Source organism: Pseudomonas sp. SD17-1 (assembly GCF_029201585.1).
Taxonomy (GTDB): domain Bacteria; phylum Pseudomonadota; class Gammaproteobacteria; order Pseudomonadales; family Pseudomonadaceae; genus Aquipseudomonas; species Aquipseudomonas palmensis.
Window position 1 is genome coordinate 565,337 of the sequence record NZ_CP104044.1, and the last position, 57,671, is coordinate 623,007.

Annotated in this window: 46 protein-coding genes (2 of these 46 running past the window's edge); 14 read left to right on the forward strand and 32 right to left on the reverse strand. The window is 66.9% G+C overall.

The window, feature by feature from the left end; all coding sequences use genetic code 11:
- A protein-coding gene (gene urtA / locus N0B28_RS02590) for an urea ABC transporter substrate-binding protein (RefSeq protein WP_043863487.1) crosses the window boundary here: on the reverse strand, positions 1 to 815 show its 5' portion. Its footprint begins 451 nt before the window's first position; the window shows 815 of its 1,266 coding nt (coding positions 1–815); its start codon is at positions 813 to 815; the stop codon falls past the left edge of the window.
- A gap of 247 nt (positions 816 to 1,062) precedes the next feature.
- Here urtA and N0B28_RS02595 point away from each other — a divergent pair, with 247 nt between their 5' ends.
- A complete protein-coding gene (locus N0B28_RS02595) occupies positions 1,063 to 1,593 on the forward strand; it encodes a hypothetical protein (RefSeq protein WP_196932992.1) in 531 nt (176 codons plus the stop codon).
- On the opposite strand, the gene cycA is transcribed toward N0B28_RS02595, so the two are convergent.
- The 12 genes from cycA to N0B28_RS02655 form a co-directional block, all read right to left on the reverse strand.
- Positions 1,584 to 3,005 carry a D-serine/D-alanine/glycine transporter gene (cycA, locus tag N0B28_RS02600; RefSeq protein WP_054916158.1) on the reverse strand — a complete coding sequence of 474 codons (1,422 nt, stop codon included), beginning with the start codon at positions 3,003 to 3,005 and terminating at the stop codon, positions 1,584 to 1,586. The two genes, N0B28_RS02595 and cycA, sit on opposite strands and share 10 nt — an antisense overlap.
- Positions 3,006 to 3,183: 178 nt before the next feature.
- On the reverse strand, positions 3,184 to 4,197 hold the full coding sequence (locus tag N0B28_RS02605; RefSeq protein WP_043863484.1) for an iron ABC transporter permease: 1,014 nt from the start codon (positions 4,195 to 4,197) through the stop codon (positions 3,184 to 3,186).
- Complete coding sequence (locus tag N0B28_RS02610; RefSeq protein WP_058541574.1) at positions 4,194 to 5,138, reverse strand: ABC transporter substrate-binding protein; 945 nt, start codon at positions 5,136 to 5,138, stop codon at positions 4,194 to 4,196. The genes N0B28_RS02605 and N0B28_RS02610 overlap by 4 nt, the downstream gene beginning before the upstream one ends.
- The gene (locus N0B28_RS02615; protein WP_100632896.1) at positions 5,135 to 5,923 is read right to left on the reverse strand and encodes an ABC transporter ATP-binding protein; all 789 of its coding nucleotides are present in this window, start codon (positions 5,921 to 5,923) and stop codon (positions 5,135 to 5,137) included. The genes N0B28_RS02610 and N0B28_RS02615 overlap by 4 nt, the downstream gene beginning before the upstream one ends.
- A 97-nt stretch (positions 5,924 to 6,020) precedes the next feature.
- Positions 6,021 to 8,159: a TonB-dependent receptor gene (locus tag N0B28_RS02620; protein ID WP_275730188.1), complete on the reverse strand. Its 2,139-nt coding sequence runs from the start codon at positions 8,157 to 8,159 to the stop codon at positions 6,021 to 6,023.
- Between the two features lie 198 nt (positions 8,160 to 8,357).
- A complete protein-coding gene (locus N0B28_RS02625) occupies positions 8,358 to 10,418 on the reverse strand; it encodes a TonB-dependent copper receptor (RefSeq protein WP_275730191.1) in 2,061 nt (686 codons plus the stop codon).
- A gap of 82 nt (positions 10,419 to 10,500) precedes the next feature.
- Positions 10,501 to 10,917: a DUF2946 domain-containing protein gene (locus N0B28_RS02630; protein ID WP_275730193.1), complete on the reverse strand. Its 417-nt coding sequence runs from the start codon at positions 10,915 to 10,917 to the stop codon at positions 10,501 to 10,503.
- Positions 10,918 to 10,937: 20 nt separating this feature from the next.
- Positions 10,938 to 11,408, reverse strand: a complete 471-nt coding sequence (locus N0B28_RS02635) for a copper chaperone PCu(A)C (protein WP_043863478.1) — start codon at positions 11,406 to 11,408, stop codon at positions 10,938 to 10,940.
- A 47-nt stretch (positions 11,409 to 11,455) separates the two neighbouring features.
- Positions 11,456 to 11,842, reverse strand: a complete 387-nt coding sequence (locus N0B28_RS02640; protein WP_054916153.1) for a DUF2946 domain-containing protein — start codon at positions 11,840 to 11,842, stop codon at positions 11,456 to 11,458.
- Positions 11,843 to 12,017: 175 nt separating this feature from the next.
- Positions 12,018 to 12,731, reverse strand: a complete 714-nt coding sequence (locus N0B28_RS02645; protein WP_275730197.1) for a cobalt-precorrin-6A reductase — start codon at positions 12,729 to 12,731, stop codon at positions 12,018 to 12,020.
- Complete coding sequence (locus N0B28_RS02650; RefSeq protein ID WP_275730200.1) at positions 12,728 to 13,822, reverse strand: cobalt-precorrin-5B (C(1))-methyltransferase; 1,095 nt, start codon at positions 13,820 to 13,822, stop codon at positions 12,728 to 12,730. The genes N0B28_RS02645 and N0B28_RS02650 overlap by 4 nt, the downstream gene beginning before the upstream one ends.
- Positions 13,815 to 15,026, reverse strand: a complete 1,212-nt coding sequence (locus tag N0B28_RS02655; RefSeq protein ID WP_043863474.1) for a bifunctional cobalt-precorrin-7 (C(5))-methyltransferase/cobalt-precorrin-6B (C(15))-methyltransferase — start codon at positions 15,024 to 15,026, stop codon at positions 13,815 to 13,817. Before N0B28_RS02655 ends, N0B28_RS02650 begins: the two co-directional genes overlap by 8 nt.
- A 116-nt stretch (positions 15,027 to 15,142) precedes the next feature.
- Between N0B28_RS02655 and cobG the strand changes: the two genes are divergently transcribed.
- From cobG to N0B28_RS02690, 7 genes are all read left to right on the forward strand, one after another.
- Positions 15,143 to 16,471, forward strand: a complete 1,329-nt coding sequence (gene cobG, locus N0B28_RS02660) for a precorrin-3B synthase (RefSeq protein ID WP_275730204.1) — start codon at positions 15,143 to 15,145, stop codon at positions 16,469 to 16,471.
- On the forward strand, positions 16,464 to 17,090 hold the full coding sequence (locus N0B28_RS02665; RefSeq protein WP_054916150.1) for a precorrin-8X methylmutase: 627 nt from the start codon (positions 16,464 to 16,466) through the stop codon (positions 17,088 to 17,090). The genes cobG and N0B28_RS02665 overlap by 8 nt, the downstream gene beginning before the upstream one ends.
- A complete protein-coding gene (locus N0B28_RS02670; protein ID WP_054916149.1) occupies positions 17,090 to 17,821 on the forward strand; it encodes a precorrin-2 C(20)-methyltransferase in 732 nt (243 codons plus the stop codon). Before N0B28_RS02665 ends, N0B28_RS02670 begins: the two co-directional genes overlap by 1 nt.
- Positions 17,821 to 19,527: a precorrin-3B C(17)-methyltransferase gene (gene cobJ / locus N0B28_RS02675; RefSeq protein WP_229589700.1), complete on the forward strand. Its 1,707-nt coding sequence runs from the start codon at positions 17,821 to 17,823 to the stop codon at positions 19,525 to 19,527. Before N0B28_RS02670 ends, cobJ begins: the two co-directional genes overlap by 1 nt.
- Positions 19,528 to 19,655: 128 nt before the next feature.
- Positions 19,656 to 20,447, forward strand: a complete 792-nt coding sequence (locus tag N0B28_RS02680; protein ID WP_058541565.1) for a hypothetical protein — start codon at positions 19,656 to 19,658, stop codon at positions 20,445 to 20,447.
- A 55-nt stretch (positions 20,448 to 20,502) separates the two neighbouring features.
- Positions 20,503 to 21,228 carry a hypothetical protein gene (locus tag N0B28_RS02685; RefSeq protein ID WP_078481543.1) on the forward strand — a complete coding sequence of 242 codons (726 nt, stop codon included), beginning with the start codon at positions 20,503 to 20,505 and terminating at the stop codon, positions 21,226 to 21,228.
- Positions 21,215 to 21,868, forward strand: coding sequence for a hypothetical protein (locus tag N0B28_RS02690; RefSeq protein ID WP_043860476.1), 654 nt, complete (start codon positions 21,215 to 21,217; stop codon positions 21,866 to 21,868). The genes N0B28_RS02685 and N0B28_RS02690 overlap by 14 nt, the downstream gene beginning before the upstream one ends.
- Before the next feature lie 3 nt (positions 21,869 to 21,871).
- On the opposite strand, the gene N0B28_RS02695 is transcribed toward N0B28_RS02690, so the two are convergent.
- The 12 genes from N0B28_RS02695 to N0B28_RS02750 form a co-directional block, all read right to left on the reverse strand.
- Positions 21,872 to 22,468, reverse strand: coding sequence for a MarC family protein (locus N0B28_RS02695; RefSeq protein ID WP_043860475.1), 597 nt, complete (start codon positions 22,466 to 22,468; stop codon positions 21,872 to 21,874).
- A 39-nt stretch (positions 22,469 to 22,507) separates the two neighbouring features.
- Entirely contained in the window at positions 22,508 to 25,285 is a 2,778-nt protein-coding gene (locus N0B28_RS02700; RefSeq protein WP_043860474.1) for a hybrid sensor histidine kinase/response regulator, read from the reverse strand.
- 92 nt (positions 25,286 to 25,377) lie between these two features.
- Positions 25,378 to 26,673: a phosphoribosylamine--glycine ligase gene (gene purD / locus N0B28_RS02705; RefSeq protein ID WP_043860473.1), complete on the reverse strand. Its 1,296-nt coding sequence runs from the start codon at positions 26,671 to 26,673 to the stop codon at positions 25,378 to 25,380.
- Positions 26,674 to 26,796: 123 nt separating this feature from the next.
- A complete protein-coding gene (gene purH / locus N0B28_RS02710) occupies positions 26,797 to 28,404 on the reverse strand; it encodes a bifunctional phosphoribosylaminoimidazolecarboxamide formyltransferase/IMP cyclohydrolase (protein WP_058541562.1) in 1,608 nt (535 codons plus the stop codon).
- Between the two features lie 82 nt (positions 28,405 to 28,486).
- Positions 28,487 to 28,807, reverse strand: a complete 321-nt coding sequence (gene fis / locus N0B28_RS02715; RefSeq protein ID WP_003186237.1) for a DNA-binding transcriptional regulator Fis — start codon at positions 28,805 to 28,807, stop codon at positions 28,487 to 28,489.
- Complete coding sequence (dusB, locus tag N0B28_RS02720) at positions 28,804 to 29,817, reverse strand: tRNA dihydrouridine synthase DusB (RefSeq protein ID WP_043860471.1); 1,014 nt, start codon at positions 29,815 to 29,817, stop codon at positions 28,804 to 28,806. The genes fis and dusB overlap by 4 nt, the downstream gene beginning before the upstream one ends.
- Before the next feature lie 207 nt (positions 29,818 to 30,024).
- Complete coding sequence (locus N0B28_RS02725) at positions 30,025 to 31,356, reverse strand: DUF3426 domain-containing protein (protein ID WP_123753278.1); 1,332 nt, start codon at positions 31,354 to 31,356, stop codon at positions 30,025 to 30,027.
- A gap of 40 nt (positions 31,357 to 31,396) precedes the next feature.
- A complete protein-coding gene (gene prmA, locus N0B28_RS02730; protein WP_043860469.1) occupies positions 31,397 to 32,275 on the reverse strand; it encodes a 50S ribosomal protein L11 methyltransferase in 879 nt (292 codons plus the stop codon).
- 224 nt (positions 32,276 to 32,499) lie between these two features.
- Complete coding sequence (locus tag N0B28_RS02735) at positions 32,500 to 33,606, reverse strand: acetoin dehydrogenase dihydrolipoyllysine-residue acetyltransferase subunit (RefSeq protein ID WP_104572967.1); 1,107 nt, start codon at positions 33,604 to 33,606, stop codon at positions 32,500 to 32,502.
- A complete protein-coding gene (locus N0B28_RS02740) occupies positions 33,603 to 34,622 on the reverse strand; it encodes an alpha-ketoacid dehydrogenase subunit beta (RefSeq protein WP_058541559.1) in 1,020 nt (339 codons plus the stop codon). The genes N0B28_RS02735 and N0B28_RS02740 overlap by 4 nt, the downstream gene beginning before the upstream one ends.
- A gap of 39 nt (positions 34,623 to 34,661) precedes the next feature.
- A complete protein-coding gene (locus N0B28_RS02745; protein WP_043860466.1) occupies positions 34,662 to 35,639 on the reverse strand; it encodes a thiamine pyrophosphate-dependent dehydrogenase E1 component subunit alpha in 978 nt (325 codons plus the stop codon).
- Positions 35,640 to 35,661: 22 nt separating this feature from the next.
- The gene (locus N0B28_RS02750; protein ID WP_043860465.1) at positions 35,662 to 36,720 is read right to left on the reverse strand and encodes an NAD(+)/NADH kinase; all 1,059 of its coding nucleotides are present in this window, start codon (positions 36,718 to 36,720) and stop codon (positions 35,662 to 35,664) included.
- A 268-nt stretch (positions 36,721 to 36,988) separates the two neighbouring features.
- On the opposite strand from N0B28_RS02750, the gene N0B28_RS02755 reads away from it, so the two are divergent.
- Entirely contained in the window at positions 36,989 to 38,854 is a 1,866-nt protein-coding gene (locus tag N0B28_RS02755) for a sigma-54-dependent Fis family transcriptional regulator (RefSeq protein ID WP_058541558.1), read from the forward strand.
- A 137-nt stretch (positions 38,855 to 38,991) separates the two neighbouring features.
- On the opposite strand, the gene accC is transcribed toward N0B28_RS02755, so the two are convergent.
- The 6 genes from accC to N0B28_RS02785 all read right to left on the reverse strand — a co-directional run bounded on the left by accC (position 38,992) and on the right by N0B28_RS02785 (position 47,216).
- Positions 38,992 to 40,347 carry an acetyl-CoA carboxylase biotin carboxylase subunit gene (gene accC, locus N0B28_RS02760; protein ID WP_043860463.1) on the reverse strand — a complete coding sequence of 452 codons (1,356 nt, stop codon included), beginning with the start codon at positions 40,345 to 40,347 and terminating at the stop codon, positions 38,992 to 38,994.
- A gap of 17 nt (positions 40,348 to 40,364) precedes the next feature.
- A complete protein-coding gene (gene accB / locus N0B28_RS02765; RefSeq protein WP_043860462.1) occupies positions 40,365 to 40,823 on the reverse strand; it encodes an acetyl-CoA carboxylase biotin carboxyl carrier protein in 459 nt (152 codons plus the stop codon).
- A gap of 91 nt (positions 40,824 to 40,914) precedes the next feature.
- Complete coding sequence (gene aroQ / locus N0B28_RS02770) at positions 40,915 to 41,367, reverse strand: type II 3-dehydroquinate dehydratase (protein ID WP_043860461.1); 453 nt, start codon at positions 41,365 to 41,367, stop codon at positions 40,915 to 40,917.
- A gap of 172 nt (positions 41,368 to 41,539) precedes the next feature.
- Positions 41,540 to 43,309 carry a protein-disulfide reductase DsbD gene (locus N0B28_RS02775; protein WP_100632886.1) on the reverse strand — a complete coding sequence of 590 codons (1,770 nt, stop codon included), beginning with the start codon at positions 43,307 to 43,309 and terminating at the stop codon, positions 41,540 to 41,542.
- A gap of 165 nt (positions 43,310 to 43,474) precedes the next feature.
- Complete coding sequence (locus N0B28_RS02780; protein ID WP_275730227.1) at positions 43,475 to 45,436, reverse strand: methyl-accepting chemotaxis protein; 1,962 nt, start codon at positions 45,434 to 45,436, stop codon at positions 43,475 to 43,477.
- Between the two features lie 163 nt (positions 45,437 to 45,599).
- Positions 45,600 to 47,216 carry a PleD family two-component system response regulator gene (locus tag N0B28_RS02785; protein WP_043860458.1) on the reverse strand — a complete coding sequence of 539 codons (1,617 nt, stop codon included), beginning with the start codon at positions 47,214 to 47,216 and terminating at the stop codon, positions 45,600 to 45,602.
- A gap of 278 nt (positions 47,217 to 47,494) precedes the next feature.
- On the opposite strand from N0B28_RS02785, the gene N0B28_RS02790 reads away from it, so the two are divergent.
- The 4 genes from N0B28_RS02790 (at position 47,495) to speA (ending at position 51,733) form a co-directional block, all read left to right on the forward strand.
- The gene (locus tag N0B28_RS02790; protein WP_043860457.1) at positions 47,495 to 48,568 is read left to right on the forward strand and encodes a DUF2333 family protein; all 1,074 of its coding nucleotides are present in this window, start codon (positions 47,495 to 47,497) and stop codon (positions 48,566 to 48,568) included.
- Positions 48,568 to 49,104 (forward strand): NUDIX hydrolase, encoded by a 537-nt coding sequence (locus tag N0B28_RS02795; RefSeq protein WP_043860456.1) that lies wholly within the window; start codon positions 48,568 to 48,570, stop codon positions 49,102 to 49,104. The genes N0B28_RS02790 and N0B28_RS02795 overlap by 1 nt, the downstream gene beginning before the upstream one ends.
- A 194-nt stretch (positions 49,105 to 49,298) precedes the next feature.
- Positions 49,299 to 49,670 carry a translation initiation factor Sui1 gene (locus tag N0B28_RS02800; RefSeq protein WP_043860455.1) on the forward strand — a complete coding sequence of 124 codons (372 nt, stop codon included), beginning with the start codon at positions 49,299 to 49,301 and terminating at the stop codon, positions 49,668 to 49,670.
- Positions 49,671 to 49,819: 149 nt separating this feature from the next.
- Entirely contained in the window at positions 49,820 to 51,733 is a 1,914-nt protein-coding gene (gene speA / locus N0B28_RS02805) for an arginine decarboxylase (RefSeq protein ID WP_043860454.1), read from the forward strand.
- A gap of 82 nt (positions 51,734 to 51,815) precedes the next feature.
- Here speA and N0B28_RS02810 read toward each other — a convergent pair whose 3' ends face one another.
- Positions 51,816 to 53,156 (reverse strand): MATE family efflux transporter, encoded by a 1,341-nt coding sequence (locus N0B28_RS02810; RefSeq protein WP_058541556.1) that lies wholly within the window; start codon positions 53,154 to 53,156, stop codon positions 51,816 to 51,818.
- 147 nt (positions 53,157 to 53,303) lie between these two features.
- Between N0B28_RS02810 and N0B28_RS02815 the strand changes: the two genes are divergently transcribed.
- Positions 53,304 to 57,671: the 5' portion of an alpha-2-macroglobulin gene (locus tag N0B28_RS02815; RefSeq protein ID WP_116052647.1), read on the forward strand. It continues 582 nt past the right edge of the window; only the first 4,368 of its 4,950 coding nucleotides appear in the window; the start codon lies at positions 53,304 to 53,306; its stop codon lies beyond the right edge, outside the window.

The window sequence follows — 57,671 nt, forward strand, 5'->3', positions numbered from 1 at the left end:
TCGATGCCGCGAAGCTCCTCTTCACCCACCGAGAACGCCACCACCGGCACGTCGGTGGCCTTCAGGCCCTGGTTGGCCAGTTCCTTGTAGAACGGCACGTTGGAGTCGCCGTTCACGGTGGAGATCACCGCCGTCTTGCCCCCGGCCGAGAACTTCTTGATGTTGGCCACGATGGTCTGGTAATCGCTGTGGCCGAACGGGGTGTACACCTCCTCGATGTCCTTGTCGGCCACGCCCTTGCTGTGCAGGAACGCGCGCAGAATCTTGTTGGTGGTGCGTGGGTACACGTAGTCGGTGCCCAGCAGGAAGAAGCGCTTGGCCGCGCCACCGTCCTCGCTCATCAGGTATTCCACCGCCGGGATCGCCTGCTGGTTGGGCGCCGCCCCGGTGTAGAACACGTTGGGCGACATTTCTTCACCTTCGTACTGCACCGGGTAGAACAGCAGCCCGTTGAGTTCCTCGAACACCGGCAGCACCGACTTGCGCGACACCGAGGTCCAGCAGCCGAACACCACCGCGACCTTGTCCTGGGTCAGCAACTGGCGGCTCTTCTCGGCGAACAGCGGCCAGTTGGAGGCCGGGTCGACCACCACCGGCTCCAGCAGCTTGCCGTTGACCCCGCCCTTGGCGTTGATCTGCTCGATGGTCATCAGGGCCATGTCCTTGAGCGAGGTCTCGGAGATCGCCATGGTGCCCGACAGCGAATGCAGGATGCCGACCTTGATGGTCTCGGCGGCCTGGACCGTCCAGCTCAGGCCCATCGCGGCAATCGACGCGCTGAGGGTGAATGCCTTGATCAGACTGCGACGCTTCATAGTGCTCTCTCCATGGGATCGAATGGTTCTGCTGGGCAGACCGCGACTTTGTGCAGAGAGCTTTAGCAAGGGCTGTGCCGATGTCGTACACAGGCTTGCCAGCAGCGTGTTCACAAGGTGCAGGGCAGGGTGGGTGCACCGGGATGGCGCTTGCCGTGGTGCAGTACGCGCAAGACTGCACAGCAATAGTTCACGGCGATGCCTTATGCTTGCGCCCTCACTTCAACTCGGCTCAAGGATTTTCGCCATGGAAGCGTCATCGCTGTACTTTCGCTGCAATATCACCCCGGCCCAGTACCAGGCCGCGATGACCTCACCTGCGGCGGGCGCTGGCGAGTTCGATGACTGGCAGCAATGGCTGGACGCCGCGGAGGTGCACGGGGTACGTGATCTTGACCAGAAGGCGCCTGAAAATGCGGTGGCGCTGGGCGATTTGCTTCAGGGCTGGGTCGACTGCATGTACGGCAGCCTGATGCAGTACGACGAGGCGTCGCAGGTCTGGCAGTTCGCGTTGGTGGAGTTCACCAACAATTACGGCGAGATGATCCAGCTGCTGGCCCCTCTGCGTCAGATGGCGAAGTACGCCAAGCCGGAGTCGGACAGCTTCCTGCTGGTCTATTCGTATATCTGGGGTGATGGCGACAATGCGTTCCTCACCCTGGGCCAGCAGCGCAGCCAGTTTGCCAGCGGCCCTTCGCCCGAACAGCGGGCCGAGGCCGATGGCGTGCTGGAAGGGCTTGCCCAAGCCCTCCAGCAGCAGGAGTACGACTACGACTGACGCGGCGTGGTAGCGGGCACCGGCACACGCGCCTGGCGCTTGCGGCGCACGGTCTGGTAGGTCACGGCCAGCAGCACGAACCACAGCGGCGTCACCAGCAGGGCCTGGCGGGTATCGCTCTCCAGGCACAGCAACACCAGGATGAAGGCGAAGAACGTCAGGCATACCCAGCACATGAAGCGCCCGCCCGGCATCTTGTACTTCGAGGCCTGGTGCAGCGGCGCACGCTCCTTGCGGTAGGTGAGGTACGACAGCAGGATCAGCGTCCACACGAACATGAACAGGATCGCCGACACCGTGGTCACCAGGGTGAAGGCCTCGATCAGGTCGGGGATCACGTACATCAGGGCCGCGCCCAGCAGCAGGCAGGTGCACGAGAAGTACAGGCCGTTGGCCGGCACCTTGCGGCTGGACAGGGTCTCGAAGCTTTTCGGCGCATCGCCCTGCTGGGCCAGGCCGAACAGCATGCGGCTGGTGGAAAACACCCCGCTGTTGGCCGAGGAGGCCGCCGAGGTCAGCACCACGAAGTTGATGATGCTCGCCGCCGCCGGCAGCCCGGCCAGCACGAACAGCTCGACGAACGGGCTCTTGCCCGGCACCACGTCGCGCCACGGGGTGACGGCCATGATCGCGATCAGCGCCAGCACGTAGAACATGATGATGCGGATCGGGATCGAGTTGATCGCCCGCGGCAGGGTGCGCTCGGGGTTCTTCGCCTCGGCGGCGGTGGTGCCCACCAGTTCGATGCCGACGAAGGCGAACACGGCAATCTGGAAGCCCGCGAAAAAGCCCATCAGGCCATGGGGGAACATGCCCGCGTCATTCCACAGGTTGCTCAGCTGTGCACTGGTGCCGGTGGGTGACTGGAAGCCGACGAACACCATGTACAGGCCGGTGCACACCAGCGCCATGATCGCGATGATCTTGATCAGGGCGAACCAGAACTCGATTTCGCCGAACAGCTTCACCGTGATCAGGTTCAGCGACAGCAGCACGCCGACGCAGGCCAGGGCCGGCGCCCATTGCGGCAGGTCAGGGAACCAGAACTGCGAGTAGGCGGCGATCGCGATCACGTCGGCAATGCCGGTGATGATCCAGCAGAACCAGTAGGTCCAGCCGGTGAAGTAGCCGGCCCAGGGGCCGAGCAGGTCGGCGGAGAAATCGATGAACGACTTGTAGTTGAGGTTCGACAGCAGCAGTTCGCCCATGGCACGCATGACGAAGAACAGCATGAAACCGATGATCATGTAGACGAAGATGATCGACGGGCCAGCCAGGCTGATGGTCTTGCCCGAGCCCATGAACAGGCCGGTGCCGATGGCCCCGCCAATCGCGATGAGCTGGATATGGCGGTTGGTGAGGTTGCGTTGCAGGTCGTGGGCCGGGGTGTCCGGCGGTTGCTGGTTGGTCATGGGTGGCATTCCATTGAGGAGTCAGTCTTCTTGTGCGTGAAGCGCTCGCTAGGCTATCACGGGCTTTTGCCCTGGCGAGGTGGCAATACGTCTCAAGTTGGTACGTTCGCACCGCTTTGTTGATCGCGGTCAAGGCAGGATTTCCCGGCCAGGCAAGGGCTCAGCGCCAGGCAGCAGTTCAGCGCCGGCGCATCATGCCGATGAAGAACAGCCCGCCGATGGCCGCCGTGGCGATGCCGATGGGCAGGTCTTCAGGGGCGATCAGGGTGCGTGCGGCCACATCCACCCAGATCAGGAACAGGCTGCCCAGCAGCAGCGACACCGGCAGCAGCCGGCGGTGCTCGGCGCCCACCAGGCGCCGCGCAATGTGCGGCACCATCAGGCCGACAAAGCCGATGGAACCGCTGATCGCCACCAGCACGCCGGTCAGCAGCGAGCAGATCAGAAACGCCAGCAGGCGCACCGAGCGTGCGTTCAGGCCCAGGGTCACGGCGGTCTGCTCGCCGGCCATCAGCGCATTGAGCGCGCGTGCCATGCCCAGCAGCAGGCCCAGCCCCAGCAGCACGCTGGCTGCCGGCACCGCCAGCAGCTCCCAGCGCGCCAGGCCCAGGCCGCCGAGCATCCAGAACATCACCGCCGAGCTTGCACGATGATCGCCCATGAACAGCAGCAGGTTGGCCAGCGCCATCATCACGAAGGCCACGGCCACCCCGCACAGCAACAGGCGGTCGCTGTCCAGGCGGCCATGCCGGCTGGCAATCGCCAGCACCAGCAGCATGCTGCACAGCGCGCCGACAAAGGCTGCCAGCGGCAGGGTCAGCACGCCGATCAGTTCACCCACATGCAGCACCACCAGCACCGCACCCAGGGTGGCGCCGGAGGTCACGCCGAGCAGGTGCGGGTCGGCCAGCGGGTTGCGCGTGACCGCCTGCAGCACCGCGCCGATCATCGCCAGGCCGCCGCCCACCAGCGCGCCCAGGAGCATGCGCGGCACCCGGATCAGCCACACGATATGTTCCTGGCCGGCGGTCCAGGCGGGCACCTCGGGGGCAATGCCGAACACCTTGAACAGCAGCACCCGGGCGACCACCTCGACCGGCACCGGGGCCGAACCGAACCCCAGCGAGAGCACGCACGACACCAGCAGCAGGCCGCTCAGCGCCAGCAGCATCAGGCGATAGCGAGTGTTCATGCGCCGTGCAGGCCCTTGGCGATGGCCTCGATCGCCTCGACGTTTTCCAGGCTCGGCGTGGCGGCCACATAGGGGATGACCACGAAGCGCCGGTTACGCACCGCGTCGACCGATTGCAGGGCCGGGTGCTGTTCCAGAAACTGCTGCTTCTGCGCGGCGGTGATCTCGCCGTAGTCGACGATCACGATCACCTCGGGGTTGCGTTCGACCACGCTTTCCCAGTTCACGCGGGTCCAGCTGGCCTCGATGTCATCAAGTATGTTGCGCCCGCCGGCAGCGTTGATCAGCGCCTCGGGCATGCCCAGGCGCCCGGAGGTCATGGCGCGGTCTTCGCCGCTGTCATACAGGAACACCCGCGGGCGCTGCGCCGGCAGGTGCTGCTGCACGCTGGCCACGCGCTGCTGCATCTGCTCGATCAGCTGGCTGGCGCGGGCCTGCACGTCGAAGATCCGGCCCAGGTTGCGCAGGTCGGTGTAGGTGTCGTCCAGGCTCGCCGGCGGGCGCTTCATCACGAACGCGCACGACTCGGTCAGCTCGTACACCGCGATGCCCAGCGGCGCCAGGCTCTGCGGGGTGAGGTCGCCGCCCACGCGCATGCCGTAGTCCCAGCCGGCGAAGAAGAAGTCGACGTTGGCGTTGAGCAGGGTTTCCACCGAAGGGTACTTGCTGGCCAGCTCCGGCAGGCCGTCGAGTTCCTTGCGCAGCGCCGGGGTCACTGCCTTCCAGCCGCTGACGCCGCTGTAGCCGACCATCTTCGTGCGCAGGCCCAGGGCGAGCATCATCTGGGTCATGTTGATGTCGTGGCTCAGGGCGCGTTCGGGGGCCTTGGCGAAGGTCACCTCGCGGTTGCAGCTGTGCACCGTGAGCGGGTAGCGCGTGGCCTCGGCCAGGGCCGGGCCGGCGACCAGCAGCAGCGCGGCAAGCAGGGCGGATCGAATCATTGGGGGGCTATCCAGGTGATGCGTGGATGGTCGGCCAGCGGGTGGCGGTCGATCAGCGCCTGAACGCCGAACACCTCGCGCAGCAGCTCGGCGGTGAGGACCTGGTGCGGTGTGCCGCTGGCCACGATGCGGCCGTGGTCGAGTACGTACAGGCGGTCGCAGAAGGCCGCGGCCAGGTTCAGGTCGTGGATGCTGGCCAGGGTGGCGATGCGCAGCTGGCGCACCTGGTGCAGCAGGGCCAGTTGATAACGCGGGTCGAGGTGGTTGGTCGGTTCGTCGAGGATCAGTACGCGCGGTTGCTGCACCAGGGCGCGGGCCAGGATCACGCGCTGCTTTTCACCGCCCGAAAGGGTGGCGAAGGCGTGGTCGTCGAAGCCGTGCAGGCCGACGTCGAGCAGCGCCTGCTGCACACGCTGGCGGTCTTGGCTGCTGTCGCCGTCGAACAGGCCCTGGTGCGGAATGCGCCCCATGGCGACCACTTCGGCCACGCTCAGGCCAAACGCGTCGGGGAACTCCTGCAGCACCACCGCGATGCGCTGGGCACACCAGCGCGGCGATTGTTGCCAGAGGTTGTGGTCGTCGAGGGTGATGTGCCCGCGTTCGGGGGCGTTGAAGCGGTAGGCGCACCGCAGCAGGCTGGTCTTGCCGCTGCCGTTGGGGCCAATGAGGCCGACGAATTCGCCGGGGCGCACCTGCAGGTCGACGCCACGCAGCTGGAACTGGTGGTGGCAGTGGCCGTGGCCTTTGGGGGACCAGTGCAGGTTGTGGATATTCAGGGTGGTCATGTGTCGTCTATTCGGGCCTCTTCGCCGGCAAGGCCGGCTCCTGCAGGACCGGTGTGGTGTGCAGGAGCCGGCCTTGCCGGCGAATGGGGCGACGCGGTCAGAAGGTGTAGTCGGCCGTCACGAAGAACGCGCGCGGCTCACCCAGGATCCATTGCTGGCCGTCATTGTACTGACTTTGCGCGTACCGACGGTCGAACAGGTTGTTCAACTGCAGGCCCAGCGTGGTATCGCTGAGCACCTGCCACGCCACCGAGGCATCCACCACCGTGTAGCTCGGCAGCCGGGTAGTGTTGCCCATGTCGGCATAGCGCCCGTCCACATAGCGCACCCCGGCGCCTGCGCGCAGGCTGTCGGTCAGGCCCTTGCTCAGCCACAGGTTGGCGGTGCGCCCCGGTACGTCGGTGGGGCGGTTGCCGGCCCGCGATACCATCACGCCGTTCACCTCCTGCTCGAATTCGTCATAGCGTGCACGCACGAACGCGGCGTTGGCCTGTACCTGCCAGTCGTGCGGCAGCTGCAGGTCCAGGCTGGCCTCGATGCCGTCGGACGACTGCTTGCCCACCTGCAGTTGCCGGCCGGTGCCGATCTGCGACGGGTCGTCGGTGAGCAGGTCCTTCTTGACGATGTGGTATGCCGCCAGGGTCCATTCGCCACGCTGCTGCCAGAACTGCTGCTTGACCCCGACCTCGGTCTGGCGCGCCTTGGCCAGGCCGTACTGCTGCTGGTCGGGGCTCAGCGAGATCAAGCCGCCAACGCCATCGGTGCTGGTGGCGTGCTGGGCATACAGTGACGTTTCGGGGGTGAGGGCGAACACCAGCCCGGCCTTCCAGTTGTTGCCGTCCAGGCTGGTGTCGCTGCGTGTGTTGCCGGTCACTTCGCTGCGCAGGTCGTTGCGGTCCAGGTGCACCACGTCGCGGCGCACGCCCGTCACCAGCGACAGGCGCTCGGTGAGCTGCAGGCGGTTTTCTGCGAACAGCGCGAACTGGTGGGTCAGGCTGTCGAACTGCGGACGGTACGCCGAATCGCTGGCAAAGCCGCTGCGCTGCGGGTGGCGCAGGTCGATCGGCTCGCCGCCGACTATGCTGTCGTTGAATGGCGCGTTGCTGTTGAGCTGGAAGCGGATGCGGTTGTAGTCGGCGCCCACCAGGGTCTGGCTGTCGAGGCCGAACAGGCTGTGCCTGAAGGTGAAGGTCTGGCGATCACCCAGCTGCTCCTGCTGGTGCTTGATGCCGAAGTTGCCACTGCGCAGCAGTTGCTGGCTGGCCGCATTCCAGGTGTAGTTCTCGGCGTTCTGCCAGCGGCGGTTGGCCTTGAGGTAGTACAGCTCGTTGGTGGAGCTGACGCTGTCGCTGATCTGCCACTCGGTGGTCAGGCGCGTCCACTGGTCGTTGTAGTGCTGCTTGTCGTTGCTGATGTTGTAGTTCTTGTCGCGCAGGCTCTCGCGCAGGTGGCCGTTGATCAGCGGCGTGCCGAAGTAGTTCATCGGCTTCTGGTCGCCATAGTCGTGCGCCAGGGTGAAGGCCAGGTCGTCATTGGCCTGCCAGCGCAGCGCCGCACTGATGGCGGTGCTGCTGGAGTCGCCGTGGTCGATCCAGCCGTTGCTGCGCAGCTGGTTGATGTTCAGGCGGTAGCTCAGGCTGTCGGTGAGCGAGCCGCCGCTGTCGAGGGCGGTCTGCTGGCTGTCGTGGCTGCCGTAGCCCAGGCGCAGGTGGTTGACGATCTCGCCCTCGAAGGGCTTTTTCGGCACCACGTTGACCACCGCACCGGTGGCGCCTTCGCCATACAGCACCGAGGCCGGGCCGCGCAGAACGTCGATGCGTTCCACCGACCAGGTGTCTACCGGGAAGGTCACGGTGCCCATGCCGGTGTACATGCGGTTGCCGTCGAACAGCTGCATCACCGAGCTCTGCCCGGTGAAGCCGCGGGCCTGCAGCGAGGTGCCGCCATCGCCCGGGGTGCCGGTGCGGCTGATGCCGGTGCTGCGCGACACGCCGTCCTGTACGCTGCGATCGCCACGTGCGCGTACCTGCTCGCCGCTCAGGCTCTCGACGCTGCCCGGGGTTTGCAGGGCGTTCAGGTTCAGGCGCGAACCGGCGCTGGTCGGGGTATCGAGGCTGACCCGCTGTTCGGCGTCGGCCGTGGCGGTGATGGTGCCGGCAGGCAGGGTCAGGGTGTTGGCCAGGGCGCAATCGCACGCGGCCAGCAGGCTCAGGGAGCCGATCAGGTACTTGTTCATCGGAAGGGGAATCGCTTGTCCATAAGGCCCGGGCGCGTCGGTGCGCCGGGTTCGAGGCAGGTGTTTTTCGGGGCGTATAATGTAACATTTTGCCGATTGGCGGTAGCGCAGCGTGCTCATGTGCTGCATGAGCAGGGCTCAGGTTGGCGCCGCCGGTCTGCCAGAGGGCGCGGCCAGTGGCCGCGCCCGGGTGGTGCATCAGAAGCTCAGGTCGACCTTGGTCCAGAGGGTACGCCCTGGCTCGTTGATCGCCTGCGGATCACTGGCCGGGTAGCCGAAGCCGGCATTGCCCGCCAGGTTCAGGTGCTCGGCGTAGGCCTTGTCGAACAGGTTGTCGACGCCGGCACTGAGCTTGATGTTCTTGCTCACGCGGTAGGCGCCGTTGAGCGAGAACACGCCGAAGCCTGCGCTTTTCTCGTAGTCCTTGCCCACCACGTTGCCGGAACCCTCGGCGATGCGGTTCTGCGCCGAGACCAGGCGCCACAGCGCACCGGCGCTCCAGGCGTCGCGGCTGTAGGTCAGGCCCAGGCGGCTTTCCAGCGGCGGCATCTGCGGCAGCGCCTTGCCATCGCTGCTGTTCTTGCCCCAGGCGTAGGCCAGGGTGGCGTCGGCTTTCCAGTTGGGCGCGAACTGATAGGCCGCGCCCAGCTCGCCGCCCATGATACGGGCATCGATGTTCTGCGCCTGGGAGCTGAGCATGCCCATCATGCCGGGACGGTAGTCGAACAGGATGTAGTCGCGCACCTGGCCGATATAGCCCGAGGCCCAGGCTTCGAGCTGCTCGGTCTTGTACTGGATGCCCACGTCCAGCTGGGTGGTCTTCTCCGGCTTGATCGAGTCGAACGCATTGAGCGAGCCGGCCGGGCCCGACTTGGGCGAGAACAGCTCCCAGTAGTCGGGGAAGCGCTGGGCATGGCCCAGGCCCACATAGGTGGTGGCCGGGAGGTCGAGCAGGTCGTGCTCGTAGCGCACGAACCCGCTGGGCAGGGTGTCGGCGCGGGTGTTGCCGCGGGTGGCGCTGGCTTCACGAAAATCCTTGGCCGAGGCGCGGTCCAGGCGCGCGCCGCTGACCAGGCGGTCCTGGCTGGAGGTTTCCCAGGTCAGCTCGCCGAACACGCCATAGTTGTGAAAGTCCGCGTCCTTGGTCCAGGGCTCGGCCTTGTGCGCATCCACGCCCATGCCGCCGCGCTGGCGATGTTCGTTGGTCTGCGCATCGACACCGCTGACCAGGGTCACGTCCTCCCAGCGCCAGGTGGCCTTGAGCCGCCCGCCGAGGGTGCGGCGGTCGACGTTGCTGACCATCGGCCCGGCCATCATGCCGCTGGTGGGCGAGGTGCGCAGGCTGTAGTTGTCCATCACGTGGTCGGCGTAGTTGTAGTAGACCTGGGCTTCGAGCTTGTCGAGCACCCCGCCCAGGTTGGATTTCTCAAAGCGCAGGCCCAGGCTTTCGCGCTTGAACTGCGAACCGTCCATGCCGCGCCCGGCATAGCGCGCCTCGCCATCGCCCTTGCCGGCAGTGAGTTCGAGCAGGGTGTCGGCATCCGGGGTCCAGCCCAGGGCCACGTCACCGTTCCACTTGTCCCAGCGCGAGGGCACGGTGTCGCCGTTGCCGTCCTTGTAGTCGTCGGAGCGCGACTGGTTGCCGACAAAGCGTGCATAGCCCTGTGCGTTGCCTGCCGCAGCATCCAGCACCTTGTCGAAGCGCCCGTTGGAGCCGGCCAGCAGGCTTGCGTTGACGCGGCTGCCGAGCTCGCCGAACTGTTCGGGCTCGCGGTCGAAGAGGATGGTGCCGGCCGAGGCGCCGGGGCCCCACTGCACGCTCTGCGGGCCCTTGATCACGGTGAGGCGGTCGTAGGTTTCCGGCGAGATGTACGAGGTGGGTGCGTCCATGCGGTTGGGGCAGGCGCCGAGCATCACGCCGCCGTTGGTGAGGATGTTCAGGCGCGAGCCGAACATGCCGCGCAGCACCGGGTCGCCGTTGGTGCCACCGGCGCGGATGGCCGAGAAGCCCGGGATGGTCTTGAGGTAGTCGGCGCCGTCGCTGGCCGGCACCGGCTGGCGTGGGTCCTTGGGGTTGGTGACGATGGTCAGCGGCGAGCTGGGCGCCACGGCAGTGATCACCGTGGGGCTCAGTTCGGCGTGGTCGTGGCCTTCGTGGCCGCTGTCGGCGGCCAGGGCCACGTGGCTGAACAGGGTGCCGCACAGCAGGGCGATGGTGCCTTGCAGCGACAGGCGCAGGGTAACGGTAGAGCCGGACATAGTATTTCCAACATCGTGTGGTCGTGAGGGTGCGCAAGAGCCTCGGCAGCAAGCCGGGCCCTGGGGCGCATGCAAAGTGGGTTCAGACGACGATGTGGGCAGGTGGCGCGCGGCTGCGGGCGCCGGGGAAGATGGCCTGGCGCGCATGGCCCTGGCGCGGCTGGGCGCGCAGGGTGGTGTGGGGCGAGACGGCCTCGGTGTCGAGCAGGCTGAGCGTCTGCGGCAGCGCCGGGCAGTGGAAGAACAGGCTGCAGTAGCCGCACTTTTCCCAGATGACGTGCAGCGCTGCCGGGTTGTCGGCCGGGCTGCTGGCGTGGCTGCCTGAGTGGCAGTCCATGGCCATGTCCATGCCGGGCATGGAGGCACGGTGATCCATCGGCATCGACTGGGAGGCCAGTGGGCCGATGAAGATCATCAACATGGCGAACAGGCTCAGCCAGCTGCCGCGTGCTCGTTGGAGGTCAGCGGGGCGGGCGAGCCTGCCGCGGGGCAGGCGCATGGCGTGCAGCCGTCAGCGAATCAATGGCTGTGGGCGGTGCCCTCGGGGGCCTGTTTCTGCACGGCCACTTCGACCGTGATGTTGCCGGCCTTCTGGAAATGCAGGGTCAGCGGGAAGCGCTTGCCGTCGCTGAGCAGGCTGCGGTCCTTGGGCTGCATCAGCATCACGTGGTAGGCGCCGGGGGCGAACACCAGGTCGGCGCCGGCGGGGATGTCGACACCCTGCACCTGCTGCATCTTCATCAGGCCGTCCTTGTGCACATGCTCGTGCAGTTCGGCGTTGTCGGTGATCGGGCTGTCGACGCCGAGCAGGCGGTCGGCGCTCTTGCCGTTGTTGTGCACGATGAAATAGGCGGCCACGTTGGGGGCGTTGGGCGGCAGCTCCTGCGACCACGGGTGGGCGATATGCAGGTCGCCCACGGTGTATTCATGGGCGTTGGCAAAGGTGGCGGGCAGCAGCAGGGCGGCCAGCAGCAGGGCGTTCTTGAGCATGGTCAATCTCCGTTCGGGTCAGGTTCGCAACTGGTAGCGTAGTGAACTCAGGCCTGGGGGGAGGCGCGGGGATTGAGCGCGGGCCATTGCTGGCGTGGCGTGGGGTGGTAGCTGGCGAGTAGCGGTGACGGGGTGTTGAGGGTGTGCTCGGACGTCACCAGCCGTGGCGGGTGGCCGGGCAGGGCCAGCAGCGGGGCAGTGCCGGAGCAGCACCAGCAGTGCTGCATGGTGGAGTGGTCGTCGTTCTGCTGTTGGCCGTCGGGGGCATTCAGCGAGATGGCGATCATCTTGGTCACGCCGCTGGAGCAGAAGGTGCCCCACAGCAGTTGTTCGGGTTGGGCTTTTGCAGCGGCGGCGGACAACGGCATGGCCAGCAGATTGAACAGCACTGCGAAGCAGGCGATCCAGGCGTAGGCGAGCCGGTGTGCGGGCATGGGGAGATCCGGTCAGGAATCGAGTGGGGCTATTTAGCCAGATGTCGAAGTATATGTAAAAAAGCCGGGGTGTGATGGAGTGTCGCAGGTGGGGTAACTGCGTCGACAGCGCATCTATCCTTCCCCTGACCTTGTGTCAGCCTTTTTTGATCGACTCTGGAGCTGTGTGCACCCGTCAAAGCGCCGCCAGCACATCGGCGACGCCCACGAACTCCCGATCCACCCCCGCCAGCGCCGGCCGCTTCAGGATCAGTACCGGCACACCCCGCTCGCGCGCCACTTCGAGCTTGGGTTCGGTCGCGGCGCTGCCACTGTTCTTGCTGATCAGCACATCCACCCGGCAACGCTCGAACAACGCCCGTTCATCCTCCAGGCGAAACGGCCCTCGCGCGCCGATCACTTCGCATCGCGCATTTCCCTCGCACGCCTCCAGCGCGCGCAAGGTCCAGAACTGCTGCGCGGGTATCTCGTGCAGGTGCTGCAACGGCTCGCGCCCCAGGGTGAACAAGGGCCGGCGAAACGGTTTCAATGCCTCGATCAACTGCGTCCAGTCTGCCACTTCCCGCCAGTCGTCACCGGCCTGCGCCTGCCACGCCGGGCGCCGCAACGCCCAGCATTCAACCCCGGCCAGGCGCGCTGCCTGCGCCGCATTGCGGCTGATCTGCGCCGCATACGGGTGGGTCGCGTCGATCACCAGACCGATGCCTTCGGCCCCCAGGTAAGCGGCCAGGCCCTCGGCCCCACCATAGCCGCCCACCCGCACCTGGCACGCCAGGTCGCTGGGCACCCGGCCGATACCGGCCAGGCTGTAGACGTGCTGCGGGCCCAGCTGACGGGCTATCAACAGCGCCTCGGTCACGCCGCCCAGCAACAGGATGCGCCGGCTCATCGAACACCCGCCCGGCCGACGATGCCGCCCTGGCGGTCGATGGCGAACACCTCCACCTGTACCTGCGCCGGCACCACGCTGCGGGCGAAAGCCAGCGCGTGCTCGCACACCGCATCCCCCAGCCCGACCCCCGCCGCACTGGCCAGGGCCAACGCCTGCTGGCTGGTGTTGGCGCCGATGATCGCCGCCTGCAACGCGGCGTCGGCACCCACCGCCGCCGCCCAGCCAGCCAGTTGCGGCAGGTCGATGCTCGAATGCCGGCTGTGCAGGTCCATGTGCCCGGCCGCCAGTTTGCTGATCTTGCCAAAGCCGCCGCAGATGCTCAGCTTGCCAACCGGCACCTTGCGCAGGTGCTTGAGCACCGCGCCGACAAAATCGCCCATCTCGATCAGGGCGATGTCGGGAATGCCGTAGACCCGGCGCATGGTGTCTTCGCTGGCATTGCCGGTACACGCGGCAATGTGTTCGTAGCCATTGGTCTTGGCCACGTCGATGCCCTGGTGGATCGAGGCAATGTAGGCCGCGCAGGAAAACGGCCGCACGATGCCACTGGTGCCCAGAATCGACAGCCCGCCGAGGATGCCCAGGCGCGGGTTCATGGTCTTGAGGGCGAGGCTGTCGCCGTCCTGCACGTTCACGGTGACCTCGAAGCCCCCCGCGTAATTGCACTCCAGGGCCAGACGCTGCAGGTGCTCGGTCATCATGCGCCGCGGCACCGGGTTGATCGCCGGCTCGCCCACCCCCAGCACCAGCCCGGGGCGGGTCACGGTGCCCACGCCGATGCCGGCGACAAAGCGCACGCCCGGCTCGGCCAGCAGCCGCACCTGGCTGTAGAGCAGCGCGCCATGGGTCACGTCGGGGTCGTCGCCGGCATCCTTGAGGGTGCCGGCTTCGGCGCCTGGCCCGGCCAGCCGGCAGAACTCCAGGCGCATCTGCACCTGTCTGCCCTTGGGCAGGGTGATCTGCACCGCGTCGTCGCATTGCCCGCTCAACAGCAGGCGCGCCGCCGCGAGGCTGGTGGCGGTGGCGCAACTGCCCGTGGTCAGGCCGCTGCGCAGCGGCGCCGGCTGTTCTGCGGTTTCGTCACGCATCGAGGGGCTTCACCACATCAAGCAGGGTGATCGGCAGCGCCTGGCGCCAGGTGTCGAACTCGCCCAGCGGCTGCGCCTGGGCCACATGGATACGGGTGAGCTCGCCACCATGACGTTCGCGCCAGCTCATCAGCAGGGTCTCGCTCTGCAGGGTCACGGCATTGGCCACCAGCCGGCCACCGGGGCGCAGGTGCGCCCAGCATTCGTCCAGCACGCCCTCGCGGGTCACGCCGCCGCCGATGAAGATCGCGTGGGGCCGCTCCAGGCCCTGCAACGCCTGCGGGGCGCGCCCGCGCACCAGTTGCAGGCCAGGCACGCCCAGAGCGTCGCGGTTGTGTTCGATCAGTTGCTGGCGGCCGGCGTCGGCCTCGATGGCCAGCGCCCGGCAGCTGGGGTGGGCGCGCATCCATTCGATGCCGATCGAGCCGCTGCCGGCGCCCACGTCCCACAGCAGCTCGCCCGGCTGCGGGGCCAGGCGGGCGAGGGTGATGGCGCGCACGTCGCGCTTGGTGATCTGCCCGTCGTGCGCGAAGGCCGAATCGGGCAGGCCGGCCAGCGGCGACAGGCGCGGTGCATCGGCGCCGGCCCGGCAGTCGATGGCCACCAGGTTGAGGTCGGCGAAGTCGGCGTCCTGCCAGCCATCGGCACGGGCATCGATGCGCCGTTCGTCGGCGCCGCCCAGGTGCTCCAGCACGCTCAGGTGGCTGGGGCCGAAGCCGCGCTCGCGCAACAGGGCGGCCAGGGCGGCGGGGCTGCTGCGGTCATTGCTCAGCACCAGCAGGCGCTGGCCGCTGTACAGGTGGGCGGCCACGGCGGCGACCGGGCGCGCTACCACCGACAGCGTGACCACATCCTGCAGGGGCCAGCCCAGGCGGGCGGCGGCCAGCGAGTAGGAGGACGGTGCAGGCAGCACCCGCATGGCCTCGGCCGGCAGTTGGCGCGCCAGGCTGGCGCCTACGCCGTAGAGCATCGGGTCGCCGCTGGCCAGCACGCACACCGGCTCGCCACGTTCGGCCAGCAGTGGCGCCAGGGAAAACGGGCTGGGCCAGGCGACGCGTTCGGCGCGCGAGCAGTGGGGCAGCAGGGCCAGCTGGCGCGGGCTGCCGAACACCTTGGTGGCTCGCAGCAGGGCATGTCGTGCCTGTTTGCCCAGGCCCGTGAAGCCGTCTTCGCCAATACCTACTACCGTCAACCAGGGCGCCATGCCGTTCCTCTTCGCTTGCCTATCCGACCGGCTGGCTTAGCCTGCCGACGGACAAAGCAGGCATAATACCGCGCCTTTGTGCTACCAGCGCCTTTTGACGATTGCCGGGTGATCCCTTGCCGCAACCCCTGCCCACTCCAGCTCTTCGCCCCTCGGCCTGCCCGGGGTTGTGGCGTATCGTGCAGGCGCTGGACGGCGGCATTTCACGCATCAAGCTCGACGCCGGCACCCTGAGCGCGGCCCAGGCACACGCAGTGGCCGACGCCGCCGAGCGCTTTGCCGGCGGCGTGATCGAGGTAACCAACCGCAGCAACCTGCAGATTCGCGGCATCGGTGCCGACCACGCCGGGCTGGTGGCATGCCTGCTCGACGCCGGCCTGGGCCCGCGCCAGGCGGCGGGCGACGATGTGCGCAACCTGATGCTCAGCCCCGCGGCCGGTCTCGACCCGGCCATGCTGTTCGACAGCCGGGCGCTGGCGGGGCAGATCCTCGAATCGTTGCAGACCTGCGAGCGCTTTCATCAGTTGTCTGCCAAGTTCGCCGTGCAACTGGACGCTGGCGAAGACCTGGCCATGCTCACCCACCCCCACGACCTGTGGCTGTCGGCACTGCGCCTGGACGGCGAGGTGTGGCTGGTCTTTGGCCTGGCCGGCTGCCCGGCCGAGGAGGGTGCGCTGGGCGCGGTGCCGCTGGCCGATGGGCACGCGCTGGTGCTGGCGGTGTTGCAGCGGTTTCTCGACCTGGCCACTGCGCAGCAGACGCGCATGCGCCAGTTGCTGGCCGAATGCGGCAGCGAGGCTTTCGTGCAGGGCCTTGGCGTGGCGCTGCGCCGCGACCACGCGGTGCTGGGCTGGCGCCGGTCGCGACGTGACCAGGCCCGCCATCTGGGTGTCTACCCACAGCGCCAGACGGCCAGGGTCGCGGTGGGCGCCGCCGCACCGCTGGGGCGCCTGAGTGCCGCGCAGTTGCGTGGCGCCGCGCACCTGGCCAGCAGCCTGGGCGACGCCAGCCTGCGCATGACGCCCTGGCAAAGCCTGCTGCTGCCCAATCTTGCCGCCACCGACGCCGAGCAGGCGCTGGCCGGGCTGACAGCGCTGGGTTTGCTGTGCGACCCGGCGCAGCCGCTGGCGCGCATGGTGGCCTGCACCGGTTCGGCCGGCTGCGCCAAGGCCCTGGCCGACACCAAGGCCGACGCCGTGCAGCTGGCGGCGCTGCTGCGCGAGCCGGGCCCGGTGGCCGGCATTCACCTGAGCGGCTGCGCGCGTTCCTGCGCGCTGGCCCACCGTGCACCGGCCACCCTGCTGGCGGTCGGGCCCGGGCATTACGACCTGTATTTTCACGACCCGGCGCAGCCGGGCCTGGGCGCCCCTGGCGGGCGCAACCTGACATTGAAAGAAGCGGGCGCGCAACTCGACGCCCGCCTACGGAGCAACCCCGATGATTGATTACATCCGCGACGGCCAGGAGATCTACCGCAACTCCTTCGCCATCATTCGCCAGGAGGCTCGCCTGGAGCGGATCCCGGCCGACCTGGAAAAACTCGCGGTGCGGGTCATCCATGCCTGCGGCATGGTCGAGGTGGTCGACAAGCTGCGCTTCAGCGAAGGCGCCGGCAAGGCCGGGCGCGAGGCGCTGGCCAACGGTGCGCCGATCCTGTGCGATGCGCGCATGGTCGCCGAAGGCATCACCCGTGCACGCCTGCCGGCCAACAACGAGGTGATCTGCACCCTGCGCGACGACAGCGTGCCGGGCCTGGCCAAGGAGCTGGGCAACACCCGCTCGGCGGTGGCCCTGGAGCTGTGGCGCCCGCACCTGGAAGGCAGCGTGGTGGTGATCGGCAATGCGCCGACCGCATTGTTCTACCTGCTCGAGATGATCGATGCAGGGGCGCCGAAGCCTGCGCTGATCCTCGGTTTCCCGGTCGGTTTCGTCGGCGCGGCCGAGTCCAAGGCGATGCTCGCGGCCGACAGCCGTGGCGTGCCGTTCGTGATCGTCGAGGGCCGCCTGGGCGGCAGCGCGATGGCAGCAGCGGCAGTCAATGCCCTGGCCACGGAGGTCGAATGATGCAGCCACGCGGACGACTGCTTGGCCTGGGCGTGGGCCCCGGCGACCCCGAACTGATCACGGTCAAGGCGCTGCGCCTGCTGCGCGAGGCGCCAGTGGTGGCGTATTTCGTGGCCAAGGGCAAGCGCGGCAATGCCTTCGGCATCATCGAGGCGCACCTGCAGCAGGCGCAGACATTGCTGCCGCTGGTGTACCCGGTGACCACCGAGGCACTGCCGGCGCCGCTGTCGTATGAGCAGGTGATCAGCGACTTCTACGACGGCGCCAGCCTGGAAGTGGCCGCGCACCTGGATGCCGGCCGCGACGTGGCGGTGATCTGCGAAGGCGACCCGTTCTTCTATGGCTCCTACATGTACCTGCACGACCGCCTGGCCGAGCGCTACGAGGCCCAGGTGATCCCCGGCGTGTGCTCGATGCTCGGTGGCGCCTCGGTACTCGGCGCGCCGCTGGTGTATCGCAACCAGAGCCTGTCGGTGCTGTCGGGCGTGCTGCCGGCCGACGAGCTCAAGCGCCGCCTGGCCGATGCCGACGCGGCGGTGATCATGAAGCTGGGGCGCAATTTCCCCAAGGTGCGCCAGGTGCTGGCCGAACTGGGCCTGGCCGAGCGAGCGCTGTACGTGGAGCGCGCGACCATGGCCAACCAGAAGATCGTGGCGCTGGATGCGGTCGACCCGCAGTCCTCGCCATACTTCTCGCTGATCATCGTGCCGGGTGAACGGTGGCAAGGGTGATGACATCTCACGCACCGGCCATCGTGATCCTGGGCAAGGGCAGCCTGGCCACTGCCCGCAGGCTCCAGCAGCTGTACCCCGATGCATTGATCCACGGCCTGGCCGGGCGGGTCGAGGGCACGGACCGCAGCTACCAGGACTTCGGCGCCACCCTGCGCCAGTTGTACCAGCAGGACACACCGATCATTGCCCTGTGCGCCGCCGGCATCGTGATTCGCAGCCTGGCCAGCGTGCTGCTGGAGAAGGGCGCCGAACCGCCGGTACTGGCCGTGGCCGAAGACGGCAGCGCCGTGGTGCCGCTGCTGGGCGGGCTGGGCGGGGTCAACGGGCTGGCTCGCGAGATCGCCGCCGGCCTCGGCGTGGCGCCGGCCATCACCACCAGCGGCGAGCTGCGCTTCGGCACCTGCCTGCTCAACCCGCCCAGTGGTTATGCGCTGGCCGACCTGGAGCTGGGCAAGCGTTTCGTGTCCGACCTGCTGGCCGGTGAAAGCGTGCGCATCGATGGCGCCGCGCCGTGGCTCGAACAGGCGCAACTGCCGCAGAGCGAGCAGGCGCAGCTGGCCATTCATGTGGGCTGCGATGCACGTGAGGCCGACGCCAACGAGCTGGTGATCTACCCGCGCTGCGTGCTGGTGGCCGTGAGTGCCCAGGTGCCGGAGCTGGCCGCGGCGGTGCGTGCGGCGCTGCACCGCGCGAAGATCGCCGAGCCGGCATTGGCCTGCCTGCTGGCGGCCGACAGCGAGATGGCCAGCCCGGCGTTGCACGCGGCAGCGGCCGAGCTGGGCGTGCCGTTGCGCTTCGCCCCGGCCGCCGGCAGTGTTGCCGAGCTGGCCGCGCAGGCCTGGCCGCAGTTGCTGGCGCCGCAGTGCGCAGGCGAGGGCGTGGCGATTGCGGTGGCCGGCCAGCCGATCGACCCGCAACGGATCGGGCGCGCCCGTGGCCGCCTGGCGGTGATCGGCCTGGGCCCGGGCGCCGCCGACCTGATGGTGCCGGCGGTCAAGGCCGAGCTGGCACGCGCCAATGACGTGCTGGGTTATGAAACCTATGTGCGCATGGCCGGCCCGTTCCGCGCCGATCAGGTGCTGCACTGCACCGACAACCGCGAAGAAATGCAGCGCGCACGGCATGCCTTCGAGCTGGCCGCGCAAGGCCGCTCGGTGGTGGTGGTGTCGTCGGGCGACCCGGGCGTGTTCGCCATGGCAGCGGCGGTGCTCGAAGCCTTGCACGAGTCGACGGACCCGCAGTGGCACAGCGTCGAGCTGCAGGTGCTGCCGGGCGTCTCGGCCTCGCTGGCCACCGCCGCGCAGGCCGGTGCGCCGCTGGGGCATGACTTCTGCGTGCTGTCGCTGTCGGACAACCTCAAGCCCTGGGACATCATCGAGAAACGCCTGGACCTCGCCTGCCAGGCCGACCTGGCGCTGGCCTTCTACAACCCGATCTCGCGCTCGCGGCCCTGGCAGCTGGGGCGTGCCCTGGAGATCGTGCGCCAGCACCGAACGCCAGCCACCCCGGTGGTGCTGGGCCGTGACATCGGCCGCCCCGGCCAGACCCTGCGCACCCTGACCCTGGGCGAGCTGACGCCAGAGCAGGTGGACATGCGCACCATGGTGCTGGTGGGGTCGTCCACCACCTGCACCTTCGCGCGTGCCGACGGTGGCGAGTGGGTGTACACGCCGCGTTGGTATGGCGCCGGCCGCCCTGGATAGCCACAGGGTCTCGTAGGGAAAGAAAGGTGCGCCTGGAAACGGGCGCACCTTTTTTCATGCAGGCCCGGTGATAGTTTGCAGTGGCCTGGCTGTGCCGCGGCAAACCAAAACTGAACAAGGATGATGTTATGGATAACTCGACTGTGTTTCCCTGCGCGGAAAAAAGCGCTGAATTCTTCAGCAACCTGGAAGTACCGGATCTTCAGCATTCGCCGCTGTCCATGCGCGGGCTGCTGGCCAGTGAAGGGCTCGATGACGAAGCGGGCGAAGTGGCACTGATGACCAGCGAAGGCCCGACGATTCTGACCTTTGCCGACAAGCTGTCGGCGGACAAGCGCCAGATGGCCAAGGACGCCACCCTGTTCGCCGAGATGGTGGCCAACACCTCGGGCAGTATCCAGGAGCAGCCCCTGCAATGGCTGGCAGCCTACCGGGAGGCCATGCTGCACGCCGGCTGGTTCATGACCAGTTCGGACCGTCAGAGCTACAACACCAGCAAGCGCGACATCACCATGGACAGCGTGGTGCTGGAAATCGTCGCCTCGGTGGCCGGTGGCAACGCAGCCGCCATGATCCCGCTGGTTTCCAGGGCCCTCGACAAGCTCAAGGGCGACGAGGACATGATCACCCTGTTCAACAACAACAGCACCGGCGCGAGCAAGGACAGTTGCCGCATTCTGCCGTGCCTTGAAACGGATAACGGCGAAGCCGTGACACTGTTCATCGGGCTTGAATACAACAAGCGTACCGACAAGGGCGGCGCACTGTTCTGGAAGTGGGACAACGAAACCATGGACATCACTCAGGTGGCCACCATGGTCAACTGGAACGAACGTGTCTATCAGCGCAACAAAGACGACATCCACGACTACATGGGTATTTCCTCGGATAACTTCTTCAGGAAAATCAAGAAGAAGTAATTCTACCGGCACCGGTGTCAAGGCGCCGGTGCCGCTATCCTCAAGGAGTCGAGGCATGGCAATGCAGTACGAGACATGGGTCAATGGTGCGCAGCTGATTTCATTTCCCGGCGGGTTGAGCGCACCGGACAGGGATGATGTATTGAACTCCCACTTGCTGGCGCAGGTGTCGGCCAACCAGGACGGCCTGGTCACCGCCAACCCCCGGGCCTGGTTCAAGCGCAATGTGGACGGCCTGGGCCAGCTCATGTGGAGCACCCAGACCGTGCAGTCCGATGTATCCAGGTTCGCCGGCCTGGATGACCTGAGCATCGTCGCGCTGGTGACCAGGCACCTGAAGAAGAAGTTGCCTGCGGCCATCGTGCGGCAGATGACCGACATGCTGGAGCAGATTTGCGAACTGGCCTACGAGCACCCGGCGCGCCAGCTGTTTCGTGCCCAGGTGCTCGCGCACAGCCAGGCCAGCCAGCGCACGGCGATCAACTTCCAGCTCAGTGCGTGCACCGCGCCAGACCAGGTGTTCAGCCTGTTTGTGAGCCTGGCGCTGGTGGTGCCGCTTCAGCAGGACTTTCTGCACCAGACGTTCTGCGGGGTCGACAGCCCGGGCGACGCGCTGTTCTTCTACAGCCACAAGCAGTTGTCGGTTGCGCGCTATGCGCGACTGCGCGACATGACGGTGGCAGCCCTGGAGGACGATGCCGTTGTGCTCAGGCGGGTGGTGCCGCAGGCCAAGGCCAAGGCCGACGGCTCGCTGCAAGGGGGCACCCATGACCTCCACTGAACGTTCGCAGGTGATCGGCGACAACCGGGTGTCGTTCGGTGAGGGCATGGACCCTGCCGACATGCAGGACATGATGGACCTGATGGTGTACGCCGAGATGTACGCCAGCAAAGCGGTTGGCCAGCATGCCTCGCCGCAGGCCTGGAATGAGTTCCACCATGCCTGCCTGCTCCGGCATGGTTGCCGCCTGATCAGCTTTCTGTCGTCGGTGTCCACGGCTGCCCACGACCTGGCGCAGGTGCGTGCCTTCGAGGTCACGGTGGTACAGCGGGACGCCGAGGTGCTGTTTCACCAGGTGATCAGCCAGTCGCTGCGCGACCTTGACCTGGAGACCAAGGCCCGGCGCCACTTCGAGTCTTCGGCCATGCCCAGGCGCGACGTGGAGAAGGCCATGCACTGCAAGGTCACGCCCTGCTTCACCGATCGACGCAACCAGCCCATGCTGTGTTTCTGCGGGCTGGTGATGCGCTTTGAAGTGGACGTCGAGCACGGCTTTCTGACCGATACCTACCGGCGCTACGTGACCCTGACGCCCCATGGTGGCTGCTACCTGTTCGATCGCCAGGCGTACGCGAGCCATCGCACGTTCGTACTGGCCCAGACCCGGGCACTCTCGGAAGGTTTCTTCCAGGACAGGTAGGGGCTAGAGCACCAGGTAGCCCTTGATCCCGGTGAAGATGATCTGCGCCGCCAGGGCGCACACGAACAGGCCCATCAGCCGGCTGACGATCTGCAGGCCCTGGTCGCCAAGCAGCCGTTCGATGCGGTGCGACAGAAACAGCACCAGGCCAACGGTGAAGCTGGCCAGGGCGATACTCACGATGGCCAGCAGCTTGTCGTCCCAGTGCGGCTGGCTGACGCCCATCACCAGCAGCGCACCGATGGTGCCGGGGCCGACGGTCAGCGGGATGGTCAGCGGCACGATGGTCACGTCCTGCTGCACGTTGTCGGTGTTGACCGCCGACTTGCCCTGGGCCATGCCCAGCGCCGAGATGAACAGCACGCTGCCGGCGCCGATGCGAAACGCGTCGGGGGTGATGCCGAAGATGCCGAAGATTGCCCGCCCGAACAGGTACAGCAGCACGCTGGCGATCAGTACCGCCAGCGCCACGCGCCAGGCCAGCTGCTTGCGCTCCTTGCTGGAGTGGCCGCGGGTCAGGCTGATGAAGCAGGACAGGACGAAGAACGGGCTGTAGAGCACGAGCATCTTCAGGTAGACGCTGAACAACTCATGGAGCATGGCGTGGGCTCGCGGCAAAGGGGGCGTTGGGCAAGTGTATCAGTGGGGGACGGGCGCGTTGTCGGGCTGCTCGTGGGGCTTGCGGTGGGCCACCCAGTATTCGATCAGTTCGCGCAGTTGCGACAGCTCCACCGGCTTGGCCATGTGCCCGTCCATGCCGGCCTGGCGTGCGCGCTCCTTGTGCTCGGCCAGGATGTGCGCGGTCAGCGCCACCACCGGCGTGCGCGGGCGCAGGCTGACCGCCTCCCAGGCGCGCAGCTGCTGGGTGGCCGAGAAGCCGTCCAGCACCGGCATCTCGCAGTCCATCAGCACCAGGTCGTAGCGCTGCGCCTTCATGGCCTGCAGGGCTTCCTCGCCGTTGCTGGCGGTGTCGGGCTCCAGGTTGAGCTTGCCGAGCATGCCGCGGATCACCTTGGTGGAGATGTTGTTGTCTTCGGCCACCAGGATGCGGAAGTCGGCGGGCACGTCCAGCGGGGTGGCCAGGCTGGGCGGCTGCATGCCGAGCATCTGGCCCTTGCTGCGCTGGGCCAGCTCTTCGGCCAGGGTGGTCTTGAGGGTGTAGCCGGCCACGGGCTTGGCCAGGATGCGCTTGACCCCGGCGTTGCGGGCGATGACCTTGCTCGGCGCATTGGTGATGCCGGTGAGCATGATGATCAGGATGTCGTGGTTCAGGCTCGGATCTTCCTTGATCTTGGCGGCCAGTTGCATGCCGGTCATGCCGGGCATGTTCTGGTCGAGCAGCACGGCATCGAAGTAGTCGCGCAGGTGCGCCTTGGTGCGCAGCAGGGCCAGGGCTTCCTTGCCCGAGGGCACGGCGCTCACGTTCATGCCCCAGGCGCTGCACTGCTGCACCAGCACCTTGCGGCAGGTGTCGTTGTCGTCCACCACCAGCACCCGGGCATCGCGCAGCGGGCCGTCGAGGTCGGCGGCGGGCTGTTCGAGGCGCTGCGGGTCCAGCGGCAGGGTCATCCACAGGGTGTTGCCCTGGTTGTGGCTGGTCTTGATGCCGAACTCGCCCTGCATCAGGGCGATCAGTTGCTTGGCGATCACCAGGCCCAGCAGGCCGCCGAGCTTGTTGCTCGACAGCACGTGCTCGCTGTGCAACTCGGCCTGCAGCAATGCCTCGCGCTCGCTGGGCGGGATCGGTTCGCCGCTGTCCTGCACGGCCAGGCGCAGGCGCGGGCTGCTGCCGCGCTGGTCCAGTGCCACCACCAGCAGGATTTCGCCCTGCTCGGTCTTTTTCAGAGCGTTTTCCAGCAGGCTCAGCAGGGCCTGGCGCAGGCGCGTGGGGTCACCGCTGATGACCCGCGGCACCTGCGGCTGGGTGAAGCTGATCAGTTCGATGTTCTGCTGTTCGGCCTTGGCCCTGAAGATGCTCAGGCAGTCCTCGATCAGGGCGTTGAGGTCGAACTGCACGTCATCCAGCTCGATCTGGCCGGACTCGAGCTTGGAGATGTCGAGGATCTCGTTGATCAGGGTCAGCAGCTCGTTGCCGGCACTGTGGATGGTCTGCACATAGTCGCGCTGCTTGACCGACAGCGGGGTGCCCAGCAGCAGTTCGGTCATGCCCAGCACACCGTTCATCGGGGTGCGGATCTCGTGGCTGATGCGTGCCAGAAACTCTGCCTTGGCGTTGATTTCGGCGGTGCTGGCGGCCAGCTCGCGGCTGGCGCTGAAGCGCGCCTCGCTGATGCTGCGCAGGCGCTCGCCCAGGGCCATGTTGAGCAGAAGGCCGGTGAAGGCGGTGAACCCCAGCAGGATGAACAGCAGCCATTCGGTGGGGGTGCGGGTAAGGCCCAGCAGCGCCGGCAGCACCACCAGGCAGCCCAGGTTGAACACCAGCATGGCCAGGCTGAACAGGCGCGCCGGGGCGAAGCCGCGCACCCAGTGGCAAACGGCCGTGATCAGCATGCTCAGGCTGGCCAGGGCCACCAGCGCGTAGGTGGCCAGGTTCAACGGCAAGGTGTCGACGAACAGCAGCAACAGGCCGCCGATGGCGATCAGCAGGATCTCGCCTTGCAGCAGGCGGGCCAGGCGCGGCTGCTGCAGGGGGGCGAAGAAGCGCAGGGTGAAGGCCAGCCCGCAGAGGCTGGCGAGCAGGGCAGTGAGGTAGGCGGCCGGTGTCTGCGAGGTCTGCCAGAGGTTCCACGGCCCGCTCAGGTTGAGCAGGATCAGCGCGCTGAGCAGCATCAGGCTGTGGTAGCCGGCCAGCCACAGGCTGCTGGTGGAGCGCGAATAGCCGAAGCGCACCAGGTTGTGCAGGATCAGCATGCCCATGCAGCCGAACAGCAACCCGAACAGCAGTGGCTGGCGCTGGTCGGCGGCGGCGCTCACGGCGGGCATCAGGCTGATGCCGGGCCGCAGCTGGTGCTCGGAGACCAGCCGCAGGTAGAGGTCCTGGGCCTGGTCGCTGCTCGGCACCGCCAGCAGGTGATCGTTGGTGGTCAGGCTCACCGGGCCGTTGGTGTCCGGGCGGCCGTTGTGGGACTGCTCGATCAGCCGGGCGCCGTCGACCACATACAGGTTCAGGTGCGACAGGTCCGGGGCGAACAGGCGCAGTACCTGTTCGGGCTGGTGTGGGGGCAGGTGGTAATGCAGCCAGAGCGCCTGCTGGGGCTCGGCGGCATCGAGCTGGTTGAGCTCGATGGGACTGAACTGGTTACGGTAACGCTCGGAACGGATGTCGCTCAGTTGCAGGTTGGCCTGATCGTCGAGCAATACCGACCACCCACTGCCCGAATCGGCCGTGGCCGGGAACAGGCAGAGCAGAGTCAGCAGGCTGACGGTGAGTCCAATGGCAATCCTGAGCCAACGCACGAGATATCCCTTCCTAGCCAAATGCCGGTTTGCAACTATGCGCGGCGTGCCAAGCCGAAGGCAAGGCCCCTTTGGAGCCTTGCCGTGTCAGCTTACTCCTGGTGCTCGCCACGTTCACGGGCGATGGCGCGGTAGCCGATGTCGGTGCGGTAGAAACTGCCGTCCCACTCGATTTCGGCGGCCAGGCGGTAGGCCTGCTGCTGCGCGGCTTCGACGGTCTCGCCCAGGGCAGTGGCACACAGTACGCGACCACCGCTGGTGACCACCTGGCCGTCCTTGAGGGCGGTACCGGCATGGAACACCTTGCCGGTGAGCTTGGCTGCGGCGTCCAGGCCGCTGATCGGTGCGCCCTTGGCGTAGTCGCCCGGGTAGCCGCCGGCGGCCAGTACAACGCCCAGGCTCGGCTGCGGGTTCCACTGCGCTTCGACCTTGTTCAGGGCCTTGGCGAACGCCGCTTCGATCAGCAGCACCAGGCTCGATTCCAGGCGCAGCATCACCGGCTGGGTTTCCGGGTCGCCGAAGCGGCAGTTGAACTCGATGACCTTGGGGTTGCCGGCCTTGTCGATCATCAGCCCGGCATACAGGAAGCCGGTGTACACGTTGCCTTCGGCAGCCATGCCGTTGACGGTCGGCCAGATCACCTGGTCCATCACGCGCTGGTGGACCTCGGCAGTGACCACCGGGGCTGGCGAGTAGGCGCCCATGCCGCCGGTGTTGGGGCCGGTGTCGGCGTTGCCGACGCGTTTGTGATCCTGGCTGGTGGCCATCGGCAGCACGTTCTGACCGTCGACCATGACGATGAAGCTGGCTTCCTCGCCGTCGAGGAACTCTTCGATGACCACGCGCGAACCGGCGTCGCCGAAGGCATTGCCGGCGAGCATGTCGCGTACCGCGTCCTCGGCTTCAGCCAGGGTCATGGCGACGATCACGCCCTTGCCCGCGGCCAGGCCGTCGGCCTTGATCACGATCGGTGCGCCTTTTTCGCGCAGGTAGGCCAGGGCCGGCTCCACTTCGGTGAAGTTCTGGTAGTCGGCGGTCGGGATCTTGTGACGGGCCAGAAAGTCCTTGGTGAAGGCCTTGGAGCCTTCCAGCTGCGCCGCGCCCTTGGTGGGGCCGAAGCAGTCCAGGCCGCGGCTGCGGAACAGGTCGACCACGCCGGCCACCAACGGGCCCTCGGGGCCGACGATGGTCAGGGCGACGTTCTTCTCGGCAAAGTCGGCCAGTTGGTCCAGGGCGGTGACGTCGATGTCGACGTTCTTGCACTTGGCTTCGGTGGCGGTGCCGGCGTTGCCGGGGGCGACGAAGACAGTCTCGACGCGAGGGTCCTGGGCAACTTTCCAGGCCAGGGCGTGTTCGCGGCCGCCGCTACCGATGATCAAAACGTTCATGTCAAAACCTCGATGACGCTAATTCGGAGAGTAACTGTAGGAGCCGGCGTTGCCGGCGAAGGTCGCACCGCGTTGACCGGGCGGGCCCATTCGCCGGCAACGCCGGCTCCTACACGCAGTGGATCAGTGACGGAAGTGGCGCATGCCGGTGAACACCATCGCGATGCCGGCTTCGTCCGCCGCAGCAATCACCTCGGCATCACGCATCGAACCGCCCGGCTGGATCACCGCAGTGATACCCACCTTGGCCGCGTTGTCGATACCGTCGCGGAACGGGAAGAACGCATCCGAGGCCATGACCGCACCCTGTACCTGCAGGCCGGCATGCTCGGCCTTGATCGCGGCGATGCGCGCCGAGTTCACGCGGCTCATCTGGCCGGCGCCGACACCGATAGTCTGGCGGTTCTTGGCGTAGACGATGGCGTTGGACTTGACGTACTTGGCCACTTTCCAGGCGAAGATCAGGTCGTGGATTTCCTGCTCGGTCGGCGCACGTTTGGTCACCACCTTCAGGTCGCCCTCGGTGATCATGCCGATGTCGCGGCTCTGTACCAGCAGGCCGCCGGTGACGCGCTTGTAGTCCCAGGCAGCGGCACGCTCGGCCGACCACTGGCCGCACGCCAGCAGGCGCACGTTGGCCTTGGCGGCCACCACGGCGCGGGCTTCTTCGCTCACGCTCGGGGCGATGATCACTTCGACGAACTGACGCTCGACGATGGCCTTGGCGGTTTCGGCATCCAGCTCGCGGTTGAACGCGATGATGCCGCCGAAGGCTGATTCGGTATCGGTGGCGTAGGCCAGCTCGTAGGCCTGGCGGATGCCGCCCTCGGCGTCCGGGCTGACGGCCACGCCGCACGGGTTGGCGTGCTTGACGATCACGCAGGCCGGCTTGACGAAGCTCTTGACGCATTCCAGCGCGGCGTCGGTGTCGGCCACGTTGTTGTACGACAGCTCCTTGCCCTGCAGCTGGGTGGCGGTGGCGATGCCGGCCTCGCTCGGCTTGGCCTCGACGTAGAACGCCGCGCTCTGGTGCGGGTTCTCGCCGTAGCGCATTTCCTGGGCCTTGACGAACTGGCTGTTGAAGGTGCGCGGGAACTGGCTGCGGTCTTCGGTGCTCAGGGTGTCGGCCGACTGGTTCACGGTGCCCATGTAGTTGGCGATCATGCCGTCGTAGGCGGCGGTGTGCTCGAACGCCTTGAGCATCAGGTCGAAGCGCTGGGCGTAGGTCAGGCCACCGGCCTTGAGGCTCTCGAGTACCTGGCCGTAGTCGCTGGCGTTGACCACGATGGCCACGTCCTTGTGGTTCTTGGCCGCCGAGCGAACCATGGTCGGGCCGCCGATGTCGATGTTCTCGATGGCGGTCGGCAGGTCGCAGCCCGGCTTGGAGATGGTGGCTTCGAAGGGGTACAGGTTGACGGCGACCAGGTCGATCGGCTTGATCCCGTGCTCGGCCATGATGGCGTCATCGGTACCGCGACGGCCGAGGATGCCACCGTGGATCTTGGGGTGCAGGGTCTTGACCCGGCCGTCCATCATTTCGGCAAAGCCGGTGTAGTCGGCAACTTCCACCGCGGCGACGCCATTGTCCTGGAGCAACTTGAAGGTGCCACCGGTGGACAGGATCTCGACGCCGAGCTGTTGCAGCTCACGGGCGAATTCGAGGATTCCGGTCTTGTCGGAAACGCTGATCAAGGCGCGGCGGATCGGCAGGCGGGTAGTCTGGTCGGTCATTTCAGATTCCATAACGCGGTGGAGTCAGCAAAAAAGGCGACCTCATCGAATGGGAGCCGCCTTTTCTGGTGTGGATTCGTTGTTACAGCAGATCGTACTGCTTGAGCTTCTTGCGCAAGGTGCCCCGGTTGAGCCCCAGCAGCTCGCTGGCCTTGGTCTGGTTGCCCTTGACGTAGTTCATCACGCTTTCGAGCAAGGGTGCCTCGACTTCAGAGAGCACCAGGTTGTACACGTCCGTGACAGCAGCGCCCTCGAGGTGCGCAAAGTAGTTGTGCAGCGCCTTCTCCACGCTCCCGCGAAGGGTCTGGCCCTCTTCGCTCGGGGTGTTCAGGTGCTGTTTCAGGTTGACGTTGTCGCTCACGGGCGTTGTTCCACTCACTAAAGTCTCGGTCATCATCGTCATGCGGCCACCCCTTGTCCGTCCTCTGTCTCAAGGCTCTGTTCACGTTCGCGGAAAAACTCGCGAACGTCGGCGCACTGCGCGTGTGTTTCTTCCAAACCATTGAAGCGGGCGCGAAACTCCCTGGCGCCCGGTAACGTTGCCAGGTACCAGCCCACATGCTTGCGGGCGATACGCACACCCATCACATCGCCATAGAAGGCGTGCAGCGCGGCCAGGTGCTCCAGCAGAATTCGTTCCACTTCAGCCAACTGCGGTGCCGGCAACAGCTCGCCGGTGCGCAGGTAGTGCTCGACCTCGCGAAAGATCCACGGCCGCCCCTGGGCGGCGCGGCCGATCAGCAGGCCGTCGGCGCCGGTGGCGTCGAGCACCTGTCGGGCCTTTTGCGGCGACGTGATGTCGCCATTGGCAAATACCGGTATCGACACCGCCTGCTTGATGGCGGCGATGGTGTCGTACTCGGCGTCGCCGGTGTACAGGTCGGCACGGGTGCGGCCATGTACGGCCAGTGCCTGAATGCCTGCCTGCTCGGCGATCTTCGCCACGGTCAGGCCATTCTTGTTGTCCCGGTCCCAGCCGGTGCGGATCTTGAGGGTAACGGGTACGTCCACGGCGGCGACCACCGCCTGGAGGATCTCGTTGACCAGTACTTCATCCTTCAATAAAGCAGAGCCTGCAGCTTTGTTGCAGACTTTTTTTGCCGGGCAGCCCATGTTGATATCGATGATCTGCGCGCCGGCCTCGACATTGGCCCGGGCCGCGGCCGCGAGCATCTGCGCGTCACCGCCGGCGATCTGCACCGAGCGGGGCTCGGGATCGCCATCGTGAATCATGCGCAGGCGCGACTTGCGGCTGTTCCACAGGCTCATGTCGCTGCTGACCATTTCGGACACCACCAGGCCTGCGCCCATTCGTCGGCACAGCTGACGAAAAGGCTGGTCCGTGACCCCGGCCATCGGGGCAAGGATCAGGGCGTTCTGCAGTGTGTATGGGCCGATGCGTACCGCCGACATAGGAGTTCCCTGTTGTGGGGGCCGATCTTAGAGTTCGAAAAAGGGTGGGCATGATACCCGCTCTCGGTGACCGGATAAAGGTCGATCTGGATAAAATATGAACAGTTTGAGCGGCAAGCGACAAGCTTCAAGCCCCAGCCAAAAGCAGGAGTGGCGTGATACCGCGCTTTTCTCTTGCCGCCTGAAGCTTGCCGCTGGTCGCTGGGTTTACTCCGGCGAGCGGAAGCTCAGGCTGTAGTTGACCGCCTTCGGGCCCGGATCGAGGATGTCCAGGGCGATGTGGATCGGGGTCTGGCTGGGCATTTCGGCCTTGCCGGCCAGCTCGCCGCTCAGGTACTCGCCGGGCTTGAAGCGACGGCTGGCGATCAGTTGGCCGTTGAGGTCGGCAAACCGCAGCTCCAGCAGCGGGAATGGCTGCGAGAAGGGCGCACGATTGTAGATGATCGCGTCCACGATCAACGCGCCGGCAAAGTCCGGGTGGCTGCGGACCACCAGGTTGCTGCTCTTGATGCGGGCGATGTCGACCTTGGAAGGCACTTCGCAGCCCAGTTGCGGGCACAGTTGCTGGAACCAGGGGCGGTACTGGTCCTGGCGGGCCAGTTCGTCGAAGTGATAGGCGATGTACTGGCCAGCCAGTGCCGCGCCAGCCAGCAGAGTCAGCAGCGCCCACAGCAGGCGCCGGCCCCAGTGGCTGCGCGGCTTCTGCCAGTCGAGCTGCAGCGGGTCGTCGACGATGTCGACCAGCGCCGGCTTGCGTGGCGAGCGTGCAGCCATCGGGCCAAGGTCGGGTTCGTGGCGGGTATTCGGGGCGTCGTCGAACGCCGGGTCCGGCGTATCGGGCTCATCACCCGGGTCGCGTGCCGACAGGTGCTCGGCCACCACGTCGGGGTCGTGGAGGGGCTGCTCGCGCAGCGGGGGCTCGTCATCCAGGCCGTCCAGGTCCAGCGACAGCGAGGGTTCGGTGCGCTCGCCCGGCAGCGCCACGGTAGCCGGGACGGGTTCGTCGACCAGCGGCGGCTGCGGCGTTGCCTGGGCTTCGCGTTCGTCGGCCGGGCTGCTGAACAGGCTGTCGGTGTACGAGGTGTCGTCCGGGCCGTCGCGCTGGGCGCTGAGGCTGTCCTCGCGGCGTGGCGCCAGGTCGAAGTCTTCGGCCTGGCTGCGCTTGAACTCGCTGATCGGCTGGATTTCGCGTTGCTCCAGGCGGGCGAGTTCCTGGTCGAGGTCCAGTTGGTCGAGGTCGACGTCCAGCGCGCTGGCCGTCCATTCGCGCTGGCTGATCGGCGCGGGGGCCGACGGCGCTGGCTGCGGTGCATGTTCGGGTTCGGCCACCGGCGCAGGCAACGGCGTTGCCGGCGGCAGCGCGGGGGCCACCTGCAGCGCCTGTTGCGCTGCACTCTGCTCCAGCAGTTGCTTGGCGGCGTTGAATACCTGCAGGCAATTGCCGCAGCGCACTACCCCGCGGGCCACACTCAATTGAGTGTGGCTGACGCGAAAGCTGGTCTGGCAATGCGGGCACTGGGTGACGAAACTGTCGGTCATGCGGCGGTCCGGGTTGTGCAGAGTTGTAGTCTAGGCGCAGTTAGCGCCGGCGACCACTGATGCGTACCCAGCCATCGCGCACGGCGATCGGGTCCAGGTCGAAGTCCTTGGCGTAGGCGGCGGCCACTTCATCGCCCTGTTCGGCGAGGATGCCCGACAGCGCCAGCAGGCCGCCGGGGCGTACCAGGCCGGACAGCTGCGGGGCCAGCGAGACCAGCGGGCCGGCGAGGATGTTGGCCACCAGCACGTCGGCCTGCATGGCCGGCATGTCCTGGGGCAGGTACAGGTCGAACAGCGCGTCGGCGATGCCGTTGCGCCCGGCATTGTCGCGCGAGGCCTCGATGGCCTGCACGTCGATGTCGGTGCCCACCGCCTTGCGTGCGCCCAGCAGCAGCGCGGCGATGGCGAGGATGCCCGAGCCGCAGCCGAAGTCGAGTACTTCAGTGCCGTTCAGGTCCTGGCCGTCGAGCCATTCCAGGCACAGGGCGGTGGTCGGGTGGGTGCCGGTGCCGAACGCCAGGCCCGGGTCGAGCAGCAGGTTGACGGCGTCCGGCTCGGGGGCGGCGTGCCAGCTGGGCACGATCCACAGGCGCTGGCCGAAGCGCATGGGCTGGAAGTTGTCCATCCAGCTGCGTTCCCAGTCCTGGTCTTCGATCACTTCGGCCTGGTGCTCGGGCAGGGCGGCCCCGGTCAGCAGTTGCAGGTGTGCAAACACTGCCTCGGGTTCGGCGTCGGCTTCGAACAGGGCCAGCAGGTGGGTGTGCGACCACAGCGGGGTGGTGTTGAGGTCCGGTTCGAAGATCGGCTGGTCTTCGGCGTCCATGAAGGTGACGGAGACGGCGCCGACTTCGAGCAGGGCATCTTCGTAGGTTTCGGCTTGTTCCGGGCTGATGGCCAGACGTACTTGCAGCCAGGGCATGGCGGGCACCTTTGGGTAATTCGTGGAGGGCAGCCGCTGGGGGCTGCGCGAAGCGCGCCAGTTTACTTGAGTGCGAGGGGTTTGTATCGGGGGCGCTGCAGTGTCTGTACTGGCGTGATCGCGGGTCAAGCCCGCTCCCACAGAGACGGCAGTGATCCCTGTGGGAGCGGGCTTGACCCGCGATCGGGCTGCAGAGCAGCCCTCGAGACACAAACCGGTGCTGGTCAGTGCCCGCGCAAAAACGCCAGCAGTCGCGCATTGACCTGCTCGGCCGCTTCCAGCTGCACCATGTGCCCCTGGCCCGGCAGTATCGCCACCTCGGCTGGCAGGCCGTCCACATGGGTGGCCGGGATGATCGCGTCATCGCTGCCCCACAGCACCAGCGTCGGCTGCTGCGCCACCACCGGGCGCAGATCGTGATGCTGCACGCCGTCGCTGGCCAGTGCGTCGGCCAGTTGTCGCAGGGCCTCGTCCACCCCCTCCAGGCGCTTGAACCTGAGCATGTCCTCGAGCATCTGCCGGGTCACCAGCCCGGGGTCGGAGAACAGCTGCGTCATCTGCGGCTTCAGGGCGTTGCGGTTGGCCGCCGCAACGATGCCCTGCAGGTAGCCGCCATTGATCTCGCGCCCCAGCCCGGCGCTGGCGATCAGGCTCAGCGACTGCACCCGCGCAGGTGCCAGCCGCGCCAGGTTCAAGGCCACCGCACCACCCATGGAGTGCCCGGCCAGGTGCACGCGCCCCAGGTCCAGGTGATCGAGCAGGGCCAGCACGCTCTGGCTCAGCTCATCCAGGTCGCCGCGTTGCAGGTGCTTGCCCGACTCGCCATGCCCGGGCAGGTCGAGGGCGATCACCCGGCGCTCGGCGGCCAGCGCCGGGTGGTTGAACATCCAGTTGTTCAGGTCGCCGCAGAAGCCGTGGATCAACACCAGCGGCGTACCGCCTTCGCCGAGGTCGAAGTAGCGCACCCGGTGCCCGTCCAGCTCGACTTTCTGCGGCGCCGGGCCGCTGTCCTGCTCGGCGCCGTCACCGGGCACGAACTCGGCCTGAAAGCGCTGTACCACCGCATCGATCTGCGCGTCGCTGGCCTCGCCCTCGACCACCACGGCCAGCAGCGCCCCCACTGCCAGGGTCTCGTCGGGCCTGGCGATCTGACGGCGCAGCACGCCGCTGAACGGGGCCTCGACGCTGCTGGAGATCTTGTCGGTCTCCACGTCCAGCACCTCGTCGCCCTTGCTGATGTGCTCGCCTTCCTGCTTGAGCCAGGTGTCGATGCGCCCCTCGGTCATCGACAGGCCCCACTTGGGCATGGTCAGGGTATGGATCTGGCTCATGCCGCGTCCCTCCCTTTCATCACTGTGTGCACGGCAGCCTCGATCTTGGCGGCGGTGGGGATGTAGAGGTCTTCCAGCGCGTCGGAGAACGGCACCGGGGTGTGCGGCGCAGTGACCATCTCGATCGGGCCCTTGAGTGCGCCGAAGGCTTTCTGCGCCACCAGCGCACTGATGTCGGTGGCCATCGAGCAGCGCGGGTTGGCTTCGTCGATCACCACCAGGCGGCCGGTCTTTTCCACGCTTTCGAGAATGCTGTCTTCATCCATCGGGCTGGTGGTGCGCAGGTCGAGCACCTCGCAGTCGATGCCCTGGCGCGCCAGGTTGGCCGCCGCCTCCATGGCCAGGTGGACCATGCGCCCGTAGGTCACCAGGGTGATGTCGTCGCCGTCACGCAAGAAGTTGGCCTCGCCGAACGGCACGGTGTAGACCTCTTCCGGCACTTCGCCCTGCAGGCTGTAGAGCAGCTTGTGCTCGCAGAAGATCACCGGGTCGTTGTCGCGGATCGCCTGGATCAGCAGGCCCTTGGCGTCATACGGCGACGACGGGCACACCACCTTCAGGCCCGGGATGTGGGTCCACAGCGAGGTGAGCATCTGCGAGTGCTGGGCGGCGGCGCGCAGGCCGGCGCCGACCATGGTGCGCATCACCAGCGGGGTGACCGCCTTGCCGCCGTACATGTAGCGAAACTTGGCTGCCTGGTTGAGGATCTGGTCCAGGCAGCAGCCGGCAAAGTCGACGAACATCAGTTCGCACACCGGGCGCAGGCCCTGGGTGGCGGCGCCGACCGCTGCGCCTACATAGCCGATTTCCGATAGCGGCGCGTCCAGCACGCGGCCGGGGAACTGCCCGTAAAGGCCCTTGGTGACGCCGAGCACACCGCCCCAGGCGTCATTCTCGCCCGGTGCACCGGCACCGCCGGCGACGTCCTCGCCAATGATGAACACCGTGGGGTCGCGGCGCATTTCCTGGGCCAGGGCTTCGTTGATGGCCTGCTGGTAGCTGATTTTTCTCGCCATGATGATTCTCCGATTGTTCTTGTTGTAAGGGCAGCGTGCTCAGGGGTAAGCGACGTACACGTCGCTGAGCAGGTCGGCAGGCTGGGGCTTGGGGTCGGACTTGGCGCGGCGCACGGCGTCTTCGATCAGGTCCTCGACCTGGGCATCCACCAGGTCCAGCTGGGCGTCGCCGAGCAGCCCGGCGCGGGTGGTGCGCTGGCGGAACTGCATCAGGCAGTCGCGGGTTTCGCGCAGGTTCTTCACCTCGTCCGGGGCGCGGTAGGTTTGCGCGTCGCCTTCGAAGTGGCCGTAGTAGCGAGTCAGCTTGACCTCCACCAGCGACGGGCCCTGCCCGCTGCGGGCACGCTCGATGGCGGCGCCGGCCGCCTCGTGCACGGCAAAGAAGTCGTAGCCGTCGATGGTCACCCCGGGCATGCCGAAGCCGGCGGCGCGGTCGGCGATGTGGTCGCACGCCACCGACCAGTTGGAGGCGGTGGCCTCGGCGTAGCCGTTGTTCTCGGCCACGAAGATGCACGGCAGGTTCATGATCGCGGCCAGGTTCATGGCCTCGAACACCGCACCCTCGTTGGAGCCGCCGTCGCCGAAGAACACCACGGCCACGTCATCGGTGCCCTTGAGCTTGGCCGCCAGGGCAGCGCCGGCCACCAGGGGCGCGCCGGCGCCGACGATGCCGTTGGCGCCGAGCATGCCCTTTTCCAGGTCGGCGATATGCATCGAGCCGCCCTTGCCGCCGCACACGCCGGTCTTCTTGCCGTAGATCTCGGCCATCATGCCGTGCACGTCCACGCCCTTGGCGATGCAGTGGCCATGGCCGCGGTGGTTGGAGGCGATGCAGTCGCTGTCGCGCAGGTGCGCCATGACCCCGGCGGCCGACGCCTCTTCGCCGGCATACAGGTGCACGAAGCCTGGGATCTCGCCGGTGGCGAACTCGATGTGCAGGCGCTCTTCGAAGGCGCGGATGGTGCGCATGACCCGGTAGGCATGCAGGAGTTGCTCGGTGTTCAGGTGAGTGGACATCTTGTTGTTCTCCAGGGTTGTCTCAGCACTGAGGGTGCGCAGGGTGTTGCGGGTGTTCGCGGCCTACCGCCAGCAGGCGATGGCGGGCTGCGAAGGCCAGTACGGCCTCCACGTCGATGCTCAGGGGGCCGTGGGCGTCGAGGGTGACGGTGGGGCGGTCGTGCTCGCTGAACTCGATCTCGCGCTCGCCGTCCAGCGCCAGGGTGCCGCTGGACAGGCTCAGGGAGTAGGCGACGCCCGGTGCCAGCGGGCCGGCGGCGGTGATGCCGCAGCCTTGCACCAGGCCAGGGGCCAGCGGCGCCAGCAGCGCCTGTTCGGCCTGGCCGTTAAGACGCACCCAGGCCCCTTCGGCGGCGTGGCGCGACACCGGGCACCACAGCCCGCACAGCGCCGAGAGGCCGATGGCATGGGGTTCGGCGAAGGTGGCGAAGACTTCGGCAAGGTCTTCGGCGCGGCTCAGGGCGCGGGCGCCGATGAAGCGCTGCGGCGACACCGCGACTTCCACCAGCGCCCATTCGCACAGCTCCCGCGCCGGGTCGCGCACCAGCAGGCGCTTGTTGCGGCGCAGGCCCACCTGGGCCGGGATGCGCCCGGCGGCGAACAGCCCGCCGGCCAGCCCGGCGCTGGTGGCCTCGCGCAATTCGGGGAAGGCGTTGTTGGTACCGGTGGAAAGGGTCAGCAGCGGAATGTCGCCGACCTCGGCGGCCACCGCCTTGTGGGTGCCGTCGCCGCCGAGCACGGCGATCAGTGCGACCCCGCGGGCGAGCATCTGGCGCGCGGCCAGGCGGGTGTCCTCCACGGTCTGGCGCAGCGGCATGTCGAGGATGTCCAGTTGCGGCCAGCGCTGGCCGGCGGCCTGCGGGCCGTTGCTGGCCTTGAGCACGGCGGCGGCGATGCCGGTCATGTCCGGCGGCAGCAGCACGCGCCGGATGCCGGTGGCGGCGAAGGCGGCCAGCAGGCGTTGCACGGCCGAGGCCTTGTCGGTGCTGGAGTACAGGCCGGCGCTGGCGGTAAGCCTGCGCAGGTCGCGGCCCGAGGCCGGGTTGACGATGATGCCCACGGTGGGGGCGGGATGGCTCATGGCGCACCTCTGGTTCTTGTGTACCAGGGCTGGAGCAAGGGTGGTGCCAGGTTGGGTGAAAGGCTTGACCCAGAGCCTTTGCGCAGCATTCCAAGGGCGTACTCGCGGGGTGTCGGCAAGACGCTGCGTTGCAGTGCGGGCAGCGCAGCGGCGAGACACCGAGACGCTGCGTCTCACGGCGCCGCTTGCCCAGGCGGTGCTTGTCGGGGCCTGGCAAACGGCGCTTAATGGGCCGCATAACGACAAGAACACGAGAACCGGAGGCCCCATGCTTGCCGCGAACTCCAGAGCCCACGTCGACTGTGTCAGCCGTGTGCTCAAGAATGCCGACCGCCAGCCCCAGGCGCCGGTACCGCCGTTGATCCTCGATTCCTGGCGCCGCTCGATGGAGCAGCACCGCCTCGACCCTTCCTCGCAGCAAGGGCCGCGCATCCTGTCGCAAACCCTGCTCAACGAATGCCGCGAACGCGCCGAGCTGTTCATGCGCATTGCCAGCGATGCGGTGGCGCGCCTGCACGAGCGGGTGCGCGGTGCCGACTACTGCGTGCTGCTGACCGACGCGCAGGGTCGCACCATCGACTACCGCGTCGACGCCGCGCTGCGCAACGACTGCCGCAAGGCCGGCCTGTACCTGGGCACCTGCTGGTCGGAAGGCGAGGAGGGCACCTGCGGGGTGGCGGCGGTTCTGACCAGCCAGGTGCCGGTCACGGTGCACAAGCGCGATCACTTTCGCGCCGCGTTCATCGGCCTGACCTGCTCGGCGGCGCCGGTGTTCGACCCGCAGGGCAAGCTGCTGGGGGTGGTCGACGTGTCGGCGCTGCAGTCGCCGGACGACCGGCGCAGCCAGCACCTGATCCGCCAACTGGTGGTGCAGACCGCGCGGGAGATCGAGAACGCGTTTTTCATGCACAACGCCCAGGCGCATTGGGTGTTGCGGGCGCACAGCGCGCCGGGGTATGTGGACAGCCAGCCGGACTTTCTGCTGGCCTGGGATGCCGACGGACGCCTGCAGGCGCTCAACAGCCTGGCGCGCTCGGCATTGCTCTCGCGCTACGGCGAGCTGCCGGCGCATATCGGCCAGCTGTTCGACCTGGACCAGTTGCGCGCGGTGACCGACGAGTCGGCTCAGCGCCTGAGCTGGAGCGCCGATGGCGATGCGCTGCATGTGCGGGTCAGCTCGCCACAGCGTCCGGCGCGGGTGGTGCCGGTGCCGGGCGGGGTGGATGCACGGGTGGAGGAAAGCCTGCGCCTGGCGGTGCGGGTCAAGAACTGCAACCTGGCGGTGCTGGTGGTGGGCGAGACCGGTGCGGGCAAGGAGGTGTTCGCGCGCCAGTTGCATGAACGCAGCGCGCGGGCCGGCAAGCCGTTCGTGGCGCTCAACTGCGCGGCGATTCCCGAGAGCCTGATCGAGAGCGAGCTGTTCGGCTATGTGGCCGGGGCGTTTACCGGGGCTTCCAGCAAGGGCATGCGCGGGCTGCTGCAGCAGGCCGATGGCGGCACGCTGTTTCTCGACGAGATCGGCGACATGCCGCTGGCCTTGCAGACCCGCCTGCTGCGGGTGCTGGCCGAAGGCGAGGTGGCGCCGCTGGGTGCGGCCAGGCGCGAGCGTGTGGATATCCAGGTGATCTGCGCCACGCACCGCGACCTGGCGGCGCGGGTGGCCGACGGGCGCTTTCGCGAAGACCTGTACTTTCGCCTGGCCAATGCGCGCTTCGAGCTGCCGCCGCTGCGCGAGCGCAGTGACCGGCTGGCCTTGATCAACCGCTTGCTGGCCGAGGAGGCGGCCGGTTGCGGGGTGGACGTGGGCTTGAGCGAGGCAGCGCTGGAGTGCCTGCTGGGGTATCGCTGGCCGGGTAACCTGCGCCAGTTGCGCCAGGTGCTGCGTTACGCCTGCGCGGTGTGCGCCGGTGGCACGCTGCAGTTGCAGGACCTGCCGGCGGATGTGCGCGGGGCGCAGGTGCAGGGCGAGGTGCAGGCCAGCATGAGCCCGCAGCGCCAGGTGCTGCTGGAGGCGCTGGTACGCCATCGCTGGAAACCGGGGGAGGCGGCCAAGGCGCTGGGTATTTCGCGGGCCACCTTGTACCGGCGGGTGCATGCGCATGGCATCGAGATGCCGCGCATGGGGCAGCATTAGGCGGCGCGCCTTCGCCGGCAAGGCCGGCTCCTACAGATTCGACGTTCCCCTGTAGGAGCCGGCCTTGCCGGCGAAGAAGGCAACACAAAAAAAAGACCCCGGCACCAGGCCGGGGTCTTTTTCACATCACACCTGCATCACTCGTCGTTGGCGAGCTTGTGTTCCAGGTAGTGAATGTTCACGCCACCTTTGCAGAAACCTTCATCGCGCACCAGTTCGCGGTGCAGCGGGATGTTGGTCTTGATGCCGTCGACGACGATCTCGTCCAGCGCATTGCGCATGCGCGCCATGGCTTCGTCACGGTCCTTGCCGTAGGTGATCAGCTTGCCGATCAGCGAGTCGTAGTTCGGCGGTACCGCATAGCCACTGTACAGGTGCGAGTCGACGCGAACGCCGTTGCCGCCCGGTGCGTGGAAATGCTTGACGGTACCCGGGCTCGGAATGAACTTCTTCGGGTCTTCGGCGTTGATCCGGCACTCCAGCGAGTGACCGCGAATCACCACGTCATCCTGGGTGAACGACAGCTTGTTGCCAGCGGCGATGCTGAGCATCTCCTTGACGATGTCGATACCGGTGACCATCTCCGAAACCGGGTGCTCCACCTGAACACGGGTGTTCATTTCGATGAAGTAGAACGCGCCGTTCTCGTAGAGGAACTCGAAGGTGCCGGCACCACGGTAGCCGATGTCGATGCACGCCTTGACGCAGCGGGCGAAGACTTCCTGGCGGGCCTTTTCGTCGATACCCGGGGCTGGCGCTTCTTCCAGCACCTTCTGGTGGCGGCGCTGCAGCGAGCAGTCGCGGTCACCCAGGTGCACGGCGTTGCCCTGGCCGTCGGACAGTACCTGTACTTCCACGTGACGCGGGTTGGTCAGGAACTTCTCCAGGTACACCATCGGGTTGCCGAAGGCGGCGCCGGCTTCGCTGCGGGTCAGCTTGGCCGAGGCGATCAGGTCCTCTTCCTTGTGCACCACGCGCATGCCGCGACCACCACCGCCACCGGCGGCCTTGATGATCACCGGGTAGCCGACTTCACGGCCGATGCGCAAGGCTTCTTCCTCGTCTTCCGGCAGCGGGCCGTCGGAACCTGGAACGGTCGGTACGCCGGCCTTGATCATCGCGTCCTTGGCCGACACCTTGTCGCCCATCAGGCGGATGGTGTCGGCCTTGGGGCCGATGAAGGCGAAGCCGGAGTTCTCGACCTGCTCGGCGAAATCGGCGTTTTCCGCGAGGAAACCGTAGCCTGGGTGAATGGCGGTGGCGCCGGTCACTTCAGCGGCTGCGATGATCGCCGGGATGTGCAGGTAGGAGTGGGTGGCCGAAGCCGGGCCAATGCATACCGATTCGTCGGCCAGGCCCAGGTGCATCAGCTCGCGGTCGGCGGTGGAGTGCACGGCGACGGTCTTGATGCCCATCTCTTTGCAGGCGCGCAGGATCCGCAGGGCAATTTCCCCGCGGTTGGCGATCAGGACTTTTTCCAACTTGGCTGGCATCGTTGGTTCTCCGCGGTTCAAACGATGGTGAACAGCGGCTGGTCGTACTCAACCGGCTGGCCGTCTTCTACCAGAATGGATTCGATCACACCGCTGGTTTCAGCTTCGATGTGGTTCATCATTTTCATGGCTTCGACGATGCACAGGGTGTCGCCTTTCTTCACGGTCTGGCCGACTTCGACGAAGGCAGGCGAGGTAGGCGAGGCTTTGCGGTAGAAGGTACCGACCATTGGCGAGCGGGCCACGGTGCCGTTGAGCTTCGGCGCGGCTGGCGCTTCGGCGGCAGCCGGGGCAGCGGCGGCCACAGGGGCGGCGGCCGGTGCGGCAGCCATCGGGGCTGGCGCGTAGTACTGCTGGGCCGGGGTCTTGCTGTGGCGGCTGATACGGACGGACTCTTCGCCTTCCTTGATCTCCAGCTCGTCGATGCCAGACTCTTCCAGCAGTTCGATCAGTTTCTTGACTTTACGGATATCCATTAATCATCAACTCCCAAGGGTCGGTCAGGGTCGTATAAACGTGAATGTTAACGTTCGTACACGGCCCGGCCTGCGGCCAGGCTTCGGTTATTCAGGGTTTGGCGTGCGCTGCCAGGTGTTCCAGGGCGGACTCCAGGGCCAGGCGATAGCCGGTGGCGCCCAGGCCGCAGATCACCCCTACGGCGACGTCTGAAAAGTAGGAGTGGTGGCGAAACGGCTCGCGCTTGTGCACGTTGGACAGATGCACTTCGATGAATGGGATGCTCACCGCCAGCAATGCGTCACGTAATGCGACGCTTGTGTGCGTGAAAGCCGCCGGATTGATCAGGATGAAGTCCACCCCTTCGTTGCGTGCGGCGTGGATGCGATCGATCAGTTCGTACTCGGCATTGCTTTGCAGGTATTGCAGATGGTGGCCGGCGGCGCGTGCACGCTGCTCCAGGTCCTGGTTGATCTGGGCCAGGGTCACGGCCCCGTAGACGCCCGGCTCGCGGGTGCCTAGCAGGTTCAGGTTGGGGCCATGCAGCACCAGTAGCGTTGCCATCTGCGGTTCCTTTTATTGTCGGGCAAAAACGTAGCGCGGCGACTATGCCGCAAACTGCCGAGCACTGTCCAGTTACCTGCAATAGCCAGCACGATGACCGAGATTCGCGCGAAATTTATGACTATCTTGCCAATTTCGGTCATCCGTGGCGCTTTTCAAGCGGCCCCAGCAGTTATAGACCCACTTCGCTGCGAATGCGCGCCAGGTGTTCGGCAAATTCGCTGGCTTTTACCTCGCCTATCACCCTGCTGTCGGTTTTTTCGCTGCCGTTCGCGGCAAACACCAGGAAGCCCGGCGGGCCGAACAGCTGGTAGCGGTCCAGCAGCGCGCGTTGCTCGGCGTTGCTTTCGGTGATGTCGAACCGTACCAGGCGGTAGCCCTGCAGTTGCGCCTGCACGGCCGGATCGCCGAGCACGTCATGCTCGATCACCTTGCAACTGATGCACCAGTCGGCGTACCAGTCCAGCAGCAGCGGTTGCCCGGCCGCCCTGGCTTCGGCCAGCAGGCCATCCAGGGCGGCGGGGGTGTTAACCGTCTGCCAGGCGCTGACCGGTGCGGCCGAGGGGGTGCTGGCGGGGGCGGGGAGTGGCCGCAGCGGGTCGGCCTGGCCACTGAAGGCGCCGTACCAGCAGGCCAGCGCGTAGGCCAGCAGCAACAGGCCGAGCAGCTGCGCCAGGCGCTGGCCGGTGGTCTTCACGCCGAACTCCAGGGCGCCGAGGAACAACGCCACGCCGGCTGCAAGCAGGCCGATCAGCAGCAGGGTGAGCGGGCCGGGCAGCACGCGGCTGAGCAGGCCGATGGCCAGGCCCAGCAGCAGCACGCCGATGGCGTTCTTCACCGTGACCAGCCACGGCCCGCTTTTGGGCAGCCAGGCCGCACCGCCGGTGGCCACCAGCAGCAGCGGCGCGCCCATGCCCAGGCCCAGGGCGAAGAGTTTCAGCGCCCCGCCGATGGCATCGCCGCTGGCGCTTATATATAGCAGCGCACCGGCCAGTGGCGCCGACACGCAGGGCGAGACCAGCAGGCTGGAAACAACCCCGAGTACGGCGGCGCCCAGCAGCGAGCCGCCCTTGGTCTGCCCGGCCACGCGGTCCAGGCGGCTGCTGATGAACTGCGGCAGCTTCAGTTCGAACAGGCCGAACATGGCCAGGGCGAATACCACGAAGAATGCCGCGAAGGGCACCAGCACCCAGGCCGATTGCAGGCGTGCCTGCAAGTTGAGCTGGGCGCCGAACAGGCCCATCAGCGCGCCGAGCAGGGCGAAGCAGGCGGCCATCGGCAGCACGTAGGCCAGCGACAGGGCCAGGCCGCGCCCGCCACCGACCTGGCCACGCAGCACCACCCCGGAAAGGATCGGCAGCATCGGCAGCACGCACGGGGTGAAGGTCAGGCCGACGCCGGCAAGAAAGAACAGCAGCATTTCCTTCCAGCCCCAGGCGTTGCTGCTGGCCGGGGCGGCGGCGGTGGACGCGGCGCCGACGCCGTCGATGCTCAGGCGCTCGGTTTCCGGCGGGTAGCACAGGCCCTTGTCGGCGCAGCCCTGATAGCTCACCACCAGGGTGAAGGGGCGCTGGTCGGCAGTGCGTGGCAGGTCGATGTCGAGGATGCCGTGGTACACCTCGACGTCGCCGAAGTACTCGTCGTGCTTGGCCTCGCCGGCAGGTAGCTGCGCGGTGCCCAGGGCGATGTCGGCAGGTTCGGTACGGAACTGGAAGCGGTGGCGATAGAGGTAGTAACCCTCGGTGGTGACGAAGCGCAGCTTGATGGCCTGGGCGTCGCCCTGGATCAGGTTTAGCTTGAAGGCTTCGCGCACGGGCAGGAAGTCGGCGCTGTTGTTCAGGCCCGGTGCGCCGAGGGTGGCGCTGGGGCGGTTGTCGAGCAGCCCGGCGCCCATGGCGGGCAGGGCCAGGACCAGAAGCAGGAGGCAAAGCAGGCGACGCATGAGCGGTCTCGCTGGGGGGAACGTGGGGGCAATGATAACGGAGTTTGAGCAGGAGCAATCGAGTTGAACCCATCGCGGGTCAAGCCCGCTCCCACAGCCAATGCATCTGGCTCAATCAGGATGCATACCTGTGGGAGCGGGCTTGACCCGCGAGAGTCCCCTGGATCAGACCCGGAACGCCTGCACGGCGGTGTTCAGCTCCCCGCCCAGGCGCAGCAGATGCTCACCCTGCTCGCGCCCCTCGCCAATGCGCTCCAGGTTGTCCGCGCCCAGTTCGTGGATCCGTTCGCTATGGTCGCGAATCTCGCTCACCGCACCGCTCTGCTGCGCGGTCACGTCGGCGATGCGTACGGCGGTCTGCGCAATGGTCTGGATCGCCGCGACAATCTCGTCCAGCGCTCCATCGGCAGACTGCGCCTGCTGGGCAGTGGCCTCGGCGTGCTCCAGCTGCGCGCGCATGCCTTCCACCGATTCGCGTGCCGCCTGCTGCAGGCGCGCGATCAGGGTCTGGATTTCGCCGGTGGCTCCGGTGGTGCGCTGGGCCAGCGAACGCACCTCCTCGGCCACCACGGCAAAGCCGCGGCCCATCTCGCCGGCCCTTGCCGCCTCGATGGCCGCATTCAGGGCCAGCAGGTTGGTCTGTTCGGCAATCGAGCGGATCACCGTGAGCACGCCGCCAATGGTCGCCGACTCCTGGGCCAGGCCCTCGATCATCTGTGCATTGCCCTGCACCTCGTCCACCAGCAGGCGCAGCCCGCTCAGGCTCTGGCCGATCACCGCCTGGCCCTGTTCCACCGCCAGCCCCGCGTGGCGGCTGGCGTCGGCGGCCTGGCTGGCATCGCCGGCCACCTGGGTGATGGTGGCCTCCAGTTCGCCCAGCGCGTCGCGGATCTGCGCGGTGTCGCCGGCCTGGCGCTCGGCGCCGTCGTGCAGCGCGCTGCTCATGCCGGCCAGGGCGTGGCTGCTGCCGGCCACCTGCTCGGCGTTGCTGCGGATGGTGCCCACCAGGTCCACCAGGTAGGCACGCAGGCGGTTGAGCGAATCCTGGATGTCGTGCATTTCGCGGTTGCTGCGCCCCAGCGCAATGGCCTGGCTGAAGTCGCCGCCGGCCCACTGCGAGAGCGCCGGCGCCAGGTTGCCCAGCACCCGCGCCAGGCGCCGCTGCAAGGTGTCGATGAGCAGGGCGATCAGCAGGATCAACCCGATCATCAGGCCCTGGATCACCCGCACTTCGCCCTGGATCTGCCCATGCTGCGCGCGCACCCCCGGTTCCAGGTCGGCGATGGCCTGCTGCACGGCGGCCATGCGCGCCTGGGTGGTGGTGGCCAGTTCGGTACGGCGCTCGATCTGCGCGCGGGTGCGCTGCAGTTCTGCCGGGTAGCGCGCCAGCAAATTGCCCAGCTCGCGCTTGAGGGCCACGCCGACGTCTTCGGCGCTGGTGGTGGCCTCGCTCTGCAGGCCCATCATCGCGGCGAAGTCGTCGGCGCCGGATTCCACCGCCGCGGTCACGCCCAGCAATGGCAGGGCGTCGAGGGCTTTGGCCTGGGTGATGATCAGTTGCAGTTCGCGCTCCACCTCGTCGGCCAGCTCGCTGCGCCCGCTGCTCACCAGCTTGTCACGCGCCAGCGACAGGCGGCCCAGGTGCAGGCTGGCTTCCAGCAGTGCCGATTGGTAATGCGCCGCCTCGGGGTGGCCGCTGTCGTGGGCGTAGCGGGCGAGCTGTTCGAGGTTGGCGCCCAGTTCGCGTTCGGCCTGCAGCAACAGGGCCTGGGGGTCGCCAGCGAGCTTGCCGGCGGCCAGCAGCTCATTGGCGGTAAATGCCTGCAGGGTGTCGAGGCTGGGGCGCAGTTGCGCGGCCAGCTCATCGGGCAGCTGGGCCAGTTCCTGTTGCAGGTCCTGGGTGCTCTGCAGCGCGGTGGCGTGGCGCAGGGCATCGCCACTGTTCAGGTAGTCCTGGGTGTTGCGGGCCACCTGGTTCTGGAACTGCTGGGACAGCGCCAGGTAACGCTCCATCAACAGGTAGGGCTGTTCCAGGGCACGTTGCGACCACCACAGGGTCGCCCCCAGGGCCAGGCACACGGTTACCAGCAGCAGGGTGTTCAGATTGGTCAGCAACTTCAGGCGCATGAGCGGGCTCTACCAACGGCGGGATGGCAAGTGCCTGAAGTTATTGCGTTTTTATGACGTGGTTATGACGCTGGCAGGGGTGTTGCGAAATAAAGTGGCTAAATGGTGGCCCTTTCGCCGACAACGCCGGCTCCTACAGGGGCCGGGTTGCTGGCGAAAAGGCTCAGGCCTCGACCCGCTGTACGCAGTTGCGCCCCGCACCCTTGGCCAGGTACAGCGCCTCGTCCGCCGCAGTAGCCATGCTCAGCGCATCCAGCCCGTCGCTCAGTTGCACCACCCCGGCACTGAAGGTGCACGACAGGTCACGCGGCTGCGCCGGGTAGTGGATCTCGGCAAAGCGCCGGCGAATCTCGTCCAGCACCTTGTGCGCCGCGTGCAGGTCGGTGTTGGGCATCACGATGGCGAACTCTTCGCCGCCATAACGGCCGATGAAGTCGGTCTTGCGCAGGCGCTGCTTGAGAAACAGCGCCAGGCTCTTGATCACCCGGTCACCCATGGGGTGGCCGTGGCTGTCGTTGACCTTCTTGAAGTGGTCGATGTCGAGCATGGCAAAGCTCAGCGGGCGGTCTTCGCGCCGCGCCCGGAAGCTGCAGTCTTCGAGCAGTTGCAGGATGTGCGTGTGGTTGTACAGCCCGGTGAGGCTGTCGCGCACCATGCGCGCCTTGAGGTTGCGCGCCCTGGCCGCACGGTTGCGCACGGTGGTGATCAGGTGGCGCGAACGGATCGGCTTGGTGAGGAAGTCGTCGCCACCCTCGCTCATGGCATCGAGCTGCTTGTCCAGGTCGTCCTCGGCCGACAGGTAGATGATCGGCACGCTCACATAGCGGTCGTTGTGGCGGATCACCTTGGCCAGCTCGGTGCCGGTGCAGGCGGGCATGTACATGTCGAGGATGATCAGGTCGGGCTGAAAGTCGGCCAGCTCGGCCATGGTCTGGATCGGATCGGTGAGGGTGCGGGTGACGATGCCGGCATTGTTGAGCAGGCGCTCGGTGTGCAGTGCCTGGGCCCGCGAGTCGTCGATCACCAGCACCTTGAACGGTTCGTACTGGGTGACGCTGGTGAGCAGCTCGACCTTTTCCAGCAGGCTGGAGGCCTCCAGGGTACCGGTGAGAAATTCCTGGCCGCCGGCGCGTACCGCGGCAAGCCGGGTGGGGGTGTCGGTTTCGTGCAGGCTGAAGAACAGCAGCGGTACGCGCTGCTCCAGGCCCTGCTGGGCCTGGGCGGCCAGCTGCAGGCCCTGGCCCTGGCCGCCGAAGTCGACATCCATGACGATCGCCGCCGGCAGGCGCTCGGCCATCGAGGCCTGGAACGCCTCGGGGCTGTACAGCGGCTCGACCCCCAGGCCGAAGAACTCCAGCTGCTTGGCCAGGCGCTCGGCGCGCTCGTGGTCCTGCAGCATCACGTAGATGGGCTTGCGCAGCGGCGGCAGCGGGGTGCGCTCGAGCTGGTCGCCCTGGCGCAGGCCGGTACGCGACAGGCGCTGCATCAGGCGGTTGAGTTCGTTGATCAGGCTGCTGCTCAGGCGCGCGCTGTTGGCCTCCACCGCCGCCAGGGTCTGGCCGATGGCATCGGCCAGCAGGCTGTGCTCGGGCTGCTCGAAGCGTTCGGCGTAGCGCTGCAGGCGCAGGTTGGCCTCGCCCAGCTCGCTCAGGTCGCAGCTGGTCCACTCGCTGCGCTGCAGGCGCTGCCAGATCTCGAGAATTTGCCGGGCCTGGTGAATGACCCGCTGGGCAAAGTGTTGCTTGAGGCGCGCACGATTCGGGTCTTCTGGCTCGGTCATGTCCTGACTACTTGTAAGGGGTGAGGCAATTCGAGTGATGGCTCTATGCTAGCACCACTTTTCCGGCAATCGAGTGTGCTGCATCAATTAACTGGGGTGGCGCTAAATTCCTTTCCTGACCCGTTAGTCACTTATGCGAAGCGGCGCGCTTGATTTATAGTGCAGGCTTGGCTGGCGCCCCGGCCGCGCACGCTGGCACACAATGCTGGCCGGCGTGGGCACGAAGCGGGGGCCGCGCGGTCGAACCCTGGACACGACCTGACAGAAAGGACAACGCCATGCTGGACTGGAAAAACCGTACAGGCAAAGCCGAGGCACGCGAGCGGGTGGACGCCCGTGGCTCGGGCACCCGCAGCTACTTCGGCGGGCTGTTGTTCAGCCGGGCGCTGGGCACCCTGATCGGTCTGTACCTGCTGGTGACCATCGCCCTGGGCTGGTACTGGAGCCAGGAGCCCGACCTGTTCCCGGTGCAGCAGAACGCCCAGGCCGCCGCCGAGCGCAACGGCCAGCAGATGGTCGTCGGCTACACCACCGTCGAAACCCTAAAGACCGTGGTTGCCACCCTGCTCGACAAGCCAGGCGGCTACATCTCCAACGACCGCTTCCCGCCGGGCCTGTGGATGGACAACATGCCCAGCTGGGAATATGGCGTGCTGGTGCAGGTACGTGACCTCAGCCGTGCCCTGCGCAAGGACTTCGCCCGTTCGCAGTCTCAGTCGGCCGAAGACGCCGACCTTGCCAAGGCCGAGCCGCGCTTCAACTTCGACAACAAGAGCTGGATCCTGCCGTCGAGCGAGTCGGAGTACCAGGAAGGCATCAATTCGCTGAACCGCTACCAGAAGCGCCTGGCTTCGCCAGACCAGCAGGGCGCGCTGTTCTACACCCGTGCCGACAACCTCAACAACTGGCTGGGCGACGTGGCCACGCGCCTGGGCTCGCTGTCCCAGCGCCTGTCGGCCAGCGTGGGCCGGGTCAAGCTCAACACCACCCTCAAGACCGAATCGGTGGTGCCGGGCCAGGTGCCACAGCTGGACGAGGAAGTGGTCGAGACGCCGTGGCTGCAGATCGACAACGTGTTCTATGAAGCCCGTGGCCAGGCCTGGGCGCTGTCGCACCTGCTGCGCGCCATCGAGGTCGACTTCGCCGACGTGCTGGCCAAGAAGAACGCCACCGTCAGCGTGCGCCAGATCATCCGTGAGCTGGAAGCCTCGCAGGAGCCGCTGTGGAGCCCGATGGTACTCAACGGCAGCGGCTTCGGCATGTGGGCCAACCACTCGCTGGTGATGGCCAACTACATTTCCCGCGCCAACGCCGCAGTGATCGACCTGCGCCAGCTGCTGTCCCAGGGCTGATGCTGTTCAGCCAGAGCGAGGCGGCGCACCGCGCCGCCTCGGATGCCGAACGCATCGCCTGGGTCGACGAGCAGGACAACCTGCTCGGCGCCAAGCCGCGGGCCGAGCTGCGCGAGCAGGGGCTGATCGGGCGGGGTACCTACATCCTGCTGTTCAACAGTGCCGGCGAGCTGTGCGTGCACCAGCGTACCCTGAGCAAGGCGATCTACCCCGGCTACTGGGATGTGGCCGCCGGCGGCATGGTCGACGAGCACGAAAGCTACGAGCGCTGCGCCGCGCGCGAGCTGGCCGAGGAGCTGGGGGTGAGCGGCGTGTCGCTGAGCTTCCACGAGCGCTTCTTCTTCGACCAGCCTGGCAACCGGCTCTGGTGCGCGGTGTTCTCGGCGGTCTGGGACGGGCCTTTGCGCCTGCAGCCCGAGGAGGTCAGCCAGGCCCGCTTCATGCCCTTGCAGGCAGCCCTGGACGACAGTCTGAGCACCCCCTACTGCCCCGACTCGCTGGCGGCGCTGAACCGTTTCGTGGCGCGGCGCGGCTGACGTCGCGAAAGCCAAGCAAAATGGCGCAGTTTTGCACTTAGCATTCGGCGCAATTGTGGTTACACTGCGCGGCCTTTTCACCCTGCCACGGCTTGCCGCGGCAGGTGCGCTGCCCCTGCCAGAGTGGGGCTTCGCGGTCGGTACCTCGCCCCGGGGCATCGACCAGTTTTTGTCCTCAACGCAGAGGATCAAAAGTGGCCAAGAAAGCCGCATCATTCGCCGCCCTCGGTGGCCTGGTGTTCTCCACCGATGCAGGCCGGCATTGCCCGGACTGCAGCAAACCCGTCGATGCCTGCATCTGCAAGCAGACACTCATCCCCGAAGGCGACGGCATTGCCCGTGTGCGTCGTGAAAGCAAAGGCCGTGGCGGCAAGACGGTGACCACCATCAGTGGCGTACCGCTCCCCCTGGATCAACTCAAGGAACTGGCCACCACGCTCAAGCGGCGTTGTGGTACGGGCGGCGCGTTGAAAGACGGCGTCATCGAGATCCAGGGCGACCACGTCGAGTTGTTGCTGGCCGAGCTGATCAAGCAAGGCTTCAAGGCGAAAAAGTCCGGCGGCTGATGGCCGCTGCGAGGTTTTTCCTGCAGCACTTCTAAACTCGTTCCCTGGGCAGGGGTCTATGCCTGAACAGGGAGAATCGTCATCTTCATTTTCTACACTGGCCAGCACGCCCTGGCCGGTGTTCACGACTTTCTTTATAGGGGACTTCGATGTCCGTACGACGCACACGCAAAGACGATGGCAGCCAATGGACCGTGGCCGACAGCCGCAGTGTTTACGGCATTCGCCATTGGGGCGCGGGTTACTTCGCGATCAACGAGGCCGGGCGCGTCGAAGTACGCCCCAACGGGCCGGACAGTGCGCCGATCGACCTGTACGAGCAGGTCGACGAGCTGCGCCAGAGCGGCCTGTCGCTGCCGCTGCTGGTACGTTTCCCCGACATCCTGCAACACCGCGTGCGCCAGCTGACCGGCGCATTCGACGCCAACATCGCGCGCCTGGAATACCAGAGCCAGTACACCGCGCTGTACCCGATCAAGGTCAACCAGCAGGAAGCGGTGGTGGAGAACATCATCGCCACGCAGAACGTGTCCATCGGCCTTGAGGCCGGTTCCAAGCCCGAGCTGCTGGCGGTGCTGGCGCTGGCGCCCAAGGGCGGCACCATCGTCTGCAACGGCTACAAGGACCGCGAGTTCATCCGCCTGGCGCTGATGGGGCAGAAACTGGGTCACAACGTGTTCATCGTGATCGAGAAAGAATCCGAAGTGGCACTGGTGATCGAGGAAGCCGCCGACCTCAAGGTCAAGCCGCAGGTCGGCCTGCGCGTGCGCCTGTCGTCGCTGGCTTCGAGCAAGTGGGCCGATACCGGCGGCGAGAAGTCCAAGTTCGGCCTGTCGGCTGCGCAGCTGATTTCGGTAGTGCAGCGCTTTCGCGATGCCGGCCTGGACCAGGGCATTCGCCTGCTGCACTTTCACATGGGCTCGCAGATCGCCAACCTGGCGGACTACCAGCACGGCTTCAAGGAAGCCATCCGCTACTACGGCGAGCTGCGTGCGCTGGGCCTGCCAGTGGACCACATCGACGTGGGTGGCGGCCTGGGCGTGGACTACGACGGCACCCACTCGCGCAATGCCAGCTCGATCAACTACGACATGGACGACTACGCCGGCGTGGTGGTGGGCATGCTCAAGGAGTTCTGCGACGCGCAGGGCCTGCCGCACCCGCACATCTTCTCCGAGAGCGGCCGCGCGCTGACCGCGCACCACGCGATGCTGGTGGTGCAGGTAACCGACGTCGAGAAGCACAACGACGAAGTACCCGAGATCGAGGACAAGCAGAGCCTGCCCGAAACCGTGCAGTGGCTGGCCGACCTGCTGGGCCCGACCGACATCGAGATGGTCACCGAGACCTACTGGCGTGCCACCCACTACATGAGCGACGTGGCCGCGCAATACGCCGACGGCAAGATCACCCTCGCGCAGAAGGCCCTGGCCGAGCAGTGCTACTTTGCCGTGTGCCGCCGGTTGCACAACTCGCTCAAGGCGCGCCAGCGCTCGCACCGCCAGGTGCTGGACGAGCTCAACGACAAGCTGGCCGACAAGTACATCTGCAACTTCTCGGTGTTCCAGAGCCTGCCCGACACCTGGGCCATCGGCCAGGTGCTGCCGATCCTGCCGCTGCATCGCCTGGGCGAAGAGCCGCTGCGCCGTGCGGTGCTGCAGGACCTGACCTGCGACTCGGACGGCAAGATCAACCAGTACGTCGACGAGCAGAGCATCGAGACCAGCCTGCCGGTACACGCCATCAACGAGGGCGAGGACTACCTGCTGGGGATCTTCCTGGTGGGCGCGTACCAGGAAATCCTCGGGGACATGCACAACCTGTTCGGTGACACCGACTCGGTCAACATCTACCAGAACCCCAACGGCAGCGTGTACCACGCCGGCATCGAGACCCACGACACCATCGAGGACATGCTGCGCTACGTGCACCTGTCGCCCGAAGAGCTGATGACCCACTACCGCGACAAATGCGCCAGCGCGAAGATCACGGCGCGTGAGCGTACCCAGTTCCTGGATGCCTTGCGCCTCGGGCTGACCCGCTCGTCCTACCTGTCCTCCTGACCGCTTTCGCCGGCAAGGCCGGCTCCTACAGGTTCATGCAATACCCTGTAGGAGCCGGCCTTGCCGGCGAAGAGGCCGTCATTCACGCCACAAACCACCCATCCCTACGCTGCAACCGCCACCCCATCACCCCCAGCGTCACCGCCCGCAGCCCCATGAACAGCAGAAAGCCCAGCCACAGCCCGTGGTTACCCAGCCCGCTGGCCGCATAGGCGAACGGCAGTGCTATCGCCACGCTCAGCAGCATGCCGTTGCGCATCTCCCGTGCCCTTGTCGCGCCGATGAACAACCCGTCGAGCAGGTAGCTCCACACCGCCACCAGTGGCAGCAGCGCCAGGTATGGCAGGTACTCGAACGCCGTCTCGCGCACGCTGGGGATATCCGTCTGCAACTGGATGAACCAGTGCCCGCCCAGCAGGAACACCCCGGCAAACACCAGGCTGACGATCAACGACCAGCCACACGCCACCGTCATCGAACGGCGCAATGCGCCGCGGTCCCCGGCGCCGATCGCATGCCCGCACAGTGCCTCTACCGCATGCGCCAGGCCGTCCAGTGCATACGCGGTCAGCAGCAGGCCGTTGAGCAGCAGCGCATTGGCCGCCACCGTCGCCTCGCCCAGGCGCGCACCCTGCACGGTGATCAGGAAGAACACCCCCTGCAACGCCAGGCTGCGAATGAAGATGTCGCGGTTCACGCTCAGCAGCGGGCGCCAGCTCTGCCAGCGCCTGAGCAGCGCCCAGGCCACCTGCCCGGGGTAGGCGCGCAGGGCCGGGCGCGTGAGCGCCAGGCCGAGCAGCGCGGCCGACCATTCGGCGATCACCGACGCCCGCGCCGAGCCCAGCACACCCCAGTCCAGCCCCAGCACGAACCACAGGTTGAGCACGATGTTGAGCAGGTTGGTGGTCAGCAGGATCGCCAGCGGGGCACGGGCGTTCTGCGTACCCAGAAACCACCCCACCAGGGCAAAGCTGGCCAGCGCTGCCGGCAGGCCGAGCAAGCGCGTGTGGAAGAACGCCAGGGTGTTTTCCTGCAGCGCGGCACTCGGTTGCATCAGGCCCAGTGCCAGGTGGCTGAAGGGAATCGCCAGTGCCCCCAGCAGCACGGCGAACAGCAACGCCAGCAGCAGCCCCTGCACCAGCACCTGGCGCAGCGCGGCGCCGTCGGCGCGTCCGGCCGCCTGGGCGGCAAAGCCGGTGGAGCCCATGCGCAGGAAGCCCATCAGAAACGCCAGGAAGGTATACAGGCTGGCGCCCACCGCCACGGCGCCGAGCTGGTGCGCGTGGGGCAGGTGGCCGATCACGGCGCTGTCCACCAGTGCCACCATGGGCACGGAAATGTTGGAAAGAATCATCGGCGCGGCCAGCGCCCAGACCCTGTGGTGGGTCGGGCGGTCGCGCCAGTCGCTGAGTAGTCGGGACATGCAGGCTCCTTGAGAACCGGCATTGTAGCCGCCCCCGGCACTAAAACTGGTGAACGCTGTCTCACGCCGGGCGCCTCGATCAGCGATGCCCGCGAGCTTGCTATATAGTGCTCGTCTCAGACCCTGCTACCGGAAGAGTTACCCTCCATGCTCAACAAAGGATTGTGGCTGGCGTGCGCCATGGCGCTGCTCAGTGCTTGCGACTCGTCTACTGATAAACCGGCCCCGGCCCCCGCGCCAACGGAACAGGCCGCCCCGGTAGCCCCGGCGCCGGCCCCCGCCGAACCGGCCGCGCCCGCAGCTGCACCGGCCCCGGCGGCGACCCCGGCGCCCACCCAGGCGAGCCTGGGCGAGCGCTACGCCGGTCGCGAGCTGACGGTGGTAGACGTTTCCGAAGTGCAGGTCGACGGTGCCAGCGCCTTGTCGGTGACCTTCTCGGTGCCGCTGGACAAGGACCAGAACCTTGCCGAGCGCGTGCACCTGGTGGACACCACCCGGGGCAAGCTCGACGGCGCGTGGGAGCTCAGCGAAAACCAGATGGAGCTGCGCCTGCGCCACCTGGAGCCGCAGCGCAAGCTGGTGCTGACCGTGGATGCCGGCCTGCTCGGGGTGAACGGCAAGAAGCTCCCCAGCGAGTACGTCAGCCGCCTCGAAACCCGCGACATGCAGCCCACCGTGGGCTTCGCCAGCCGCGGCTCGCTGCTGCCCACGCGCCTGGCCGAAGGCCTGCCGGTGATCGCGCTGAACATCGACAAGGTGGACGTCGAGTTCTTCCGCATCAAGCCCGAGTCGATGTCCAGCTTCCTGGCCAGCTGGGGCCGCAACACCTCGCTCGAGTACTACAACTCCGAAGAGCTGTTGAGCAAGGCCGACCTGGTGTATGCCGGCCGCTTCGACCTGAACCCGGTGCGCAACACCCGCGAAACCCTGCTGCTGCCGATTGCCGGGATCAAGCCGTTGCAGGAACCGGGGGTGTACCTGGCGGTGATGCGCGCCTCGGGCCGCTACAACTATTCGCAGCCGGCCACCCTGTTCACCCTGAGTGACATCGGGCTGTCGGCGCATCGCTACACCAACCGCCTGGACGTGTTCACCCAGGCGCTGGACGGCGGCAAGGCCCTGGACGGGGTCAACCTCGAACTGCTCGACCGCGAAGGCAAGCTGCTGGCCCAGGCCAAGACCGACGGCGATGGCCATGCGCAATTGCCGATGCCGCCCAAGGCCGACGTACTGCTGGCCAAGCAGGGCGTGCACACCACCTTGCTGCGCCTGAACAGCGCCGCGCTCGACCTCTCCGAATTCGCGCTGACCGGGCCGCAGGCCAACCCGCTGCAGTTTTTCGTGTTCGGCCCGCGCGACCTCTATCGCCCGGGTGAAACCGTGCTGCTCAACGGCCTGCTGCGCGACCAGGATGGCAAGCCGGTGAAAGCCCAGCCGGTCAGTGTCGAGGTGCGTCGTCCGGATGAACAGGTCAGCCGCAAGTTCGTGTGGGAGGCCGATGCCAATGGCTTCTACCAGTACCAGTTGCAACTGGCCAGCGAAGCCCCGACCGGGCGCTGGCAACTGGTGTTCGACCTGGGCGGCGGCAAGAAGCAGGTGTTCGAGTTCCTTGTCGAAGACTTCATGCCCGAGCGCCTGGCCCTGGAACTCAAGGGCAGCGCGACCCCGCTGAGCCCGGGTGAAACCGCTGAAATCCATGTCAATGGCCGCTACCTCTACGGCGCCCCGGCCTCGGGCAACCGCCTCAGCGGCCAGGCCTACGTGCGCCCGCTGCGCGAAGCGGTGCCGGCCTTGCCGGGCTACCAGTTCGGCTCGATCACCGAGGAAGACCTGAGCCACGACCTGGAACTGGACGAAACCACCCTGGACGCGTCGGGCGATGCCACGCTGCAGATCGAAAGCCGCTGGTCCGAGGCGCATTCGCCGCTGCAACTGAGCGTGCAGGCCAGCCTGCAGGAGTCCGGTGGCCGGCCGATCACCCGGCGCCTGGAGCAGCCGATCTGGCCGGCCGAGCGCATGCCCGGCCTGCGTGGGCTGTTCGACGGTGAAGAAGTCGACGGCAACACCCCGGTCGAGTTCGAACTGCTGATGGCCGACCGTGATGGCCACAAACTGGCCGCCGACAACCTCAAGGTGCGCCTGATTCAGGAGCGCCGCGACTACTACTGGAACTATTCCTCCAGTGACGGCTGGGATTACAACTACAACGAGAAATTCCTGCTGCAGTCCGAGCAGCCGGTCAGCATCAAGGCCGGCAGCACTGCCAAGCTGAGCTTCCCGGTGGAATGGGGCCCGTACCGTGTCGAGGTCGAAGACCCGAGCACCGGCGTGACCAGCAGCGTGCGCTTCTGGGCTGGCTGGCGTGCCCAGGACAACACCGACGGCGGCGCCGTGCGCCCCGACCAGGTCAAGCTGGCGCTGGACAAGCCGGCCTACGCCGATGGCGCCACCGCGCAGATCACCGTGACCCCGCCGGCTGCCGGCAAGGGCTACCTGATCGTCGAGGGCAATGACGGCCCGCTGTGGTGGGAAGAAATCGACGTGCCTGCCGAAGGCAAGACCTACGCGGTCAAGCTCGACCCCAAATGGGCCCGCCACGACCTTTACGTCAGTGCCCTGGTGATCCGCCCCGGCGAGCGCAAGGCCAATGCCACGCCAAAACGTGCCGTGGGCGTGCTGCACCTGCCGCTGGATCGCGCCGAGCGCAAGCTGGCGCTGACCCTCAAGGCCCCGGAAAAGATGCGTCCCAAGCAGCCGCTCACCGTCAAGGTGCAGGCGCGCAATGCCGATGGCAGCATCCCCAAGCAGGTGCAGGTGCTGCTGGCCGCGGTGGACGTGGGCATTCTCAACATCACCAGCTACGCCACCCCCGACCCGTTCACCGGCATGTTCGGCCGCAAGGCCTACGGCGCCGACCAGCTGGATATCTACGGCCAGCTGATCGAAGCCGGGCAGGGCCGCCTGGCCAGCCTGGCATTCGGCGGTGACGCGGCCATGGCCAAGGGCGGCAAGCGTCCCAGCACCAGCGTGACCATCGTGGCCCTGCAGAGCGCCCCGGTGACCCTGGACGCCAAGGGCGAAGGTCAGGCGACGGTGGACATCCCCGACTTCAACGGCGAGCTTCGGGTGATGGCCCAGGCCTGGACCGACGAGCGCTTCGGCATGGCCGAGGCCAAGACCGTGGTCGCCGCGCCGCTGATCGCCGAACTGTCGGCCCCGCGTTTTCTGGCCGGCGGCGACCGTACCGAGCTGGCGCTGGACCTGTCCAACCTGTCGGGCAAGGCGCAGAAGTTCACGGTCAAGGTGACCACCGAGGGCCAGTTGAACCTGCTGACCCCGTCCGAGCAGCCACTGAGCCTGCGTGACGGCCAGCGCGTGACCTCGCTGCTGGGCGTGCAGGCCGTGGGTGGCCTGGGCCAGGGCAAGGTCAAGGTGCAGGTCAGCGGCCTGGTGCTGCCGGGCGAACCGAACACCGCCTTCACCCGCGAGTGGACCCTGGGCATTCGCCCGGCCTACCCGGCGCAGCTCAGGCACTACCGCGCCGCGCTCAAGGACCAGCCATGGACCTTGCCCGCCGAGGACCTGGCCGCGTTCGAACCCCAGGGCCTGGAGGCGATGCTGTCGCTGTCGAGCCGCCCGCCGCTGAACATCGCCGAGCAGATCCGTGCCCTCGAGGCCTACCCCTATGGCTGCCTGGAGCAGACCACCAGCGGGCTGTACCCGTCGCTGTACGCCGATGCCGAGACGCTCGAGCGCCTGGGCATCAAGGGTGAAGAGCCCAAGGTGCGCCAGCGCAAGATCGAGATGGGCATCGAGCACCTGCTCGGCATGCAGCGCTACAACGGCAGCTTCGGCCTGTGGAGCGCGGACGACAGCGAGGAGTACTGGCTGACCGCCTACGTCACCGACTTCCTGCAGCGTGCTCGCGAGCAAGGCTACGCGGTGCCGCCCGAGGCGCTGAAAAAGGCCAACGAACGCCTGCTGCGCTACCTGCAGGAACGCAACCTGATCGAGCCGTACTACACCAGCAACGCCGAGCACAGCCGCTTCGCAGTACAGGCGTATGCGGCGCTGGTGCTGGCGCGTACCCAGCAGGCCCCGCTGGGTGCCCTGCGCAGCCTGTTCGAGCGCCGCGCCGATGCACGCTCGGGCCTGCCGCTGGTACAGCTGTCGATCGCACTGGACAAGATGGGCGACAAGCCGCGCTCGGCGCAGGCCCTGCAGGCGGGCCTGGCGGTCAAGCGTCAGGACGTGTGGCTGAGCGACTATGGCAGCCCGGTACGTGACGAGGCGCTGATCCTGGCCCTGCTCGAAGAGAACAAGCTGGCCACCGACCAGCTCGACCAGCGCCTGTTCGAGCTGTCGGACAAGATGGCCAGCAGCTCGTACCTGTCCACCCAGGAACGCAATGCGCTGTTCATGGCCGGGCGTGGCATGCTCAAGCAGCCTGAAGGCCGCTGGAGTGCACGCCTGGACAGCGCGGGCGAGCTGCGCGACCTGGGCCCGACCCAGGCC

Coding starts and splice junctions, on each gene's coding strand:
- speA (WP_043860454.1), top strand. CDS start 49,820: ATGTCCGTACGACGCACACGCAAAGACGATGGCAGCCAATGGACCGTG.
- N0B28_RS02650 (WP_275730200.1), bottom strand. CDS start 13,822: ATGCGTGACGAAACCGCAGAACAGCCGGCGCCGCTGCGCAGCGGCCTG.
- accC (WP_043860463.1), bottom strand. CDS start 40,347: ATGCCAGCCAAGTTGGAAAAAGTCCTGATCGCCAACCGCGGGGAAATT.
- N0B28_RS02695 (WP_043860475.1), bottom strand. CDS start 22,468: ATGCTCCATGAGTTGTTCAGCGTCTACCTGAAGATGCTCGTGCTCTAC.
- aroQ (WP_043860461.1), bottom strand. CDS start 41,367: ATGGCAACGCTACTGGTGCTGCATGGCCCCAACCTGAACCTGCTAGGC.
- N0B28_RS02740 (WP_058541559.1), bottom strand. CDS start 34,622: ATGGCGAGAAAAATCAGCTACCAGCAGGCCATCAACGAAGCCCTGGCC.
- purD (WP_043860473.1), bottom strand. CDS start 26,673: ATGAACGTTTTGATCATCGGTAGCGGCGGCCGCGAACACGCCCTGGCC.
- N0B28_RS02595 (WP_196932992.1), top strand. CDS start 1,063: ATGGAAGCGTCATCGCTGTACTTTCGCTGCAATATCACCCCGGCCCAG.
- N0B28_RS02780 (WP_275730227.1), bottom strand. CDS start 45,436: ATGCGCCTGAAGTTGCTGACCAATCTGAACACCCTGCTGCTGGTAACC.
- N0B28_RS02630 (WP_275730193.1), bottom strand. CDS start 10,917: ATGCGCCTGCCCCGCGGCAGGCTCGCCCGCCCCGCTGACCTCCAACGA.
- N0B28_RS02670 (WP_054916149.1), top strand. CDS start 17,090: ATGCAGCCACGCGGACGACTGCTTGGCCTGGGCGTGGGCCCCGGCGAC.
- prmA (WP_043860469.1), bottom strand. CDS start 32,275: ATGCCCTGGCTGCAAGTACGTCTGGCCATCAGCCCGGAACAAGCCGAA.
- N0B28_RS02810 (WP_058541556.1), bottom strand. CDS start 53,156: ATGTCCCGACTACTCAGCGACTGGCGCGACCGCCCGACCCACCACAGG.
- accB (WP_043860462.1), bottom strand. CDS start 40,823: ATGGATATCCGTAAAGTCAAGAAACTGATCGAACTGCTGGAAGAGTCT.
- N0B28_RS02620 (WP_275730188.1), bottom strand. CDS start 8,159: ATGAACAAGTACCTGATCGGCTCCCTGAGCCTGCTGGCCGCGTGCGAT.
- N0B28_RS02610 (WP_058541574.1), bottom strand. CDS start 5,138: ATGATTCGATCCGCCCTGCTTGCCGCGCTGCTGCTGGTCGCCGGCCCG.
- N0B28_RS02685 (WP_078481543.1), top strand. CDS start 20,503: ATGGCAATGCAGTACGAGACATGGGTCAATGGTGCGCAGCTGATTTCA.
- N0B28_RS02690 (WP_043860476.1), top strand. CDS start 21,215: ATGACCTCCACTGAACGTTCGCAGGTGATCGGCGACAACCGGGTGTCG.
- N0B28_RS02645 (WP_275730197.1), bottom strand. CDS start 12,731: ATGAGCCGGCGCATCCTGTTGCTGGGCGGCGTGACCGAGGCGCTGTTG.
- dusB (WP_043860471.1), bottom strand. CDS start 29,817: ATGTCGGCGGTACGCATCGGCCCATACACACTGCAGAACGCCCTGATC.
- N0B28_RS02790 (WP_043860457.1), top strand. CDS start 47,495: ATGCTGGACTGGAAAAACCGTACAGGCAAAGCCGAGGCACGCGAGCGG.
- N0B28_RS02745 (WP_043860466.1), bottom strand. CDS start 35,639: ATGTCCACTCACCTGAACACCGAGCAACTCCTGCATGCCTACCGGGTC.
- cycA (WP_054916158.1), bottom strand. CDS start 3,005: ATGACCAACCAGCAACCGCCGGACACCCCGGCCCACGACCTGCAACGC.
- N0B28_RS02725 (WP_123753278.1), bottom strand. CDS start 31,356: ATGACCGACAGTTTCGTCACCCAGTGCCCGCATTGCCAGACCAGCTTT.
- N0B28_RS02640 (WP_054916153.1), bottom strand. CDS start 11,842: ATGCCCGCACACCGGCTCGCCTACGCCTGGATCGCCTGCTTCGCAGTG.
- fis (WP_003186237.1), bottom strand. CDS start 28,807: ATGACGATGATGACCGAGACTTTAGTGAGTGGAACAACGCCCGTGAGC.
- N0B28_RS02615 (WP_100632896.1), bottom strand. CDS start 5,923: ATGACCACCCTGAATATCCACAACCTGCACTGGTCCCCCAAAGGCCAC.
- N0B28_RS02795 (WP_043860456.1), top strand. CDS start 48,568: ATGCTGTTCAGCCAGAGCGAGGCGGCGCACCGCGCCGCCTCGGATGCC.
- N0B28_RS02735 (WP_104572967.1), bottom strand. CDS start 33,606: ATGAGCCAGATCCATACCCTGACCATGCCCAAGTGGGGCCTGTCGATG.
- N0B28_RS02750 (WP_043860465.1), bottom strand. CDS start 36,720: ATGAGCCATCCCGCCCCCACCGTGGGCATCATCGTCAACCCGGCCTCG.
- purH (WP_058541562.1), bottom strand. CDS start 28,404: ATGACCGACCAGACTACCCGCCTGCCGATCCGCCGCGCCTTGATCAGC.
- N0B28_RS02785 (WP_043860458.1), bottom strand. CDS start 47,216: ATGACCGAGCCAGAAGACCCGAATCGTGCGCGCCTCAAGCAACACTTT.
- N0B28_RS02775 (WP_100632886.1), bottom strand. CDS start 43,309: ATGCGTCGCCTGCTTTGCCTCCTGCTTCTGGTCCTGGCCCTGCCCGCC.
- N0B28_RS02655 (WP_043863474.1), bottom strand. CDS start 15,026: ATGGCGCCCTGGTTGACGGTAGTAGGTATTGGCGAAGACGGCTTCACG.
- N0B28_RS02605 (WP_043863484.1), bottom strand. CDS start 4,197: ATGAACACTCGCTATCGCCTGATGCTGCTGGCGCTGAGCGGCCTGCTG.
- cobJ (WP_229589700.1), top strand. CDS start 17,821: ATGACATCTCACGCACCGGCCATCGTGATCCTGGGCAAGGGCAGCCTG.
- N0B28_RS02755 (WP_058541558.1), top strand. CDS start 36,989: ATGCTTGCCGCGAACTCCAGAGCCCACGTCGACTGTGTCAGCCGTGTG.
- N0B28_RS02665 (WP_054916150.1), top strand. CDS start 16,464: ATGATTGATTACATCCGCGACGGCCAGGAGATCTACCGCAACTCCTTC.
- N0B28_RS02680 (WP_058541565.1), top strand. CDS start 19,656: ATGGATAACTCGACTGTGTTTCCCTGCGCGGAAAAAAGCGCTGAATTC.
- N0B28_RS02625 (WP_275730191.1), bottom strand. CDS start 10,418: ATGTCCGGCTCTACCGTTACCCTGCGCCTGTCGCTGCAAGGCACCATC.
- N0B28_RS02635 (WP_043863478.1), bottom strand. CDS start 11,408: ATGCTCAAGAACGCCCTGCTGCTGGCCGCCCTGCTGCTGCCCGCCACC.